Raw genomic sequence first — 57,671 nt, 5'->3', positions numbered from 1 at the left:
GGCGTCAGAAGAGTTTGATACGGCGCTGCGACGCATCTTCTATTATGCTGCACAGGCCGACAAGTATGATGGTGCTGTCCACGCGACCAAGTCACGCCATGTGACGCTGGCTATGAATGAGCCCTTTGGCATTGTCGGTATAGTTTGCCCGGATGAAAACCCGCTTCTGTCCTTTGTTTCGCTGGTGCTTCCGGCCATTTCGATGGGCAATCGTGTGGTGGTCGTGCCGTCTGCTCGCCATCCACTGCTTGCAACCAATCTGTATCAGGTGCTCGACACATCCGACGTGCCCGGCGGAGTGATTAATATCATCACGGGTGAAAGCGATGTTCTTGCCAAAACTTTGGCCGAACATGATGAAGTTGATGCGATCTGGTATATCGGCTCCAAGGAAGGCAGTGCCATGGTGGAGCGAGCCTCATGTGGAAATTTGAAGACCACATGGGTCAGCAATGGCCGTCAGCGCGACTGGCTGGGCGGCAAGGCGCAAGGCAAGGAATATTTGCGCCGGGCTGTACAAGTCAAAAATATATGGGTTCCTTACGGCGAGTAAGAAACTTACATAGGCGGACAGTACTGTCGGTAGTGATAGGATAGGGAGCCGAATGTTCACATTCGGCTCCCTATTTCAATCACTCGGATTGTTTTGGCCTGTTTATTTACGGCGATAGAGCCAAAGCGTGAGCGGCGCGAGTGTGATGGTCAATAGAACAGGCGCGATCAATGCTGCGCCAATTTGAACCATTGTCGCATTGCCAGCCATAAGACCGCGCATAGCTGTCGTCATCAACGATACAGGATTGACCTCGACGAATGCCCTAAGCAGACTGGGCATTGTTGCTGGATCAACCATGATGTTCGATGCGAAAACCAACGGCATGATGCCGGTGAACGCCATTGTCATGACGGTATTGGGCGTACGCATGACCAATCCCAGCACCAGAAATATCCAGCCAAAGCCAAAACCTATAACAATAAGCAACAGCAAAGCCTCGACGATACCTATAATCCCAGCTTCCGGCCGATAGCCAAGAATAATCCCTATTATCAGAATAAGCAGGGACGCGATGAGATGGCGCAGGATATCGCCGACCATCAGACCGGCGAAAGGCGAGAGAGACCAGATTGGCAATGAACGAAACCTGTCAAACAGACCCTTGCCAAGATCTGTACTCAGACCCATTCCCGAGTACATTGAATTGAACACCACGGTCTGTACAAGGATGCCTGGCAAAAAATACTGCAAATAGGCTGATGTTGACCCTGAGAGCGCGCCGCCGAAGACGAAGGTGAAGAGCAGGGTGAACATGATCGGCGTCATCACCAGATCAAAGAGCTGCTCAGGGACATGTTTAAATTTCAATACTGCCCGCCAGCCAAACACAAGCGCATTGGAAAATGCTGAAGGTTGAGGAGGGCGGGCAGCATGGATAAGTGCAACCGTTGCCTTATTATCGTCCATCACGCTTCTCCGTCAGTAATCTGAGGCTCGGTAATCTGGCCAGTCAGAGCGAAAAACACTTCGTCAAGGCTTGGCGCACCCATAGAGAAATCAGCAAGTTCGATGTCGGCTTTTATTAAAGCGGCCAGAGCACGATTGGCATTTTGAGGCGTATCAATCATCAATGATAAGGCCGCACCTTCCGAGCTTCGCTGGGGCTTGTTACCTGTTATTTCTTCAAGCACCTGCTCCGCTTCGTCAATGCGTGAATGCTCAACCAATGTCAGGTGCAGAAAGCCGGAGCCAGTTGCAGCTTTCAATTCGCGGCTGGTGCCCTCGGCGATCTTTTTGCCATGATTGATGACAGCGATGCGAGCGGCGAGCTGGTCAGCTTCCTCAAGATACTGCGTGGTCAAAAGTATCGTAACGCCCGCCTCGGAAAGAGAGCGGATCATACGCCAAACACTCTTGCGTGCCATCGGGTCGAGACCGGTTGTTGGTTCATCGAGAAAAAGAACCCCGGGAGTAACAACAAGCGACGCGGCGATGTCCAGCCTTCGGCGCATACCTCCAGAATAATCCTTTACCTGCTTGGTAGCCGCATCCATCAGGTCGAAAGCTGTTAGCAAATCATCGGCACGTTTCTTGGCGTTGCGTCCGCGGAAACCCCATAGTCTTGCCAGCAAGATCAGATTCTCACGTCCCGTCAGATCTTCGTCAAGCGAGGCAAATTGACCGGTCATGGCAATCGATCCGCGCACCTCGTGAGGCGAGTCCTTCAAATCAAAACCCAGCACCTTTGCCGATCCCGCATCTGCCGGCAGCAACGTCGCCAGCATGCGTAACAAGGTGGTCTTGCCAGCACCATTTGGTCCGAGGATGCCAAAGATCATGCCGCGCGGGACGGTAAGATCAATACCGTCCACGGCGCGGACATTGCCAAAATTTTTGGTTAGGCCATGCGCTTCGATTGCTAAAGATGAAACGCCATTGTTCGGCGCAGCGGTGTCGGCCATCGTCACAGTCCTTAAATTGGCGAAATGTCAGGTAGGGATCAGCGGCTGCATGAGCGAACAGATATCAATGCCAGCATTTTCTGTCAAAGTTGCACGAGCTGCTCACAATTCATTCCTGACAGATACTGCCAGGTCTTTTTGCAAATCATTCGCACTTGCAATAATTGATGATCCTCGCTAAGGATGCAGTTGCAACTCAATTGCAATAAGGAGAGGCTATGCTGGATGGAGTGAGGCGATCCGTGTTGACCGGAATAATGGGCGCGGTCTTGGGAATGATTTTGACGATCATCCCCGCAGCGGCACAGGACAAATTCAAGGCGGTGACCACATTTACGGTTATTGCCGACATTGCGCGCAATGTTGCTGGTGATGCGGCGATTGTTGAATCTATTACCAAGCCAGGCGCGGAGATTCATAATTATCAGCCAACGCCTGGCGATATCCAGAAAGCGCAGGGTGCCCAACTTATTTTATGGAATGGCCTCAATCTCGAGCTCTGGTTTGAAAAGTTCTTTGCCAATTTAAAAGACGTTCCAGGAGTCGTTGTTTCGCAGGGTGTGGTGCCGATGGGCATTGCTGAAGGGCCCTATACGGGTAAACCAAATCCGCATGCCTGGATGTCCCCGACAGCGGCGCTGATTTACGTTGATAATATCCGCGACGCTTTTGTAAAATATGATCCGGCTAATGCTGAAACCTATGAGGCAAACGCCGAGACCTACAAGGGACAAATCAAGGCAGCGATTGATCCGATTAAGGACGAGCTTGCAGCCATTCCAGCAGAAAGGCGCTGGTTGGTGTCCAGCGAGGGCGCGTTCTCCTATCTGGCTCGCGATTTTGATCTGAAAGAAGTTTATCTCTGGCCTATCAATGCAGATCAGCAAGGCACGCCTCAACAAGTACGCAAAGTGATTGATGCGGTCCGGGCGAACAAGATCGGCGTGGTCTTCTCGGAAAGCACGATCTCGGCTGATCCTGCCAAGCAGGTCGCACGGGAAACTGGCGCAAGTTATGGCGGCGTTCTTTATGTGGACTCGCTTACCGACGCGAGTGGTGAAGTCCCAACCTACATAGATCTCTTGCGCGTCACATCCAGCCGGGTTGCGGAAGGCCTTGCCAAAGGTATCACGCAATGAACGCCCAATCGTTTCAATCGGCTCACAGATATTCACCCGCGTCGTCTGACGCGGGTGGGGGCATTTCGGTAAAGGGCGCTACGGTAATCTATCGCAACGGTCATACGGCGTTGCGCGATGCGACGTTTGAAATCCCTACAGGCACTATCACTGCGCTAGTGGGAGTTAATGGTTCCGGCAAGTCAACGCTTTTCAAGGCAATCATGGGTTTTATAAAGGCTTCCGAAGGAACGATTTCAGTTCTTCGCCAGTCAGTAAATGAAGCCTTGAAAAAGAACCTTGTTGCCTACGTTCCTCAAAGCGAGGATATAGACTGGAATTTTCCGGTCTTGGTGGAAGATGTTGTCATGATGGGCCGTTATGGCCACATGGGCATGATGCGTATCGCCAAGGCTGCAGATCGGCAGGCAGTATCGGATGCCCTCGCGCGCGTGGGAATGACCGATTTTCGCAAACGCCAAATTGGCGAGCTTTCGGGTGGCCAAAAGAAACGGGTATTTCTTGCCCGCGCATTAGCACAAGATGGACGGGTCATTTTGCTGGATGAGCCATTCACCGGCGTGGATGTGAAAACGGAAGAGGCGATTATCATATTGCTGCGTGCCCTGCGCGACGAGGAGCGGGTAATTTTGGTTTCAACGCATAATCTTGGTAGCGTACCGGAGTTCTGTGACCGCACTGTTCTACTCAATCGCACCGTACTTGCTTATGGTCCGACAGCCGAGACATTCACACAGAAAAATCTGGAACGGACATTCGGCGGAGTGCTGCGTCATTTCAAGCTTGATGCACCGCACGCAGGTGAAGGACGTCCTGTCGGCGTGATTACCGATGATGAGCGGCCCTTCGTGCTCTACGACAATACCGTAAATCCCAAAAGCAATGGACCACGTTAGATGACATTGCTGCTCGAACCGTTCTCTTATCAATATATGATCAATGCCATGTGGGTTTCGGCGTTGGTGGGCGGTGTCTGCGCCTTCCTGTCGGCCTATCTCATGCTGAAAGGTTGGTCTCTTATCGGGGATGCGCTTTCGCATTCCATCGTTCCGGGTGTGGCTGGTGCCTATATGCTTGGGCTGCCTTTCTCAATTGGTGCATTCTTTTCGGGAGGACTGGCCGCCGCTGCGATGTTGTTTCTCAACCAGCGTACGAAGCTCAAGGAAGATGCCATCATCGGTTTGATCTTCTCATCCTTTTTTGGTCTCGGCCTGTTCATGGTGTCACTCTCTCCGACGTCCGTGAATATCCAGACAATTGTTCTGGGGAATATCCTGGCGATTACACCGGAAGACACACTCCAACTTGCCATTATCGGTTTCGTTTCGCTGGCTATTCTGCTGGTAAAATGGAAAGATCTCATGGTTGTTTTTTTCGATGAGAGTCATGCACGCTCTATCGGTCTCAATCCAACGGCGCTCAAAATCATGTTCTTTACGCTTTTATCGGCGTCGACCGTGGCAGCTTTACAGACAGTCGGCGCATTTCTGGTTATTTGCATGGTCGTGACGCCCGGCGCCACCGCTTATCTTTTAACGGATCGATTTCCGCGGCTGCTCGTCATCGCTGTTGTCATCGGTGCAATGACAAGCTTTGCCGGTGCCTATATTAGCTATTTTCTCGACGGGGCTACCGGCGGAATTATTGTCCTGTTGCAGACGCTTATTTTTCTGGTCGCTTTTATCTTCGCGCCCAAACATGGACTGATCGCGGCCCGGCGCCGCGCTGCAGAAATGCAGGAGGTCGCATTATGAGCGTCTTTGAAACCCTGCTTTTGCCCTTTCAGTTCGAATTCATGATCAATGCGTTGATCATCTCAGTACTCGTAGCAATTCCGACAGCTTTGCTCTCCTGTTTCATGGTGCTAAAGGGCTGGTCGCTGATGGGCGACGCCATTTCGCACGCTGTTTTTCCAGGAGTAGTCATCGCCTATATTGTTGGTTTGCCCTATGCGGTTGGAGCCTTTGTGGCAGGCATGTTCTGCGCAATTGCCACCGGGTTTTTGAAGGAAAACAGCCGTATCAAGCAGGACACAGTTATGGGCGTCGTTTTTTCCGGCATGTTCGGCCTTGGTCTCGTGCTATATGTGAAAATCCAGTCAGACGTTCACCTCGACCATATATTGTTTGGTGACATGCTCGGTATCAGCTGGAGCGATATCGCCCAGACGGCGATCATCGCAACGATCACAGCCGGAACTATCGTGTTTAAATGGCGCGATTTCTTGCTTCACGCATTTGATACGGTGCAAGCCCGCGCAGTTGGATTACGTGTGGGATTACTGCATTATGGGCTGCTTTGCCTGATTTCCCTAATGATTGTGGGCGCTCTAAAAGCTGTTGGCATCATATTAGCAATTGCCATGTTGATCGCGCCGGGAGCAATTGCTTTTTTGCTTACCCGGACATTCAGTAAAATGCTTCTCGTCTCCGTCGTCGTTGCGGTATTGGCCTCTTTCTTCGGTACTTATTTTGCTTTCTTCATTGACAGCGCGCCGGCGCCGACCATCGTTCTGTTGATGACGGGAACCTTCATCGGTGCGCTGGTACTGGTGTCCTATCGGCAAGCTCGAACCGAGACGCAGCCGATGTAAATCAGTGCATTGGGCTGGGAAATATTAGCGATTGATGTGCTGAAACCCCCGCCCTAGCGCCGTCGCCCACGGCAAAGGAGACCGAACCGGCCATAAGGGCTGTATCACCGCAGGCATAGACACCAGGAACCGACGTTAGTTTGCTTGCGTCCGTTTGAATGAATGTTCCGAGCGGTCCATCTTCCAGCACGCACTTCAATTGTTGCGGGAGTGGACCAGTGACAACGGTGCGCGAAAGAGTAAACAATCCGGTAAGCGATAGGGCACGACCATCAGAAAACTCTACAATCGGCTGTGCCTCTTCGCCCGATATGGCGGCAATCGTCCCATAATCGAGCGTCACATTACGCGCAGCCAGAGCCCCCAATTGGTCGTCACTAGGCTCAAACATGTTGTTGACAAAAAGCTTGGTATTGCCCCAGTCGGCAAGCATTAAAGCTTGATGGGCAGACAAGGAACTTGTCGCCAACACGCCGATATCGCCGCCACCTGCTTCATAACCGTGGCAATAGGGACAATGAAAAACGCTCTTGCCCCACCGTTCGCGAAGACCGGGTATTGTTGGCAATATGTCCGTGACACCTATTGCCAGAATAAGACGCCGACCCTTGTAATTTGCTCCGGATGAGGTGCTGACAGTGAAGGCATCGAGGATACCTTCGGCATTTTCCGCACGGGCATCAACCCAGGTGACATTCGGATAAGCCAATAGCTGCTCGCGCCCGACATGCGCAATCTGTACAGCCGAACTGCCGTCTTGTGTCAGGAATCCGTGAGAGGTTTCAGCAAATCGGTTGCGGCGCTCGCCTGCGTCCACAACAAGTACATTGCGACGTGAACGGGCGACTTGCAACGCTGCTGCAAGACCGGAATAACTTCCCCCAACAACAATAACGTCATAGGTCATGGGATTTTCTCTCCTTTCTGATCGCATCAAAACGCCGGTGAAAATCGGCGGCGAGATCGGCGAGTGTTATCGTGCCGAGCCGTTCAATGATAAGGGCTTCGGCTTCTTGAAATGCAGTGTCGAGCGCATGATTGACCGACTGTTCCACAAGGCAATCGGGTGCGTCGGCTCTATTGCCCAAAGCAAAAAAGTCAGGGGAGCCAAGCGCGTTGTAAATGTCGCGAAGAGTTAAAGTATTGAGGTCGCGTGCGATAATCCAGCCACCACCATGGCCCTTCTCGGATCGCACAAATCCGGCATCTCGCAATCCCGCCATTGTCCGGCGGACGACAACGGCATTTGTATGCATATGTTTGGCCAATTCCTCCGATGTCATGGGTTTGGCGCGCTCTGCCATGTGGAGAATGACGTGAAGGACAGCGGAAAGACGACTATTTCTTTTCATGTAACAGAATATGATACGTGACATAGCGCACGTCAAGATTGCGTGAAATAAATTCTTCAACTCATCTTGGACAGCGAGCAAAAGCGTCTACATAAGGTCAAACGGTTATCCGGAGATGTGCATGTTGATCAATCCGCCCAACTTACTTCTGCTGCGGAGCGAGCAGACATGAACAGATACTCCGGAGGATTTTGGATATTCATTCTGTGCGTCGTTTCCATAAGCGGCGCACTTTTTAGCTGGGCCTTTTACGGAGAGCCGTCAATTGTAGGTTCCGTTTTTGCGCTTTTTACTTGCGTACCCATTATCGCACTCGAGCGTGGGGCATTGTTTCCTCGACTCTATGCAAGAATTGCCGCGCTTTCGACCCCCCTTTATCTGATTGCCATGCTCATCGTTACATACATTTTGATGTATGTAGGCTCCGCATTATGTCGGCTCCTGTTGGGATTTATAGGTTACCAAACTTACGAATCCTGGCGTGAAATCGCAATTTTGCCCGCTAGCGCCATGTTCGCCGCGCTGGGTGTTTCGCTCGTCGTCAGTTTCGTTGCGCGGGTACGCGAATTGTTGGGGCGTGACGTCTTTTCAAGTCTTCTTATCGGGCGTTACCGCAAGCCCATCGAAGAGGAGCGGGTATTCCTATTTATCGATCTGGTTGGGTCGACTTCCTTTGCCCAGGAATTTGGCGATCTGCGGGCCCAGCAGTTCCTTGGAGCGTTGTTCGCAGCCTTTGCCGAGCCAGTACGCAGATATAGGGGGACCATTGACGATTATATTGGCGATGCCGCCATTATTACTTGGCCAATGGCGAGAGGCACCAAGAATGGCAATAGCGTAAAATGCGTCTTCGCTATTCTCGATTCCATTGAGGCAGACCGGGAAAAGTGGCTGAAAAATTTTGGACGTGTTCCACAACTTCGCGCAGCCCTTCACGGTGGTCCCATCATTACTGCGGAAATAGGGGTCGATCATCACAAGATTACCTATTTTGGTGACACGGTGAACACCACAGCGCGGCTGGAAACGCTTTGTCGGACACTTGATGCACCAGTATTGATTTCCGGAGATCTCGCAAAGCGAGTGGAGTTCGAAGGCGATATTCAGCCGGAATTTCTTGGAATGCATGCCGTGAAGGGTAGGGGGCAGACGCTCGGAGTCATGGCGTTGAAGCGTGCGGCAAATATCCCCACTTCGACAAATTTTGTTCATTAAGCGCCAAATTTGCCATTTGTGCGGATGACAGGGTCGTTGCGCTAGGCTATGGTCCGGGCTTGTCGAGGGCCTTGGGATTGAAGAATCATAAGGCCCTGTCAGTTTGCGGGAGAGTGTTCTGTGCAGTGATGTGCAGAGCCACCGAAGGGGAAATCGCCCGAAATCTCTCAGGTATCAAGAACCGCAAACGGGTAAGGCAACTCTGGAAAGTCGGGGGAAACCTCGCGCCGAAGGTGTAAGTTCAGCTGGGACCAAGGTCCCGTAACGGCTGTGCGAGTCTCTCAGGCTTCCGACAGAGGGGCAAAGAAACATTCCGTCGTTGTGGCGGAGGTCTTTGCGCGACTCTGGAGAAGTAATGGGCAACGAAGAAGAACAACTAAAATCACTACCACTTGATGATCTGCATAAAGCTGCCGGTGCGCGCTTTGGTGGATTTGCCGGATGGTCAATGCCTATCACCTATCCGCTGGGGGTGATGAAGGAACATCTTCATGCGCGCGAAAACGCCGGGCTTTTTGACATTTCCCATATGCAATTGTTCGATGTTTCGGGTCCAGGCGCAACAGCGCTTTTGTCACGTGCATGCCCGCTGGATGCAGGGGCATTGCAACCGGGACAATCCAAATACACATTTTTTCTCGACGAGCAGGCAGGCATACTCGACGATCTTATCGTAACCCGTTTGGGTGCCGCTCGTTACATGGTGGTGGCCAATGCCGGCAATGCGGCGGCCGACGAGGCGCACCTGCGCGGTGTCGCAAAAGATTTTGACTGCAAGATCGATGCGCTAGACCATGTTTTTCTGGCCATTCAAGGCCCGCAAGCAGCCGATGTTCTGCATAAAGCAGGGATTTCGGGGACCGAGCTAGCTTTCATGCATGGCTTTGAGCCGAAGCCGGGCTGGTTCATGAGTCGCTCAGGCTATACGGGTGAAGATGGTTTCGAAATTGCATTGCCAGCGACCGATGCCGTTGAGCTTGTAGAGACGCTCTTCAAGGACGAGAGAGTGGCTTGGGTCGGACTTGCGGCCCGTGACAGTCTTCGGTTGGAAGCCGGTCTTTGTCTGCATGGTCACGACATTACCCCTGACTTTAACCCGGTAGATGCAGGCCTTACTTGGGCAATTGGAAAAGCTGTCCGTGAGAAGGCCGGGTTTATCGGCGCCAAAGCTCTGCTCGAAAAGATTGCCTCGGGTAGCGCGCGAAAGCGGGTTGGCTTGAAACCCGATGGTCGCCAACCGGTTCGCTCTGAGACCGTCCTCATTGATGCGGACGGAAAACATGTCGGCATTGTCACTTCGGGCGGGTTCGGTCCCTCCGCTGGTCATCCGGTGGCGATGGGATACGTCAATAAGGACATTCTTGCCGCAACGGTGCCGATTTTTGCTGAAGTGCGCGGAAATCGCATTCCGGTCCACATTCATCCACTTCCCTTCACGCCACATCGCTACCACAAAGGATAATACAAATGGCAACCACTTACTTTACCGAAGATCATGAATGGGTACGCGTTGATGGCGATATCGCAACGGTCGGTATTACGGATCATGCACAGGATCAGCTCGGCGATCTCGTTTTTGTTCAGTTGCCCGATATCGGCACCAGCCTTTCCAAAGGTGATGCGGCTGTTGTTGTTGAATCTGTCAAGGCTGCCTCCGATGTATACGCGCCGCTGGATGGTGAAGTCACAGAAGTGAACGAAGCGACCGCAAGTGATCCGGCCCTGATCAATTCTGCCGCTACCGGCGATGGCTGGCTTTGGAAGATGAAGCTTTCCAACACTGAACAATTGACAGGCTTGCTTGATGAAGCCGGTTACAAAGCGATTATTGGTTGAACATCATGAACAAGAGCATATTCCCATTTGCCGACAGGCATATCGGCCCTAGTACGCAAGGCTCGCGCGCCATGTTGGCTGCGCTTGGTATTCCTTCACTCGATACGTTGATTTCACAGGCTGTTCCAAAGTCTATCCGGCTCGAAAAACCCCTTGATATTCCAGAGGCGGTTAATGAAGCCGAAGCACTCGCCGAACTGGCCGCCAAGATGGGCCACAATAAGACCTTCAAAAGTTATATTGGCCAAGGATATCACGGTACTCATGTTCCGGCAGTGATCCAACGCAACCTCTTTGAGAATCCGGCGTGGTATACGGCCTACACGCCATATCAGTCTGAAATCAGCCAAGGCCGTCTTGAGCTCCTGTTTCACTTCCAGACGCTGGTGGCCGAGCTGACAGGACTGCCCGTCGCTTCCGCGTCGCTCCTTGACGAGGCAACCGCTGTTGCGGAAGCCGTAGGGATTGCCTATCGCCATCACCGCGAAAAGCGTACGCGAATTGTCCTTGCCGGAGATGTTCATCCGCAAATCCTGGACGTGGTCAGAACTCGTGCTGAACCCCTGGGCATGACGGTCAATGGCGGCGAGATCGATAATACTGCAGCCGCTGTCATCGTACCTTGGCCGGATACTTACGGGGTCTACAGGGATCACTCTGCTGTTATCAAGGCTGCGAAGGCTGCAGGCGTACTTGTTATTGCAGTTGCCGATCCGCTTGCTCTGACGGTCACTGCATCACCTGCGTCGCTGGGTGCCGACATTGCTGCAGGTTCCATGCAGCGCTTTGGCGTTCCCGTAGGTTATGGTGGGCCCCATGCCGCTTACCTCGCGGTGACTGAAAATCTAACCCGGCTTATTCCAGGTCGGCTGGTCGGCCAATCGGTCGATAGCAAAGGCAGGGCGGGATACCGTCTCGCATTGCAGACACGCGAGCAGCATATTCGCCGCGACAAAGCTACGTCGAATATCTGTACAGCGCAGGCACTGCTTGCGAACATGGCGGTATCCTATGCCATCTGGCATGGTCCGCAGGGGCTTCAGGCTATTGCCAGCCAAGTTCACGCAAAGGCTGCAAGATTGGCGGCTGCACTTGAGGCTGTGGGCCTTGAATTAAGTGGGTCGCAATTCTTCGATACGGTCACGGTCAGCGTTCCGGGTAGAGCAGATGCTATTGCGGTCAGCGCCGAAAAAGGCGAACGACTGCTCCGCCATATTGATGCGGACAGACTAGGTATCACTGTAGATGAGACAACGACGGACGAGGATCTGGTAGCGCTTGCCGGTTTGTTCGGTGCCAAGGTGCTGAATGATCCCGGCTCAAAGTTGCCAAGCGCTCGATCTGCCGAAGGTTTCATGACCCAGGCTGTATTCCACCAGCAGCGTTCGGAAACGGAGATGATGCGTTTCCTTCGTCGGCTTGCCGACAAGGATCTGGCGCTTGACCGCGCAATGATTCCGCTCGGTTCCTGCACGATGAAGCTGAACGCTGCAGCAGAAATGCTTCCCGTAAGCTGGCAAAGCGTTGCCAATGTGCATCCTTTCGCACCGGCAGATCATGCGCTGGGCTATAAGTCGCTGACCGATGATCTTGAAGCTTGGCTCTCAGAGATCACAGGCTTTGATGCCGTGTCACTGCAACCAAATGCCGGTAGCCAAGGCGAGTATGCCGGTCTTCTTGCAATCCGTCGCTATCATTTGGATCGCGGCGATGATCATCGCGATATTTGCCTCATCCCTGAATCGGCCCATGGCACCAATCCTGCCAGTGCGCATATGGCGGGGATGCGGGTGGTCGTTGTTGCCTGCGAAGAGGCAGGCGACATTGATCTCGATGATCTGAAAGCAAAGGCTGAACTACACAGCGCCAATCTTGCCGCATTGATGATTACCTACCCGTCAACACATGGCGTATTCGAGGAGGGGGTCAAAGATATTTGCGCTGTCGTTCATGAACATGGCGGTCAGGTCTATTTTGATGGCGCCAATTTGAACGCGCTCGTTGGGCTTGCACGTCCCGGTGATATTGGCGCGGATGTCTGCCACATGAACCTGCACAAGACCTTCTGCATTCCGCATGGAGGCGGGGGACCCGGTGTCGGCCCGATTGGTGTTAAGAAGCATCTGGCTCCATTCCTGCCTGGACATGTGATGAATGGCACCGGCAATGCGGTTTCCGCCGCACCATTCGGCAGCGCATCAATTCTGCCAATCACATGGATGTATATCCGTATGATGGGTGGAGCAGGCTTGAAACGCGCAACCGAAATGGCGATTCTCAATGCCAATTACATTGCTGAACGATTGAAGGATTATTACCCTGTGTTGTTCAAGGGCCGTAATGATCGCGTGGCACATGAGTGTATTCTTGATACTCGGGTACTTAAGGAAAGTGCCGGAATTGGTGTTGAAGACATAGCCAAGCGTCTGATTGATTATGGGTTCCACGCCCCCACAATGTCCTGGCCAATTGCTGGAACGCTGATGGTTGAACCTACGGAATCAGAATCGAAGCGCGAGATTGATCGTTTCTGCGATGCGATGATCGCAATCGCGGGTGAGGCTGCAAAAGTTGCGAGCGGAGAGTGGCCGAGAGATGACAATCCACTTGTCAACGCTCCGCATCCATCGGGCGATGTTCTGGCTGATGACTGGTCGCACCCCTATAGCCGCAAGGTAGCAAGTCTGCCCGGCGGAGAATCGGAGGATCTGCTGAAATATTGGCCACCGGTTTCCCGGATCGACAATGTTGCAGGCGATCGCAATCTGGTTTGTTCTTGCCCGCCCATGACGGCATATAATTAAAAGAAAAAGAGCGCTGGCATGTCCGGCGCTCTTTTTTGCTACCAGTCAGGTGTCAGGCTTGGAGGTGCATTTTTAACTGCAGCCGAGTCGAACTCCGAGGCAAGCTGGCGTAGGGCAAATGGTAAAGCCTGTAGGTCGCTCGATTGGAAGGAGAGGTGGGCAAGGTATTTATTGATAAGCTCGGCAACGACACGTGCCTGCTGCTCATCCCGCAAACGTTTGGGTGCATCTCGATCCGAACGACGTGAAAGCCACAATTTGTGGAGTGCGAAGGCTCTAGGGTCGGGACAGGAGAAACTGACTGGATATCCTCGTTCGTCTATCACTGTCTCGGATGCTTTGGGACTGTTAACCAGCCAAGAAAGCCCCTCAATCTCTATCGCCTGCAAATCTTCGGCATCGGCGCTGAAGCGGTTTTTCTCGTTGGAGGAGAGAATATCTTTTGGCATAGGCTTGATAAGGTCAACCAGAAACCCATCACGGTTTGCCGCCCGGTATCCATTTTTGGCAAGAGGGCGAAAAGAGTGATCAATTTTCTGCAATAGTCCGATTAGGCCTTTGTTAGAGAAATCCTTAACGATGAGCCTTAAACTGAAACGCGAATCCATCAACAAGTCGACGTCCTGTGTGGACAATAGCCCGCTGCTGATATGAACAGCAGCCATGCGTTCGTAGATGAACAGGGCGTTGGTGCCAACAACGTCGACTGCTGTCCCGATAAGGCCAAGTTTGTCGAGCGCCCGAATAATACGGGCTGTCAGTAGCGGGACGCGCCCCAGGGACATAGCCCGGTTCACGGGCGCAAGCTGGTCAAGACGCTGTGCCAACCGCGACATACGATCCTTCGAGTCGTCGCGACCCGAATGAAACTGGTTATGTATCAATTCTGTTGCGGCTGATTTTGGACCCAAAGATTTCCAGATGCCATTGGTCTTCTTGTAAAGATAAGTCTTGTCATTGGTGCTTTTCTTCCATGACATAGACCCAGAAAACCGCTGTTCATAGTCTTTCGCGCTGGTTCGATAAACATCATAAACCTGCGCTGTATCAACCTGTTGGCGAATTTGTTCTGATGATAACGTTTTGAATTTAATCATGTTATCCCTAGAATGTTCGATGAACTTTAGAATAGGGATAATAGCATATTATGCAAGTTTAAAACTATGAAAATAAACGAATTATCCCTTTTATGATGTTTTCTTGGTGCGCAAGGGATAATGGTAGTTCCATAACTATTATTACGTGATTTTCTGCTTTTAGCGGGTGGGTTCAAGGATGAAGTGCGACTTGCAATAGATAACAATGGCTTATCGCTTGCAAGGAGTTGCCCATGAAATGCACCTACTCCCAGATTGATATGGATGAACGCCGTAGGATCGCTCGAAGGACTGAACCCCTACAAAAATGATAACCGGTGGGCAAAAGCAGGAATCCCAGTTTGACAGTCGACGCGGCGCAATAATGGCGTCAGATTTACGAAGTTGCCAAATCAAATGCGGAGGCGCATAGGTTGTGAAAATGACTACAGGCGTCCAGACCTGGCTCGATCAAGGGTAAAGAGCTCCTGGGCACGTCCCACTCCCCGCAACGCATAACGCCCGACGGAGACGAGTTGATCTCGCAATTCGCTTGGCAAAGCTTCGGCAAAACTATCGGAAATCAATATGTCCTGGTCAACCGAGCGACACATTGATGCGATGCGACTGACTTCGTTTACCGCGGGACCGACAACTGTAAAGTCGAGGCGCGTATCACTCCCAATATTACCGTAGAATACCTCTCCGATGTGAAGGCCAAGATAGACATCGGTTGCTGGAGCACCATCCGCGTGGCGAACTTGATTAAGCGTGACAAGGCGTTTGCGTAGCAAATATTCAGCTTCTAGCGCTGCTGCACAATCCTGAGCAGAGTTGCCGTTGGTAAAGATTGCAAGAATACCGTCTCCCATAAGCTTGAGTACGTCGCCGCCCGTTTCGTGTATCGAGGATATGACTGCTTCCGCATAATCATTCAGCATGGGAATGATTGCATCGGGCGATGCTGTATCTGAAATGCGTGTGTAGCCTCTCAGATCCGAATACCACAGGACCGCTTCAATACGCTCCGCGGCACCTCGATTGATGCGTCCGGCAAGGACACGCTTAGCGGCATCATGACCTAGATAGACATCGGCCAAGGTCTGGACGATACGGGTCAGCGAGGCGCACTTTATGGCCAATCCCAGTCCACGCACCATTCGACGGATCGCCACCAGATCCTCTGCACGGAAACCCTGTGGGTCATCGGTAGACCAGGAGGAATAAAAGCAATCCATTTCGCCGATAGTGCCTTCAGAAGAGAAGCGATTTATGAGCGCGAGATAATCAGTGCAGCCTTCGCCTTTGAGCGTGAGCAAATGCGGGAATCCCAAGTCTTTTTCCCGTCCCAGCTGCACGCGCATTTCATCGTCGCCCGCATTCAACATGCTGTAAAAGGTTGATGTCTGCCAGTTGCTTGCGCTTTCACCCTCCTGCGAAGAACCATATTCAATGATGGCGCGCTCGACCTGCCCTTCCCTGCGCCATAGAAAAACTCGGCCTTCGTAGATGGGGTGCAGCGTGTCGACAAATGCATTTGCTCGCTCAAGCCGGATTCCAGCATCAAGACAGCGCTGGCAAAACCCATTCATAAGTTCTGTTTCGCTGGTGCCGGAGAGCCCTTGCATGTCCAGCCAGGTTTCAATTTCTGCGATCTTGGCTTCGTTCATTGCCATACCTGCCTACGAGATGCGCGATGGTTAGCACTGTTACGCGATTTTGACAAAGACAGACCTGCTTTTGAACTGATTTATGGGCAGCTACATGCGGAGGCCAGCACAGGTGAGATTCAGGGCAGAAAAGCCGCGGGTATCAGGGATAGCAATTGTCAAATACTCAACCTGCCTTGGCAATTGACCCAATCAAAGCTTTTTGACGTGTCAGACAATCCGCAAGTTGGAAGCGATGTTCGACTGTTCTGCGGGCAGCGATACGCAATGGCATATAATCGTCTGGCTTGTGCAAAACACGTAAAATGGTGTCGGCCAAAGCGTCGGTATCATAAAACGGCACAAGTAAGCCATTTTTCCCCGATCGAATGATCTCCTGCACCGGAGGAGTGTCCGAGCCAATGATCAGAGCGCCACAGGCCATGGCCTCCACCACGGACCAGGAGAGAACGAACGGGTAGGTTAAATAGATATGCGCTGTGGAAATTTGATACAGCTGACGAAGAAGATCATGTGAGATTGGACCAGTAAACAAGACTCGGTCAGCCGGGACATTGTGCTGCGCCAGCATAACCTCTTTCCATGTACCTCCACCTGGCGGCGGCTTGCCATAGCTTACGCCATCGCCGCCCACAAAGATAAAAAGAGCGTCGGAATTCTTGGCCAGAACCTTCGATGCCGCTTCAAGTGCTTGCGGGAAGCCGCGATAAGGTTCCAGATCGCGGGCGACGAATGTGATGATCGGCGGATCCCCTGCCCGCAAAACGCGCCCGTCGGGAAGACGCAGCGAGGCGTTGCGGTCTGGACGAAAGCGTTGAGTGTCAACGCCTTCGTGGCAGACCGCGATGCGGTTTTGTGCAGACGCGGGATAGAGGCTCTTTTGCCATTGTGTAGGGCTAATGCCGCCATCCAGGGCTTCGAGCGAGATGAGCTGGGCGATATTGCGCAGACGCAAGCGCTTGCGTGTATCCGCGTCGGGTAAGTCGTCGGGTGCAAATCCGACATCAGCACCCTCTGCCCTGTAGAAAAACTCGCAATATCCTATCGCAGGTACCTGTGGCAGCACGTCTTTTACAAACATCATGCTGCCCCAGCCTATATGACCGACAACAATGTCTGGTCGCTGGTCATGACGTATCATGGCCTCAAATGTTTCAGCAACCCGGTGCCCGATCCGAACATGGTGATCCGGTATACCCAGATGTTTTGCCATCTGAGTATCCGATCGAGGGCCGGGTTCTGCCCTGTGTCTGACTACGCGGACCGATGGGAGGCGTCGGTCTACAGTTTCACAAACGAGGCTGACATCATGCCCACTGGAAGCAAGATTTTCAGCCAGAGCAGAAAATTGACCAAAGCCACGTCTGTGCACGAATGCCACATGCATGATTTCAGTCCTTTCCGACCGTTACGGCACACCACTTGATTGTTAAATGCCGTAACGTGCAGCATTACCCCATACCAGTTCAAGCCGATGCAATGTTTGAAATGCAATCTCTAGATTGCGCAGGTCACTATCATCCCGCGCAAGAACCCGATTATAAGCACCGCCAGCGTCGCGCAAATTGGCGCAAAGCTGTTCGCCTTTTTCAGTCAAACGAATCCTCGCGGATCGCTTGTCGCGCTGTGATGCTACCCTGTCGATATATCCACCATCGGCAAGCTGCTTCAGGTAATAGGAGATGTTGGAGCCGACATAATGGCCGCGGTCCAGTAGTTCTCCAACCGAAAGTTCAACGTCGCCGATGGCAAGAAGAACCATTGCCTGAGCTGGCCCAACATCTTCAACGCCGAGTTTTGTCATCTCTGTCCTGAGCAGACTCGCGAACCTCCGATTGACCCTCTCAATCATTCTTGCCAGTTCAAAATGCGTTACAACCACTGTATGAACTGGATGTCTATGTCCCTGTTTTTCTGCGGTAATTTCGGGGAAATTGGCGGCATCATAGCCGTCAATAGATGTTTCGACTTCCACTTCTTCGTGCAGAAGTTTTTGTATCATCTTGGTCTCCATGATCAAGGTTACTTCAAAATTTGAAGTAAGTTACAAGTATGTTTTCGGTTCTCCTTCGAATATTTCCCCACCGTAAGAACTTTTTTCTGTCACATTCTGCGCAGTATTACTTTACTAGTCTATGGCCTTAGACCAAGGTCGTAGGAGCTAAACCGCGGCTGTGTCATTTCCAAGGCAGAAGTGTATGGTAGATACTCGTCAAATCAATGAGAATGGCAATAGCAATGTTGGAAAAAAAGCGATGACACCTACGGTGCCCACGCCTCAAACCCTTATTTTCAAAGCCCGCCGGGTATTCTTGGCGGGGCTGCTTTATGCTGTTTTGCTCAGTGCATGCATCAACATTTTGCAGCTGACAGTACCGCTTTATATGCTGCAGGTTCATGACCGTGTATTGAACAGCCGCAGCACAGATACGTTGTTGATGCTAACGATTCTTGCGATTGGCGCGTTGATTGTTTTCGGTATTTTGGAGTTCATCCGCGCTCTCTCATTTCAGGCAATGGGCAGCGCATTGGTTCGTCGGCTCAACCTTCCGGTTTTAACCGCAGCGGTACAAGCCTCGGTTGATCAGGGGCTTCCAAAAGCAACGCAATCCCTGCGTGACTTGACCGAGTTGCGTTCGTTTCTGACATCGTCAGCGGTAAGTGCTCCGCTTGATGCAGCTTGGTCTCCTATTTTTCTTGGAGTCCTGTTTTTGCTGCATCCCGTCTTTGGCATTATTGGTATTGTGGCGGTCATCATTCTGATCTGCTGCGGTGTCGTGACAGATTTGATGACACGCAATCTGGTGAAAGACGCCAATCAGGCGAATATCGAGGCAATCTCCAAGATCGGTGCAACATTGCGCCATGCTGAAGCGATTGAAGCCATGGGTATGCTACCTGCTTTGGCCCGTCGCTGGCGTGGCCTGCAGATGAATGCCCTGGATTTGCTTGACCTTGGCGGCAGCCGCAGCCGTGCCATGACATCCATCACTCGCACATTACGGTTCATGATCCAGGTGGTAACGCTCGGCGCCGGCACATTGCTGGCCATGGAGCAAGAAATTTCGCCTGGCGCGATGATCGCCACCAGTATCATTGTCGGACGACTTCTCATGCCGTTTGATCAGGTCGTTGAGACCTGGCGGCAATGGGTAAACGCAATTGGAAACTGGCAGCGGATTCAATCCTTGCTGGCCCAGAATCTCGCAGTGCGACAAACAATGCCGACCCCCAGGCCCCATGGAGATCTTATCGTGGACAGGCTGGTCTATGCCGCGCCTGGTGTCGAAATGCCAATTATCAAGGGCATCTCATTTGCTCTTTCACCCGGAGAGGTTCTCGGTATTGTCGGGCCTTCGGCTGCCGGCAAGTCGACGCTTGCCCGGCTGATGATCGGCATCGTGAAGCCCACGTCAGGAGGCGTCTTCCTCGATGGCAACAACGTGTATTTGTGGGAGCGCGGCTCATTTGGCGAAATTGCCGGCTACTTGCCGCAGTCAGTGGCGCTGCTTGAAGGAACGATCAAGGACAACATCGCACGCATGGGCGACAGTGACCCCCACCGTGTTCTGGAGGCCGCGAGGCTTGCAGATGTTCATGAGATGATCGGAAGACTGCCGCTGGGTTATGATACGCCTGTGGGCGACGGGCGTTTAACGCTGTCAGGTGGTCAACGCCAGCGGATTGGCCTCGCTCGCTGCCTTTACAACCGCCCTCGCCTTATCGTGTTGGATGAACCCAATGCCAATCTTGATGCCGTGGGCGAGAGAGCATTGATGCGGGCCATAGAACAGGCGCGCGATGATGGTGCGATCGTGATCATGATAGCTCATAGACCCACGATTATGCAGGTGGCGGACAAGCTTCTCGTCCTTGAGGACGGCCGTATTACCCAGTTCGGGCCGCGCACGGATGTTGTTGCCTCGATAACACCGACCGGTCCTAAGAGAGCGACTGCATCATGACCGACAAAATCAATCTGCCCAAACGGGTTTCCCAATTGCTTGCCCCGCGCGCCGCATCGACCGGCGACAATCTGCCTACGAAATTTGGCACGGTTCGCCCTGAATGGGTCACCGACCTCGAGCAGGAAGATGCAAAGAGCCCTCTACGCAGGCTGATCATTGCCGGTGTTGCAACGATAGCCATCGCATTTGGTGGTTTTTTTGGCTGGGCTTACTCGGCTGAGCTTGGCAGCGCTGCTGTTGCGCTTGGAACGGTAATCGTTGATTCAAAGCGTAAAACCATCAGTCATTTTGAAGGTGGTATCCTTGATCGCTTGTTGGTCCAGGAAGGCGACGTCGTCAAAGTTGGGCAGCCGCTGGTAAGGTTGGACAACACAAAGGCCCGCTCGGAGTTGCAATCTCTGCAAAGCCGCCGCGTTGGATTGATCGCAAAGCTTGCTCGCCTGCGGGCGGAGCAGGCGGGCGCTACTGAAATCGAGTTTCCAAAAGATTTTGGTGCAGCTGATGATGTCACGGCACAAAATGCCATGAAAGCCGAGCAGATATTTTTCCAAAAGCGCTCGTCCCAAAAGACAAGTCGCATCGATGTTCAGCAAAAAACCATTGAACAATATACCGAGCAGGCAAAGGCATCAGAGGCACAGATCGTAGCCACAGATCGACAGATTGCCCTTATCACCGAACAGCGCGATGCAATCGCCAGCTTGGTCAAAAAGGGTTTTGCCCAAAAATCCAAACTTACGGAGATCGATACCCGGCTAAGCGAACTTGCCGGCCAACGTGGTGAATATGCCGGCGATAAGGCCAAAGCGGAACAGGCCAAAGCAGGTGCCGAGTTTTCGCTGACCGGCATTGAAAGTGATGTGCAATCAGAGATTGCAGGTGAAATTACCACCAGCCAGACTGATCTTGCTGACACCGAAGAGCGAATTGTCGCTGCCAAAGATGTCATGCGCCGGGTCGAGATACGTTCGCCACAGGCCGGTATCGTCGACAATATTCGTCTGCGTACACCGGGCGGTGTTGTTGCAGCCGGCGAAGCAATTCTTGATATTGTTCCGGAAAACGAGCCGATGGTTGTCGAAATGAAGATCAGTCCACGCGATATTGATGGCGTTGCTGTGAATTCTGCAGTTCAGGTCAAATTGACGGCGTTTAATCAACGATCCCTTTCGCCGCTTGATGGTAAGGTGACCTATGTTGCCGCTGACCAGCTTATCGATGAAAAAAGCGAAACGGCCTACTTTGTGGCACGGGCGGAAATTTCTCCCCAGTCGCTGACAGCCAATCCGTCCATCAAGCTCTATCCAGGCATGCCTGCAGAAATCCTGATTGTGCACAAGTCACGTCGAGCGATTGATTACATCGCTGGCCCAATCACCGACAGTTTCAACCGTGCCTTCAGGGAAGATTAGCCGGAAAGCGCTGGTACAGCTGATGTTTTTGAGGATACTTCAAAATTAAAAATAATTTACGCCTAATAAGGATGCATAACTAAAGTATATTGAGTTTAAAGCGCAATTATAAGTCTAATATAAATATGTCGTAATACATTCATGTAATAAATTGTTACTATAGATTGCCACATTTATATTCATAACATATGTTGCATTTCGATTTGGTGCAGCGCACAATCGTCAAAGCACTCGATCGCCGGGGTATTTTTCCGGCAATGCATAAACTCAATGCAGGACAACAAAGGAGAAGCAGATGGCCACTTTAGAAGGCGGCGCCTACGACGACGTTTTGTTTGGCTCCCGTTTTGATGACTTCATCCACGCCCGTGGCGGTGATGACGTTGTTTTTGGTGGGAACGGAAGTGACACAATATTCGGCGATGATGGGGATGATCTCCTGTTCGGCGGCAACGGAAATGACTCCATTTTCGGTGGCGCCGGTAGTGACATCCTGTTCGGCGATAATGGCAACGACGTCTTGACCGGCAATGACGGCAGCGATGTTCTGTTTGGCGGTCGTGGAGACGATGTTCTTCTCGGCGGTGCAGGCAATGACATTCTGTTCGGCGGGCAAGGTGATGACATCCTTTCTGGCGGTGCTGGAAACGATATCCTTTCTGGCGGTGCTGGCGATGATACACTCATCGGTGGTGCAGGCAGCGATACGTTTGTCTTCAATGGCGGCGGCGGCAACGACGTCGTGCTCGATTTCACTCCAGGTCAGGATCATCTCCAGATTTCGAGTGGCATTAATGGAACGGATATCCACTCGGCTGACGATGTGGCTTCCCATGTTACCCAGGTTGGTGGTGACGTAGTTGTCGATCTCGGCAATGGCGACTCTGTCACACTGGTTGGTGTGAACGCTGACGATGTACTCGCAAACCCAGGCGATTTCTTCGTCGTTCATTAATATCGATTTATGGCGTGCCCTGTCTCCCACAGGGCACGCTTTTTTTCTCGCGTTGCGCAGTGAGTGAAAGGGCAATTTGTTGCACCTAGACCATTCAACGGAAATTGAAGATTACCCACAGGACCTTTCGATCTCGCGCCTTTGCGCCGACGTGGCTGTTGTAATATGGGATATTCCAGCTTCCTCCAAAGCGCTGACAAAATGCACTATCGAAGCATCAAATCCTTTGGTGCCCCTCGTCAGCCTCAGCATGCCGCTCGAAACGGGCGGTCAGCGTATGTTCTGGGCAATGCGGACGAAGGCCGATCCCGTTTCGCTGAGGCTTTCCAATGGCAATTCGACCTCAGACCAGGAAGTAATGCTCTATCCAGCTTCCGAGCTGGGTGCCTTTGATATAGAGCGTGCTTTGAGCAATATCGGCTCGGGCGGACAGGTCAAACTCCTCAACAACCTGCTCGGCACGTGGCGAAGTGCCTTTCGCCTTTCGCAGAACTCAATTTTTGCCGGCGTCGCTCGCGAGGTCACAGTGGCACTTACACCCGAGCCGCGGGAAGTGCGCAGTTGTGGACAGCCAATTGATGGCCTCCATTTGCTGGAGACCGGTCTCAATCCGGACCTTGGAGCTGTTACCGCCATATATGGTATCAGCGGCAATTCAGTCATTTCACTGCCGGTGAAGCTGGTTATTGGCCCTGCGGTCAAAAAGGGCCTGCAACAATGCCACCTGCTTGTGGAATCCGCCCGCGCCCTTCCCCAATCGTTTCGACTGGTTATTTCAGGCAAGAATGGCGTTGCCGTGCGCAAGCTCTCCGACATTGCCAGTGCCTCGGATTTCCAGAAATGGTGGGGAAAAAAACAGGGAGATGCAAGTTTGCGCGCCTTTCTGGTACGCCATCTTGCAAAGGTGCCTGGCGCCGGCATCGCGACCGCAATCGACATGCAGATAAGGGCTCCGCTCCCTGCCCGTCAAATCGGTAAATCTGCTACTCAGCCTTCCGGCGAAATTGATCTGGCGCTGGCACTGGATGGCGGCTTATTGGTTGGAGGCTGGACGAACGATCCGTCCGGAATGCTCGCCGGTATCGAATACGTAACCGAAGATGGAACAGCCCTTCCACTGAAGCCAAACTTCTACAGTTTTCCAGGCAAAACTGGAAAAGGTGAGGACGGATCACGGTCTGACGTGACAGGTTTTGCTGCCTGGCTTCCGCAGGTCAACAATCTTGGGCCGCTGTTGCAGCCCCGGTTCCAAATGCGGCTGATTTCGGGTGCAACCTCTGCACTTGTGCCACAGATGCAGCCCTTTGAGGCTGGTGCTCAGCGCAACTGTATATTACGCGCTGTCCCGCCACAGCATGCCAAGGCGCAGGTTTTTGAAAGAATTCTGGCGCCAGCCCTGCGGGAGGTCGAGCAAAAGATAGGAAAAATGGTCAAGATCGCCGACGTGAAGGATTACGGTATTATGCCGGAATCACCGTTGGTTTCCCTTGTTATTCCTTTGTACCGGAATCTCGATTTTCTGCGTTTCCAACTTTCCGCTATGGCAACAGATCCCTGGCTCGTCGAGAACGCCGAAATCATTTTCGTGCTCGATTCCCCTGAAATTCAGGACGATACCGAGCACATGCTGGGTGGACTGCATATCCTTCACGATCTGCCGATGAAGCTTGCAACGATGAACCGCAATGGCGGTTATGCGCGGGCATGCAACGCCGGCGCCAGCCTCGCCAATGGCACGATACTGGTGATGTTGAATTCGGATGTCGTTCCCTGCAAGGCGGGGTGGCTGGATGAACTTATCAATCCGCTATTCAAACAGAAAAAACTTGGCGCTGTCGGACCCAAATTGCTGTTTGAAGACGGTTCTTTGCAACATGCAGGCCTTTATTTCGCCCGGGATCAGCGCGGAGTATGGCTCAATCACCATTTTTACAAAGGAATGCCGGGGGACTATGCGCCAGCTCGGGTCGCCCGCTTTGTGCCAGGTGTAACAGGCGCGTGCCTCGTTACGCGAAAGGATATTTACGACCTCGTTGGAGGTTTTACGGAAGACTATGTGATCGGCGATTACGAGGACAGCGACCTTTGCCTTAAAATCCGCCAGATAGGATTCCAGATTGCCTATGAGCCGAACGTCGCACTTTACCACTTCGAGCGCCGGTCAATACGCCGGAGTTCTGATTATATGCGGGGCTTGGCCAGCCAGTACAATTCATGGCTGCATACGCAGCGCTGGAACCGCGACATTTCAGAATTGATGACGAGTTATCTCGACGAGACTGACGAGGATACGGTCACACCTTTTGTTAGTAACAAGTCGGAAAGGAGCGCCGCTTGACCGAGGTCATCGCACTCAAACAATCACCAGCCGATCATGTCCGGGTCTATGATAATGATTACGTTGAATGGCTGATGGAGACCGTGTTGAAGAACCGGTTTCTCCCCTCCCCCGAGCTTGAGAGCATATTTGTTGGGGACGGCAGTTATCAGGCCGTTGGCGCTGAATTTCTCGGCCATTTCATTCGAAAGGGCGGACTGGAAAAAACAGACCGCATATTGGATATCGGATGTGGCATCGGACGCATGGCGGTGCCGCTCACGCAGTATCTCGACTACGAAAAAGGCACTTATTGCGGTATTGATCCCGTGGCTGGCGGTATAGAATGGTGCAATCAAAAACTTAGCCCCATCTATTCAAACTTCGAATTTCGCCACGTGGATATTGCGCATAACCTGTACAATCCAAAAGGCGCGATCGACGGCCTTGAGCTTGTCCTTCCTTACGATGGAAATCAGTTCGATTTCATCATCATGACCTCGATCGTCACCCACCTGCCGGATGAAGAAGTCAGCGCTTATTTGCGCGAAATCGAGCGCCTTCTTGCTCCTGGTGGCCGTCTCTTCATGACCGCATTTGTCGTCGACAAGGTGGCACAGGAAAATGTTTCCAAGAAACGTGACGCTCGGCTTGGGTTTCAACGCTATGACAATGGACCGTGCTGGTTCGTACCGGAACTGCCGCCGCTTGCAGCTGTGGGTTTCGATGATGGCTTTCTGGACCGAGCGATTACTGGCGCCGGTTTGAACACTGTCCTTAAATCATTCGGTCATTGGCGCGGTGTTTCGTCGGATCATTATCAGGATCTGTTTGTTGCAGAAAAAGACGGGATCCGCCGATGAAGGTTCTCGTTGCTGCCCACAATCATCCCTCCCTCCATCCTGGCGGGACGGAGATTTTTGCGCACGATTTGTTTCGGGCGTATCAGAGGGCTGGCTGCGACGCGCTTTTTTTGGGCGCAACCAATCATATTCACCGTGAAGCTCGCCCTGGAACCAGTTTCCAGAGTATCGGCACCACTGGCGACGAAATTCTTCTTTGGTCCGGTCATTTCGACCGTTTCTTCATGAGCCAAGTCGATCTTTATGGAATTGTGCCGGATATTGTGGAACTGCTTCGCGATTTTCGGCCAGATGTCGTTCATCTGCATCACCTGCTGTTGCTCGGTGCCGAATTTCCGCACATCGTCAGACGCACACTTCCCGATTGCCGTATCGTCATGACGCTGCATGATTATTACCCAATCTGCCATCATGATGGTCTGATGGTTCGGACCACAAACAAAGAACTTTGCTACGGCGCAAGTCCTGACCGTTGCCATAGCTGCTTTAAAGAGATCGCGCTCGACAAGTTTGTTTTACGGGAGCGGCATTTGAAATCGCTGCTAAGCACAGTGGACAGCTTTGTTTCACCAAGCGCGTTTCTGAAGCAGCGTTATGTTGATTGGGGTTTGTCAGAACATCTTATTAGCGTGATACCGAATGGACAGCCCGAACGTGCGCCGGTCAAACCATCAGAGACAGCCCGCCCCAAGCCGGTCTTTGGTTATTTCGGCAACCTTAATCCGTGGAAAGGCACCACGGTTTTGCTTGAAGCAGCAAAGCAGCTGATTTCCGAAGGATTGGACTTTGAGTTGCGGGTCCATGGCGCGGCGCCATTCCAAAGTGAGACCTTTATTGCTGACATAGACCGGTTGTTCGCCGAGACGTACCCTTTCGTCCAGCGACGTGGAGCCTATCGGCGCGAGGATATTGGCAAGCTCATTGCCTCTGTTGATTGTGCAATCATGCCTTCGATCTGGTGGGAAAATGCGCCTTTGGTCATCCAGGAAGCCCAGGGCCTCAATTGCCCGGTGATTACCAGTAATATCGGAGGCATGGCCGAGGCAATCGAGGACGAAGCAAACGGTCTGACCGTCACTCCCAACGATCCTATGGCCCTGGCTTCAGCTATCCGGCGTATCGCGGAAGACGGCGATCTGCGTCAGCAGCTTTCCAGTCGCGCACGCCATCCCGACACCATTGCCACATCGGCAGCGAAGTATCTCGACTTGATCGGGACATTGCGCTCGGATCGTGTGGCAGCCGCCTGAAAGGAAGTTCATGTCTATAGCGACACAAGTCCCAGCGCAGGCTTTACCACAGCCTCCTGCTGCACCCGTGCAAGATAATGCGCGACCACTGAAGACAGAACCGATGAAGGGCCGGGTCGACGCCGTCGACGATGGACGTCTTTACGGCTGGGCCTTCGATCCATCTGCACCCACCGCGCGGGTGACCATCCGGGTATTGCTGGATGGGAAACCAATCGCCGAAGCAACAGCTGATCAGGATCGCCCAGATTTGAAGCGAAGCGGCATCGGGGATGGCGCACACGCCTTCAATGTCATGTTGCCGCAATTTGCTTCGATAAGGGCGGCCGAACTGGTTGTGGTTGCTATCAGTGCCTCAGGCGTCGAACAGGCTTTGCGTGTCCCCAAACCGGCTGAACAAGCGGCGGAGGCACTTATCGCTGCGCCCATGACGCGGATATTGGACAAACTCGACATGCTGATGGCAGCGCAACGCCAGCTGCAGGTTAACCAGAGGTCTCTGCAACGTGCTGCACCTGTGCTTGACGGCAATAGTGGTAATTCGTCCGTCGAAGGTCCGGATATTGGCGGTTCAATTGAAGCGATGCGGGGCGACGTAAATAATCGCCTGACCGAACTCGATGTGCATTTGATGCGGCTTGACGGTGTGGTTGGAGGCTTGGAAAAGCGTATTGAATCGCTGCAGAAGCGGTCCAATGGTGATGTGAAGCCGCTGTTCCTTCTGCTTTTTGTTCTTGTCGGTTTTGCCGCGGGAGCCCTTGTTTCCTTGACGATACTCCACTGAACTCGGGAGTAATGCACTTGCGCGATGACAGGAACATATTACCGATAACCAACGCTGCCAAACCAGCGGGAAACCATTCCATTGTCATGGAAGGCGAAATGGTTGTTGGTTGCCCTGTTGACGATACGCTGGTGCTCGTTATGGGCATAGGGAATTTCAACCTGGAGCACGTGGCGGTGTTCCTCAATGGCGACCCTGCCCTAAGCCTCAAGGCGACCTTGGTGTGCTGGCCATTGAAAAATGCCTCGCCAGCAGGAACCCATGGTTTTGTAGCAGTTCTTCCTACAGGCATACTGCGTCGGGCTTCGCTCAAAACCATCATGTTCCAGCATAAGGCAAAGGTAACGCGCTATACTTTCGCCAATAGAGGCGCATCGGTTGGCGATCTGATTGCCATGATCGCAGATCTGGCAGGGGCAAATCTCCCGTCCGTCATTGACGGGCTTGTGGAGGCCCTGATCTCCGGCCCCATAGGCCGAAAGAAGCTCGCGGCGATTACCGTCTTGCTACAGGCGGGCGCGCGGTCGGATGGATGTGTCGAGCTTATCGGTGGCAGTGATGAGGGTGAAATCTTTGTACAAGGCTGGGCTCAAGACCTCACGCCATCAGTGACGCGGCTTTTCATCAGCGGACGCGCGTCGTCTCTGGCGGAATGTGTGATATCGGTGTTTGCTCGCCCGGATTTGAACGATCAAGCTTCTGGCTTTGCCGGACTGTTGCTTGCCAATGAAACTGTCGAAGCAAGCGATATTGAGCGTTTGCTCTTTCGCGGACGGCGCGGATGGCGTTTCACCGAAGTCTATGATCGCCGTCTGATTGTCGGTTCGCGGGAAACGCCAAGTCATGTGCGTGCAATTTTGCCGCGCGTTAGAGGTTCTACAGAAATATTGCTTCGAATGCGTTCGGCTGCCAACCGCTTTGACGGAACTGAGACCGTTTCCGGTTTGCCGCTTCCGGTGCGCGCTGGCATTGATAATGTCCTACGCGTCGACGGCAGTGGCCTCCTGGTTTCTGGCTGGTTGCTTGATCCCGACGGCCATGTCGAAAGCGTAAAATTGCGTCGTCATCGCGGCGAGTGCCAGCTTGATGGCAACTGGACCCGTATCGACAGGCCAGATGTCACCGCCGAATTCGACAATCGGGCACCTTTCAATGCTGGTCTTGATCCAAATCGGCATGCTCACGGATTTGTTGCCTTTGCGCCGGAACTATCAGGAGACAGCACCGCCCCGTTTTATCTCGAGCTTTGCCTCAGCGATCAGCGGCGCGCCTTTCTGCCTTTGACACCGATCCGGGTCACATCACGAGAAGCTGTTGTCAGACAGATCCGTGCGATTGACCCAAATGCATGGGCACTTCGCCACGTAGTCGACCAACAGCTTGTACCACTTTTGCGCAATGTGAGCCGTCCTGCACCGGAAATCTTCGGTGTCGTGGATGTTGGGGCATTTGATGACATTGAAGGTCCGGCGCTTATCATCGGCATTGATGAGAGAGTTGAAGAAGTTGGACCGCTTATAGCCTTGCTAGCGCTTGATCCCGAAACACGGGGTTTGCCCATCGTAATTGCCGGGGCCACTGACGTTATAGATCGCATCGGCGTGCGGGTGCGAAGACTGGCGCAGTTCTACAAGCTAAGTGTCCGGCTGGTGTCGGCTAGTGGCTCAGAGGATCTTTACGATGCACTTGAAGTTGGCGCGCGAGCAGTATCTTGCGAAACAGTTGTGTTTCTTGCCGCCTCATTGCTCCCCCGGAACAAGGGTTGGTTCAATAAATTGCTGACGGCTTATGAGATGCGCAAAAATTGCGTCCTCTCCCCCACCCTCGCATATGAAGATGATTCCATACGCTGGGCCGGAACATGGGTAGCCGGTGCACATTCGGATCGCGCCTTGATCAGTCGTTATGCAGGTTACCCTATTGATGCTGTGACCGGTATGGCGACGACGGAAGTGGCGACGGCGACATTTGAATGTTGTATCATGCCCCGAGAGGCGCTGTTTTCAGTAGACGGCTTCACACGCGGCTACATGGGAACGCATGAGAAAGGCCTGGACCTCGGGCTCAAGTTAAAGCAATCGGGTCTCAAATCCTATTGGTTGCCATCAGCCCAAATGCTGGGCTCTGACGATATCATAGTCTCCGAAAAGGCTTCCACGATCGCGCTGATAGAGCGGATTGATAGACAGATTTTTGACGCTCGATGGGCCAAGAGTTTCGGGAAAGAAAACACTTTGAAAACGGAGACTCCGGCATGACCGAACAACTCCGCGTTCTGGTAATCTCTCACGCGCATCCGAGCATTTCGCTGGGAGGTGGTGAAATTGCCTCGTACAATTTACACAAGGGCCTGAATGCCCTGCCACGGGTTCAATCTGTATATCTTGCCCGCGCGGGACACCCGATACCGCGTCACGGAACGACTGCACTTATGAGCCTGCGGCGTTCAAGCGATGAAATCCTGTTTCATTCGGACGAGTACGATCATTTTTATCTGTCGAACAACAACACAGACGAAATTCATCGCGACCTTTTACGTTTTGTCGGCGATCTCAACCCACATGTGGTGCATTTCCACCATGTATTGGGCCTTGGTTTGGAAACTCTTTATGCTATTCGCGAGGCGCTTCCCAAGGCAATCATATTGATGACATTTCATGAATACCTTTCTATCTGCAACAATGACGGACAGATGGTCAAAGTTGGTACGTCCAAACTTTGTCATGAAGCGTCCCCTATCGACTGCCACGCCTGTTTTCCTGATATTCCGCCAGCTCGATTTTTGAAACGTGAGAAGTTTGTGCGCGGAATGCTCGAACTGGCAGACGCCTTCGTTTCACCAAGCGGTTTTCTTGCCGGAAAATATGCAGAATGGGGCCTGGATCCGGAAAAACTGCATGTCATTGAAAATGGCGTGTCGATTGATAGCGTTACGCCGCCGAGGGAACTCTCCGGACCGAAGCCACGCCGGAACCGCTTCGCATATTTCGGCCAGATTACACCATTTAAAGGCATTGATGTGCTTATCGATGCGGTCTCGCGAGTGCCAGAGGAAGTCTGGGGCGAAGATACAAGGCTGATGATATTTGGCGGAAATCTTGAAAAGCAGCCCGCAGAATTTCGAACGCGCATGGAAAAGCTCATTGCAGATGCAGGATCTCGTGTGCGATTTCACGGAGCTTACCAGAATAACGAGATGCCTCGGCTGATGCAGTCCGTCGATTGGGTGTTGATGCCCTCCATCTGGTGGGAGAATTCTCCGATCGTTATTCAGGAAGCCTTGCATCATCGTCGGCCTATTATCTGCTCAAATATTGGCGGCATGGCTGAAAAGGTGCGGGATGGGCAAGATGGATTACATTTCCGCGTGCGGAGTGCCGAAGACCTTGCTGACCGATTCACCGAGGTTTTGAGCGACCCGCTCATTTGGGATCACTTGCATCACTCAATTCGACAGCCGACCAACTATGTCGATTGTGCGGAAGAGCACGTTGCCCTTTACGCAAAATTGCTCCGATCTGTTCATCAAGGCTCAACCCAGACAGTGGCAGCGAACGAAGTCGTTCTTTCACAAGCAAGCTGATTGCTTTCAAAGTTACAAAAAGGAATACTCTATGGCACGTGTACTCGTAATGAGCCCATCAGGCGAAGTTTACGACCACGATAATGTTCGCTGGTACCAGCACAGTGATATTCAAAAATATATCGACCATTATCACAATATCGGCGATGCCTTTGTCTTTGACTCATCGCTCAAGCTGATGAACTTCGAAAAGCTGCGGGAATTGCCGCTCGGTGAGCCAAATTTTGATCAAATCGATCGGTTGAAAGAAGAATATGACTACGTGATTCTGCGTGGGTCGAACTACATTCATCAGCATATGGGCTGGCCACATGCGATTGCGGTTTTGAAGCGCCTTGGACTGCCTGTAATCGCCTGGGGCATTGGAGCACAGGCTCCTGTTGAAGGACAGATACAACTGCCTGAAGATCTCAAGACGCTCCTGAAGATCATGGCAGATTCAACGGCATCCATTGGCGTGCGAGGGGCCTATTCTGCGCAGGTGCTCAAAGATATCGGCATTGACAACGTTCGGATCGTTGGCTGTCCCACTGCATTTCGGCGCAATGATCCCACGTTGAAGGTCACTTTGCCCCTGCTTGAAGATGTCCGCAATGTTGGCCTGACCGTGCGCCGGGAGGTCTCACCAGCCTATGCCCGTAATATTGAGCGATATCTGACATTTCATCGCGATTTGATCAAATATACCGCAAACAAATTCAACGTTACGCTGATGGCGCAGGGCGAGATTGAGGAAAAAAAGCTTGTATTGGGAACTGATGAACAGAAGGAAGATGCAATCGCGGCGCTGAAGGCCAATCGATGGGCTTCCGACTGGTATCTCGACGATACAATCGAGAAGCTTTACCGCGAGCGACTCTTCTATTCGGACGTTGTGGCCGACTATGAGAAACTGGTGCAGACAAAAGATCTCGTATTGGGTTACCGGTTGCACGGCAATCTTATGGCTTTGGCGAATGGGGTGCCATCTATCTATTTTACCTATGACAGCCGCACAGTTGAGTTCGCTGAAACCTACCAGATACCCCGCTTCGATGTCTTCAGCGGAGATAGGTTTCGCCTTGAAGATTATTGGGATCAGACATTGTTCAATAAATACAATGACGCCTGGTATCGAACATATGGCGAAATGCGCAGATTTCTTGATGAAAACCATGTCGACCACAAGATGGTCGACACAAAAGAGAACATACCGGATTCCGTCCGGCGTGTGGCTTAGACAAAATTCACTAATTGGCAAAAGCCAGAATCTTCAACAAAGCTAGAAATAACCTCCCAGGAGTTATCAATGACCGTTCTTGTTACAGGTGGCGCAGGCTATATAGGCAGTCACATGGTTCTTGCCCTGAAAGATGCGGGAAGAGATGTTGTTGTCCTCGACGACCTTAGTTGTGGGTTCGAGTGGCTGGTACCAGAAGGCGTTCCCTTTATTCGGGGCGATGTCGGTGATCAGGCCCTGGTTGCTGACACGATCCGCAGGCACAGCATCACGGCAATCTTGCACTTTGCAGGCTCGATTGTCGTGCCGGACTCCGTTAGTGATCCCCTATCCTATTACCGTAACAATACGGTACAGTCGCGAGCATTGATGGAAACCGCCATCGCGGAAGGCATCCGGCATTTCATTTTTTCGTCGACCGCCGCCGTTTATGGCGAACCCGAGCGGACACCGATCACCGAGGATATGCCGCACCAGCCAATTTCTCCCTATGGAACATCCAAGCTTATGACCGAATGGATGTTACGTGATGCCGCTGCCGCTCATAAGGATTTCCGGTTTGTTGCATTGCGTTATTTCAATGTGGCTGGCGCTGATCCGAAGCTGCGTTCTGGCCAATCATTTCCTCGCGCAACCCATCTAATCAAGATCGCCAGCCAGGCCGCCACCGGTGACCGGTCCCATATCGAAGTCTATGGCACGGATTATCCGACCGCCGATGGAACCTGTATCCGCGATTACATCCATGTCAGCGATCTGGCGGAAGCTCACCTGTGCGCCCTCAATTATCTTGAGGCAGGCGGTGCGAGCACAACAGCAAATTGTGGTTATGGATACGGCTACTCGGTTCTGGAAATTATTGATGCTGTTAAGCGTGTATCCGGGGTGGATTTCGCCGTAAAAATGGCTCCCCGCCGTGCAGGGGATCCGGCAATATTGGTGGCCGCAAATGATCGTGTCCGTAACGACTTCGGTTTTGTGCCAAAGCGTGCAGATCTTGATACAATTGTAGGTGATGCGCTTGCCTGGGAACGTCAGCTGCAGGCAATGCGGCTTGAAGAGCAGGAACGCGTGGCCGTCTAAGCATATCGACCTGAAGGCCGAACCCGGCAGTCGATTGCCGGGTTTGGCAAGCTATTGTCCGGAAAATAATATTTCAAATATTGAAGTAAAGTCCTATTATAATATAGTCAAGTTATGTCCATAATAATACCAGTTTTGTTTTAGAATAATGCCAAACAGTTGAAATAATTTTATTGTTGCACTGCAATAGAAATATGTGACAATCTTCATGAAGTTGCCATTTTATATGTATAGAAATTCAAATTCCAACACATCAATCGATCAAGGGTCCAGAATATGACGGTTCAGACTTCGTACAAGCTTTCGCCGGCTACGAAATCTTCGAAAAACATTGATCTGTTAAAAGAACCGATCCTATTACGCTTGGGCATCGAACATGATGATTTGCCGAGTGAGCTATCCAATGCGGTAAAGATTCTCGGATTCGAAGGGGTCAAGGATGAGGCCGCAATTTTCTCCGATGCAGTGGGGGTCAAAACAGAAGCCTTTGAGGCGCCTTTGTGCATCCTGGCTGTTCTTTTAAATCCAGCACACAGAGGGCGCGAGAAGCGATTGCTCGATTGGCTAAAGGGCCGAGGTATTATTGAGGAACCGGTGATCCTTGAGTGGCGAACGGGCAAGGAAATGGAGACGGCCGGTGTCCTTATCAGGAAACTGTCGGGAATGCTGGTTTCTGATGCACGGCGAATGGTCAAATCAAACCGGGAGCTGTTGGCGTTAAGGACTTTGAACGATAACCTTCAAAATCGTTTTGCCACTGTCGAAAGCTTTATTGATCGCAAGGGGATGCAACCCTTCGAACTTGCTTTCTCCAACGAGCCTGTAACCAGCTCATCTCGTTCAAACGTATTGGCAGATGCTTCCTTTGATGGCGTATCACAGGTGCTTCCTGTCGCAAGCGCGGGCGTTAGTGCCATTGCCATACATTTCGATCGCCTGTCACATCGCGATGACGCTACCTTAAATGCGCAACTCGTGACTATGGAAGACATGGCTATCGTCGAGAGCTGGGTCATTCCGCTGGGCAAGCTCAAGCATGGTTGGAATTACCTTGGTCTTTCCAGAACTCTTGCGGGATTGCGGCGCACGCTGAACTTGCGGGTGCAGGTGGACGGCGCTGATGATGAACTGCCCCTCTTGTCGCTCGGCGGGCTTCAGCCGCTGGAGATGTTTCAGGTGCGCGATGCCGCCAATGATGTGCCGCTGCTAAAGAACAGTTTGGCTATCCAGGTCTGGTGCGGAATGCCGGGTGTTGTTCTGCCCAGTTGGGCCAATTATTTGCCGGCTCAATCGGAAAAGGTTCGCGAAGGCGGATTCAGGGAGATGCCGCTTGCGTCTGGTATCCTTGATCTCGCCACTTTGGCAAACACCGATGAAATCTCTTTCGAGTTTGCCGCCATCCTTCCTTTGCCTGAAGAGAAAGCAGTGGGTTGTCACCCTCCGTCAACAGGCATGACAATCGGCCAGATTCCCGCCGCGTGCCCTCCTAAAATATTGAGGATTTCTTCGGATGTCGTCGTTGACAACGAAGAGTCGCAGGATGTCGAATTTGCGATTGTCGTAGCCGCGAGCCTCGAGAATGCGCGGCCGCTATTTGCCGAGCAACGGACGGTGGACCCGGGAGAAGGGTTCTCTGGATGGGTGAGCATTGCGCCGGGAGAAAATAATCGGATCAGCGCGTTCATCAATGATCAGATCGGTGTTTGGCAGAATATCTATTTCGCAACGCGGATGACGACACCGGGTGACAACAGTTTCGCGTGGGCCAAATTCCGCAATGTCAGTCTTATGGTCAACGGGTAGTTTCATGCTGGACCAGATAAACCGTTTACGGGAGCAAGTCGTGGATCAGTTGCCTTCGGGTGAAGAGCCGGAACCACGTTTTTCGCCTAAGGTCGCCGTCATCATTCCCGCTTATAAACATTCGGTATTGTTGGCAGAAGCCATTGAATCGGCGCTGGCACAACAGGCACCGTTTGAGATTGCTGTACTGGTTATCGATGATGGCTGCCCCTTTCCCGAGACTGGCGAAATCGGGCGAACCTATGCCATGGCGCATTCAAATGTCTTTTATCTGCGCAAGGCAAACGGCGGATTAAGTTCAGCGCGCAATTACGGGATTGAATTTGCGCTACGCAATTTCGATGGCATCGAGGCTGTTTACTTTCTTGATGCTGACAATCGGATTACGAGCACTGCCCTTCGCGACATTCTGGCTTTCATGCAGGCCGATGACAAGGTTGATTGGGTATACCCCAACATCGACAAGTTCGGGATTGAATGGAATGGGAACTATACGACCCAATATTCACGCCTGTTGCATTTGACCTTCGATAATATTTGCGAGGCTGGAAGTCTGGTCTCAAGGCGCATGCTTGATGCAGGCATTCGCTTCGATGAAAGCATGACATCCGGGTTTGAAGACTGGGATTTCTGGCTACAGGCAATCGGGCGCGGATTTCTTGGTGCCAACTATCCCTTCTTCGGGTTCGAGTACCGGCAGCGTGCCGAGAGCATGCTTCGCGATTCCAATCGCACCCGGGAGGGCATTCTCACCTATATCCGCCAGAAGCATAAGAAACTCTTCGCTACGGAAACATTGTTGACCTGGGAGCATCAGGAGGCACCCCGATATGCTGCAATCGGCATGGGGGCTTATGCAGTCGATATGTTTACCGACCCGACGGTTGATCACGCCAAATGCAGCCTCGAAGATTTTGTAACCCGCTTTTGGGCAGCAAAGACGGAACCGGAAACATTCGGAGTTCCGCCGTTCATGCTTTGGATGACCGCCGCCCATCGCGAAGCTCTAACCCGCCTTGGCCTCATTCATAATCTGTTATGGTTGAGTGAACGCATCGCTGAGAAGCATCATTTCGTGGCGATACGCTTCGAACGGAATAATGCCAGGATGGGAATAGATATCCGCACCATTAATGATGGTGAGCCTCTTGCCGACAAGCCCTTCGGCTGGATGTGCACATTCGATATTTTCTCCACCTGTGCAGATGACACCTCCGATGATTGGATACGCTCGCTGCACAAGGCTGTTCCATCGCCCAATGTCGTGGAAATTGTTGTGAGTGGACCATTTACAGCACGCGAAATGCAAAGCACGGCTTTATCGTCAACAAATGCACTTTTAGCTACGCTTGGAGCATTGCGTGACTCAGGATATCGCTCAAAGACCAGGAATCGTTGGCTTTGGCGATCCGTTTATTTTCCCAACCGGAGCCGCTATTTCGAGCTGTTGCGCCATGCGGTGGGCGCAAGGCCTGTCATGCCACGATTGCCGCAGGCTTCGAACCCGCTGCGCGTCGGTTTCCTATTGCCAATCGCCAGTTTTGGCGGCGTGGAAAAGGTAGCCTATGCGGTTGCCAACGCTTTGAAGAATGCCGGATGTGAAGTGCATCTCTTCCTGTTTGGAAAAGCGATCTACAATCGCGTCCCGGAAAATGACGGCGTGTTCAAATCGGTCAACTTTTTGTCCGACGATTACCCACTTTGGGGTGGGCCAAACAAATTTGCGGGCCATGACCTGATGATGGGGCATGACGAAGCAGCCAAGGCTGAGCAGATCATGGGTTTTCTGGCTGGGCTTGACGTTGTCATCAACAATCAAGTGGCACCCGTAAACGCCTTGCTGGGCGATCTGCGCCGCCGCGGTGTCAAGGTTCTGAACTATGTCCATGTGCTGGATAAATCCAGAATGGGGCGTGATGCCGGTCATCCTTATCTCACACTGGCATTTGAGCATGTCTATGACGCGATTCTTACCTGCTCGAACGATATGGTCGAATGGTTGCATGGCATGGGTGTGCCAATAGCAAAGCTCACGCATATACAAAATGCAGCAAGCTATGCATTGGCCGCCAAAGAGCGAGACACCATACTGTCGGCACGGCGGGTAAAGTCCCAAAGGGACAAGCTCAACGTCCTGTTTCTTGGCCGGTTAGATGCACAAAAAGGAATTGAGCGCCTATTTGCATCAGTTCGGGATTTGCGTGAACGCGGAGAGCCCGTTGATTGGAAAATTATTGGCAGCGACGTGATGGATGCCGGTGCGGGCGGATCGTGGAAGGACCGGTTTGCCGAAATTGGCGTGCAGGTTGAGCCACCGGTGTATTCAAGCCGTCATCTTAACAAGGCCTTCGCATGGGCGGACGTTGTTGTATTGCCATCGCGCTGGGAGGGCGCTCCACTGACAATTATTGAAGCCCAGCGGCTTGGCTGCGTGCCGATTGCGACAGCTGTCGGTGCTGTTGATGAACTTATCGATCACGCTGTGGATGGGCTGCTTATCCGGTCTGAAGATGACACAGTAATTATCCGCGAACTCACAGAAGCTATTTCCGCCTTGGCGGCCGACCGTGATGCCTTGCAGCGTCTTTCGGAAGCGGCAGCCATTCGCGGCGGCGCCCTCGCCTGGGAGGAAAGTGTTTCACCGCTGGTCAAGCAGTTGAAGGCATGGTTCCCCGACCGGTTACCGCAGAGCGTTGAGCAGGCTCCGAAAGTTCTGGAGCAGACCGTTGTACCAATCTCGACCAGTCGGATTCACCGCGTGGACGCGGAAGCAATCGACGAAGATCAAGAAGATCGTAATGAAATTACCGAAATCAGGCCGTTGCAAATCGCTGCTGCCGGGTCAGCCAATATGAATAATTTGAGGAACTAGCGATGAAGAAACTTTTCGTTCTGAATGGTGGTGCTGCGGTCAAGCCCGGCAACAAGGCAGCCTATCTAAAGTTTGAAGATCCGCTTGCGGCCTTCAACAAGGGCGGCATCAACACAGGCGACGTTCTCGTCTATGATGCCACGCTCAAGGCGCTAGCCTATGATGAAATCAGGAACGTGCAGTTTTCCCATGCGGGAAATGAAAAGCTATGGCCTCAGGATGACAGCTATGAAGCCACTGTTGTGCGTGGATCGAACTATCTGACCGAGACCGTTGATCTTGGTCACGTTGTACCTTTGCTGAAGAAGCTCAAAGGTCCGGTCGTTGCTATCGGCGTTGGTGCGCAGGCTGGCAAATACAAGAAGCTCAATGTTCCAAAGGGCACGGTTGAAGCCTGGAAGATCATCGCTGACAAGTGCGAAACAATCGGCGTTCGCGGCTTCTACAGTGCCGAGATATTCAACGATCTTGGTATCAAGAACGTGCGCGTTATTGGCTGCCCCAGTTTTTACCGTTCCTTGCGTCCTTCAATTGCGATCAAGTCGATTGATCCGGAGAAGGCACGTATTGGCCTGACCCTGAACAAATATCTGTCTGCTGATTATGCAAGTAATGCGACGAAGACCAATCGGATGCAGCGGGCTTTGATTGATGCCGTTGCCAAACGCCCATCCAGCAAGCTCTATTCACAGGGTGAGCGGGAAGAGACGCTGGCGATCTTCTCTTCGGGCAAAGAAAAGCAGGATAACGTCAAGGCCATCCTGACCAAATTCGGTTTGCTGGGCCATCCTGAAGCTGAGGAAATGCTCAACAACCGCATGAGCGCGTTCTTCGATATCGACGAGTGGGCAGCAGACGCGGCTGCAAATGTCGATGTCATGGTCGGCTTCCGTCTGCACGGCAATGTTATTGCCCTGCATCAGGGCATACCGGCAATCTTCTTTACCTATGACTCACGCATCCGCGAATTGTCCTCACTCTTTGCTATTCCTTCAATAGAGATCGAGGACTACCTTCCGATCAACCTCGAGAAACTGCTTGAAAAGGCTGATTTCACCAAGGTTCAACATATCTACCGCCAGAACTTTGCCGAGTATCATCGCTTCCTGACGGAGAACAAGCTCAACCACGTACTGCCGAAGCCAGTGGCAGCGCCAGCTGACAAGCCCCAGTCTGTACCTAATCTGGTACAGGTACCGCATAACATTCATGAAGCGGTTTCGTGGTTCCGTAGCGAAATCGATTTCATGACCGGTGAAGTTGAAGTGCTTCGCAACCGTGCATGGAATCTTGAAACCAGCTTGCGCAGTCTTAAGGAAACACCGGCAGCAAAGGTGGCTGCTGAATGAATGAAGGCCGTGCACAACTCAGCCGACGCTCCTTTCTGACCCTTGCAGGGTTTGGTGTTGCATCGGCTGGTTTGCTTGCACGGCCCGCTCTTGCCCGTGCGCTTTGCCCCAATCTGCCGTCTGCTCTGCAGCGCGCCTCCGGGGATTGGCAATTGTCATTCACCGATAATTTTACCGACAATGCGGGTTTTGATCAGCGGTGGGTCAAGGTTACCGATAGCGGCGGCGAAACAAAATCTGTCCGGCGGCCGGAAAATGTCACGATCTCCGGTGCCGGGCTTTCGCTCAATCTGGGGCGAAATCGCGACAACCGGGGCGGTAATCGACCCTTCGTTGGTGGCTATGTGCGGACAAAAGATTTTCGTCAGCGCTATGGCTATTTTGAATGCGAGATGAAAATTGCCAATGAAGCGGGCGTCAATAATGCATTCTGGCTGACCTCAGTGCCGGATAGCGAGGGGGATAAACGTTTCGAACTCGATGTAGTTGAAGCCAAATTCCCCAATCTCGTGCATGTGACAGCTCGCCAATGGCTGCCAGTGAAAAAGGTGCTCTCAAAGAGTTACCGCCCGCGGCTCAAGCTTGCAAACGAGTTTCACCGTTATGGCATGCTGTGGAGCGAAGACAGCTTCAAATTCTATTTCGATGAAAAGAAAATCTTCGAAGCCGTCAATGATTTTGCGCATACGCCAGCGCAGTTACTGTTCAGCAATGCAGTGGCATCTTTTGCAGGGAAAGACGATGGCGATGTCGATGGGGCTGCGACCTCGATTAGAAATATTCGTGTCTTTCAAAATACCGAATGGCAGGAATTGCAAGTCAGGAGATGTTCATGACCGATGATTTTACCTCAACGTCGCGCGCCGACAAAAGCAAGAAATATCTGTTGGGCAAGGATGGCTGGATATTTCTCGATCACGATTCCAATCGCGTTATCGACCAGATTACCGGGCGGCATATTCTTGACCAGAAAGGCATCGAAGCTTGGCGTAAATTGATCCTTGAGCGTGACGCCTATGTTTCATCGCTTGGCGCACAACATTTGGTTTTCGTCGCGCCAAACAAGGAGCTCGTCTACTCCGAGCAATTACCGGACTGGGTGGAGATTGCCGATACCAGGCCGCTGCACCAGATCATGACGGCGCTTGGACCGCGCCGTGCATCAAAGATAGTCTATCCGCTTGAAGCAATACGTGCAGGCAAGTCCAAAGGACTTACCTATCCCAAAACAGACACGCATTGGAGCGGTTTTGGGGCCTATATCGGTTATCAGGAGTTCTGTCGGGGACTGTCGCAAAACGGCATTGAACCCCTGCAGATCGAACCATCGCGCATTTCCTTCGAAGAAGTTCCCTATGTTGGCGATCTCGGCATAAAGTTCGAGCCGGCAGTGTCAGCGCCTACTCTGTCTGCCAGAATAGATAACGCGGCCGGGAAGCTGTCTTTTGACAATCGGATTCCAAATCGTGGCCGTATCCGCGTTTTCACCAATAAGGACACGACATTGCCGCGTTGCGTCATGTTTGGGGATTCCTTCGGTGGCAATCTCCTGCCATTTCTGAAGGAGAGTTTCAGTACGCTGGTCTATATTTATGGCAAATCGTTCGACCGGGAACTGATTGAGGCCTACAAGCCCGATGTTGTACTGTCTGAATTTGTCGAGCGTTTTCTGATCGATCCACCGGTCGATACGCCACATTTCAGCTATGCATCCGTGGTCCGCTCGAAAATGAAACTCCTGTCACGGGATGATCTTGCGGAGGCCACCAAACAAACCTTGCAGGTGCCGCTGGAAGTCTTCCCAGTGCGGCCGATCTATGAGGCATTGATTTCGACTCATAGCGGCAAATCGGTCAGCGCCGCACTGATCGAGCAGCTGAAGAAGCACCATCCGGACAATCCGGAAGCTCATCATCTGATTTCGGCGGAATTGTCCCGCTTGGGTGAGCGGTTGGATGATGCCAAAGTCTATGCCGAACGTGCCGTTGCAGCCGAACCCTGGAATGCCCGTGCCCGGCATCAACTGGCTCTTACACTAATGCGGCTTGAGCAGCCGGAAAAAGCCGAAGAGCAGCTTCGAAAAGCAATTGAATTGGATAGCAATGTTGACTGGTGGAACTACCAGCTTGCACAAGTGCTGTTCCGGCAACAGAAACATGCTGAATCTGTAGAGATCATGAGAGACTATCTCTCACGGCGCCCTGATTCTGCAGATGCCTGGCAATTGCTTGGCCGGTGTCATGAGGCACTTGATAATATCGAAGAAGCTGCCGAAGCTTTTGTACGCGCGTCGGATGCCAAGCCTGAATGGACGTGGCCCTTGCTCAAGCTCGCCAATTTGCGCGTTCACACCAAAACCAATCCAGAGCAGGGTCTCGTTGCCACCGACCGATTGCTTGAAACACTTTTTCATGCCCGGCAAAGAGCAGAAATTTATATGCTGCGGTCGCAATTACACGAGGTCAATGGCGATAGGGTCAAAGCCACTGAAGCTGCCATGCGAGGTACCGAGTTAGCGCCTGATTGGGATTGGGCTCTCAAAACTCTTGATCGGCTGAGCACGCAGAAGGTCGCTGCCCGCTCGTCATAATCGTCCATTTTGTCAAAACGCGGATGTGGCGATCCCTTGCCATGCCCGCTCTTATGTTCGCAGGGGCGCGGGCTAAAGAGGTTAAAAGAACCACACTCGCTATGACCGTCAGAAGACTGGTCGCCTCAATATACCGGACGGCGGATAGTCGATACGGTGTTGTGGCCAAGCGCCGGCTGCTTGACGCTGGCCGATGTCTTTGATCACTGGCATTGTTGACGCTAACCGAACCTTACCTTGCATGACATTGCCGCTCAAGGTGAAGCCACGCCCGAGCGCACTCCAAAGAACTGGCAAATCAAGTAGCCTCATCGTCGAACACCTGTTCGATCGAAAAAAATCGTTGACCTGGTCTCGGTTAGCGATTTAGGCGTCTGGCGTAATCAGCGTCACAGTTGGAAAATAAGTTCGGTATCGACCGATATCGCGGGTTAAAAGAGTAAATCCACTGACAGCGGCTTGAGCGCCGATGAAGAAGTCTGGAAGAACACCGGTTCGCGAGCCACCAGATTTGCGATACCGTGTAAATATCTTTCCAGCCAGATACAGGGCTGATCGGGGTATTGGCTGAATGTCGAGGCCCGCCGCATCCACGAATGCGTCAAGTTCCTCAATTCTTTTATAACGCACTGCTAGCTCGGCATAGACAACATCATTAATTAAGAGCGGGCCGCGAAACGAAGCGGTTTCCAGTTGTGCAATCGACCAATCCGCCCAATTCGGATCGTCTGTAACAAGGTCCAGCAGCACGTTTGTATCGATAAGCGTCATCATTCTCCGCGTGTGAGAGCCATGATCGCGTCCGTATTCAATCCCTCACCGGCATGACCGCGCAGATTGTTAAACCGGCTCTTCGGTTGATGTCGGTCAGCGCGAGTAATCACAACGCTTCCGTCGCTCGCCCTATGAAATTCGACTTTGCTGCCAGGTACGATTCCAAGGAAATCACGCACGGGCTTGGGGATGGTGACTTGGCCCTTTGTCGTCACGGTCGTTGTCATTTCTGCCTCGGTAATGATTGTTTTGCAAAAGGTATTACCTTTATGGCATGGTTTCAAGCATTCTCTTGGCTCCTTGGCGCGCACTGACGTCATCGGCTCAAGCCTTACGTGTCAGGAACGGATCAGCGAATCTGCTTTCCGAGCCCCGGTGCCATCGATGACCCATGCCGTGTTCATTTCAAGATGCAGCCAGGCGAGGGAAAGCTCGAAGATATTTTGTTTTCCGACCCGGCTGATCTTTAGGGCGCTGGTCCCACGTTTGGACGGCATTGCAGTTCATTCTTTACTGCACGTGGCCCCAAGTCTGGCACCCCAGGCGATGGCCCACTCGTCGAGCGGCATGATAAGGCGGACCAACGCTTTCCCATCTTCTGTCAAATCATACCCGCCAGTATGATGGACTACGATGGCAGCGGCTCGCAATTCCTTGAGGCGTGTATTTAGGAGGCTGGGATTCGTTTCGGCGACAGCCTGAAGCTCCCGAAACGTTAGGGCTTGTTCTGCATGAGCAAGCTCCCATAACACGCGCAAACTCATGCGCCGCCCCAGTAGGTCGAGCAATGCCATAGTTGGTTGACCGGTTTTCGAGCCGCGCACGGGTTGTCCAGGCTGAGGAAATTTCATGCTATACTTTTCATAGTGACCCATGTACTCATTGCTAAGAAAATAATAGCAGAAGGATATCCGAAATGATACCTCGCATCGGCCCGGCCAAAATGACCACACGGAAAGACGCGGTGGATCAGGCAGCTGGTTTTCCTTCATCGCTCGCGGCTGATGATACCTTGCGGAAACCCGGGCATAGAATCAAAGCCCGTGCGGTGCGTATGCCGTCCGATAGTGTATTGGCGCCGTTTTATGTGGGCGCAGACCTTATTGATGCTTACGCGATTCAGTTACCTATACAGGCTGACGACAATATCGAAGTGCTGGCTCGTGCTGGGTTCGAGCGGCAGGCGTGGTGGATTCGCGCGTTGACGCGGGTGCGCGACGTGGTGATGGCGACAGTCGGCGTCAAAACGTCTCGTGCGGTTGGTGTTGCCGCAGCGGCGCAAGGCCCGGTGATCGGCTTCTTTCCACTGCTATCAAAAAGTGCGGAGGAGCTGGTGATGGGTGCGGATGACCGGCATCTCGACTTCCGGCTCGCGATCCTGTTGCGGGCAGCAGGTGCAGCGGGCGACCGGGAACTCGTCGTGGTGACCGTGGTGCATTGTCATAACTGGCTGGGACGGACCTACTTGGCGGTAATAGCGCCGTTTCACCGCGTGATCGCGCCGGCGAGTCTGGAACAGGCGGCAAGGTCGATAACAGGGTAGTTTGGATCCCAGGAATGCGGAGAATGGGCCGCCGCCCGATGACGGAGGGCTGACTTGTGGTTAATGTTTTGCTTGAACCGAAGAGGCCGCATTTTCTTTTTGTCCTGAGTTTATTATTACCGTATCGCGCTGCTTCAGGGACGGTAAATGTCGCCCGCGGGTTTCAAATTGACCTTGCCGTCCGGCACCGCAGCTGCCAATGATATTGTCGAACCCAGCATCCGTGCCCGCCCGCATCAGGCGCGCATACTGATGCGGCAACTGCTTCATCGTCCGTGCTTCTGTCGCCAGGCAGCAAAATCGGCCTTGGGTTTTTCGCTAGTGGCCGGGTAAAGCCCGATGATCGTCGCACCGTTCATAACTTGTTCTGTGACAAAATCTTCATAGGCCGTCATCTCGACCGTTTCGGTGGCAATCTCGTCGGCGAGATGGGCGGGAATAACGATGACACCTTCATTGTCCCCAACAACTACATCTCCCGGAAATACCGCAACATCGCCACAGCCGATTGGGACGTTGATATCGCAGGCCTGGTGGTGGGTAAGGTTGGTTGGAGCCGAAGGACGTTTGTGGTAGGCGTGAATGGCTAAATTGGTAATCTCAGGACTGTCGCGGAAGCCTCCGTCAGTGACGATACCTGCCACACCCCTCACCTGCAGCCTTGATATCAATATGGAGCCGGCCGAAGCAGCCCTCGCATCCTTGCGGCTGTCCATCACCAGGACAGCTCCCTCCGGACATTGTTCTACCGCGGCGCGCTGCGGATGATCGGGGTCCTTGAAGACCTCGATCGTGTTAAGGTCTTCGCGGGCTGGGATGTAACGCAACGTAAAGGCTTGCCCAACCATGTTGGCCCCCTTGGCGGACAGCGGTCGCACATCTTGGATGAACTGGTTGCGGAGCCCACGTTTGAACAGAGCCGTGGCAATCGTTGGTGTAGCCACGCCCATCAGCTTTTTGCGCGTTCCTTCACTTAGATCATAGTTGGTCATTTATTGTCCTCGGATGTCAGTAGATATCTGGTTCAGGAGCGGATGGTCCAAACCGTGTTTCGAGAAAGTCAAAATCCGCGCCCGTGTCGGCTTGGCCCACATGTTTGGCGAACATCCATCCGTAGCCCCGACCAGCCTTGTCTGCCGGTTTCTTCCATTCGGAGCGACGGCGTTCAATTTCACCGTCGTCCACCAGCATGTCGATCCTGCGCTCCTTCAGGTCGAGCCGCACTATGTCCCCCGTTTTCAGAAGCGCCAACGGACCGCCGACATGCGATTCTGGCGAGACGTGCAGAACGCAGGCTCCATAGCTGGTGCCGCTCATGCGCGCATCGGACAGACGCAGCATGTCGCGATATCCCCTCTTGAGCAGGACCTTCGGCATCGGCAACATGCCCCATTCGGGCATGCCCGGGCCGCCTTGGGGCCCGGCCCCGCGCAGCACCAGAACATGATCGGGCGTGACGTCAAGATTTTCGTCGTCGATCGCTGCTTTCATTTCAGGGTAGCTGTCGAAAACCAATGCCGGGCCCTGATGCTGATGCAGCCTTGGATCGCATGCCGCTGGTTTAATGACCGCGCCAGTAGGAGCGAGGTTGCCCTTAACGACCGCAAGCGAACCTTCCTTATAGACAGGATTGTCGAGCGACCGGATGACGTCGTCATTGAAACATTTGGCCCCCTCCAGCGTCTCTCCGAGCGTTTGGCCGGAGATAGTAATCACCGAAAGATCGAGCTTTGATGAAAGTTTTGCCATGAGCGCACGCAATCCGCCGGCATAGTAGAAATCTTCCATCAGGTAGGTTTCGCCCGTTGGTCTTATGTTTGCGAGAACCGGAGTCGTGCGGCCCGCTTGATCAAGATCGTCCATTGTCAGGTTGACCCCCGCCCGGCGCGCCATTGCAACGAGGTGGACGATGGCATTGGTCGAGCATCCGGTGGCCATAGCGACAGAAACGGCATTGCGTACGGATGCATCGGTCAAGATCTTGCCTGGTACGAGGTCCTCCCACACCATGTCGATGATCCGGCGCCCCACGGCAGATGCCATCCGGATATGATTGGAGTCGGCAGCGGGAATCGAACTCGCGCCCGGCAACGTCAGGCCCAGGGCTTCCGCGATCGCCGTCATAGTGCTTGCCGTGCCCATGGTCATGCAATGTCCGTAAGACCGCGCAATACCCGCCTCGACCTCTACCCATTCGTCGGTCGACAGATTACCTGCCCGCCGGTCATCCCAGAATTTCCAGGCATCCGAACCGGAACCCAAGGCTTTGCCACGATAATTGCCGCGCAGCATGGGGCCTGCCGGCAGATAGATCATAGGCAGGCCGGCGCTCACGGCGCCCATCACCAGGCCGGGTGTGGTCTTGTCACATCCACCCATCAATACAGCACCATCGACCGGGTGGGAGCGCAGCAGTTCCTCGACTTCCATCGCCAGCATATTGCGATAGAGCATCGTCGTCGGCTTGACATAGCTCTCCGACAGAGAAAGCGCTGGCAACTCGAGGGGAAACCCACCCGCCTGGAGCACTCCGCGCTTCACATCTTCGACGCGGTGTTTGAAGTGTGCATGACAGGGATTGGCATCCGACCAGGTATTCAGAATGGCAATGACAGGCTTTCCTGTCCATTCTTCCGGTGCGTATCCCATCTGCATTGTTCTGGAGCGATGACCGGAACTGCGCAGGTCGTCCGGAGCGAACCAGCGGGCGCTTCTCAATGTTTCTGGAGTTTTTTTCATAGCCATTGCTCAATTGGAAAATGCGACGGAAAAGGAAGCTTCAACTGCTCATTCCTTCATGCCCCATTTCTGAATGGTGTGGCGTTCGATCGTCTGGAGCACCAGGTTTTCAACAATAAGGCCGATGATGATCACGGTGAGAAGGCCGGCAAAGACTGCGGGGATGTCCAGAAGGTTGCGGTTCTCAAAGATGAACCAGCCAAGCCCGCCCTGCCCCGAAGAAACACCGAAGACAAGTTCGGCGGCAATCAGCGTTCGCCAGGCGAACGCCCAGCCGATTTTCAGGCCGGTCAGGATCGAGGGGAAGGCAGCGGGAACCAGAATCCGCATCACATAGGACAAACCTGTCAATCCATAATTGCCTCCGACCATGCGCAGCGTTCGAGATACGCCAAGAAAGCCCGCATGGGTGTTGAGCGCGACCGCCCAAAGCACCGAATGGATTAGCACGAAGACAAGGCTAGAGGCGCCGAGCCCAAACCAGATCAAAGCAAGTGGCAGCAATGAGATGGCAGGTAGCGGATTGAACATCGCCGTCATTGTTTCCAGAAAATCGGTGCCGATCCGTGTGTTAATGGCAAGGATTGTCAAAATGGCTGCAAGCACAGTGCCTGCCACATAGCCTGTTATCAGTACCTGAAGTGTCGTCCAGATGCGCGACGGCAATGTACCGTCGACAAAACGATCATAAAGCGTGACCAGCGTGTCGCTCAGCGTCGGGAAGAGCAGTGGATTGTCGAGATAGCTTGCATAGACCTGCCAAATGACGGCAAGGACGATTATCAGCACCGTCTTACGCACAGCGCTGATGCCCAGGATCAATTCGAGGGAACCGAGCCTCTGCTCGACCTCGGCTACATTGGCGTGCCGCCCGTTTGTCGTGACATCGGCTGCAAGAATGATCTGCGGATTTTTCATTATCGTCACTCCCTGTGGCCCGCCTCGGAAAAGAGCAGATTGTGGATATCGCGTTCGAGCGCGGCGGCGCTGCCATCGTCCTGACGGGCGCGATCGACGTCGATCACTTCAGCCTTCACGCGCCCTGGATGAGGCGACAACAGCAAAATGCGGTTGGAGACCTTGATGGCTTCGGCAATGGAATGTGTAACGAAAATCACCGTAAACCTGGTGTCTTCCCAAAGCTGCAGCAGTTCGTCCTGCATCTGACGCCGGGTCAAAGCGTCGAGCGCTGCAAATGGCTCGTCCATCAGCAAAATGTCGGGCTGCATGGCCATGCCGCGGGCGATCGCCACGCGTTGCTTCATGCCACCCGAAAGCGTGTGTGGATAACTGTCAATGGCGCGTGTGAGCTTTACCTTGTCGATATATTCCTTTGCCCGAGCCTCCGCCTCCCTGTGCGGCAGTTTGCGCGCCACGATTAGCGGAAACATGACGTTTTCCAGTACCGTCTTCCAAGGCAAAAGCTGGTCGAACTCCTGAAATACCATCATACGATCGGCCCCGGGCTTTTTGACCTGCCGTCCGTTGATATGAATTGATCCACTCACCGGGGCCATGTATCCGCCGACGGCTTTCAACAGCGTGGACTTGCCGCATCCGGACGGTCCAAGAAGAACAAAACGATCGGATCGTTCGACTGAAAAACTAACGTCTTCCGTCGCGGTTATCAGTAGATTCGGGGTCTTGTAGCGAAGCGTCACCTTGTCCACGGTGAGAAGAGACCTGCCCTCACTTGCCGCCTTGACATCGGGAAAACCTGCTGTTGGATCTGTTTTTTGTTGTATGGCCTGTAGCATATGGGCCTCCATAAGATAGTCAGAAGACCCGGCATCTCTGCCAGGTCGTTGGCTCGTTGCCGACAGTCAGTTGCCTTTCAGTTCGGCGGATTCTGGTAGATAATAGTCTGTCCATGCCGCAGGCATCGTCTTGAGCGTTCCGATCTTGTGCAGATGGGTGGCAAACTTCATTGTTCCCTGAGGATCGGTGCGAAACTCCATCATGTCCGGCTGTTCGAGGATCTTGACCAATATATTAAGATCGGTTTTGTCACCGGAAACCTGCTTGTAGGCACTCAATGCGTCGCGCGGGTTCTTCTTGATCATGTCGATTGCCTCGACCGTGGCTTCGCGCACGGCCCTGATGATGACAGGATTTGCGTCGGCAAAAGTCGTGGTCGTGAAAAACGTCGCTTGTGTTAAAGGACCGCCAATGATGTCCTTGGAATTGACCACGATGTGGTTGCCTGCGTCGATCTCCAGATACTGGAAAGGCGGTGCGGAGAAGTGACTTGCCACCTCGTGGCTCTTGTTGGCAAGCGCCGCCATCGCATCGGGATGCCCGAGCTGCACGGTGTTGACATCGAAATGCTTCAGATCGCTGTCTCCAAACATCTGACCCGCTGCCATTTGCAACAGGATCGCCTGCGTCGAAACGCCAACCGTTGGCACAGCAATCTTGTCGCTCGGACCGATGTCCTTCAGTGATTTGATTTTGGGGTCACGCGACACCATGATGACCGGCTGCGCCGAACTGGTGATGATCCCTTTTACTTTGCCACGTGTTCTGTCCCACAGCAGAAGCAGGTTGCCCGTCCCGGTATTGACGATGTCGACATTCCCGGAAAGAAGCGCATCAGTTTGTGCGCCGCCACCGCTGAACGTGCGCCAATTGACGGTAACATCTTTGAGGCCATCCTCCGCCGCATGCTTCTCAATGAGCTTTTGTGTCTCCATGACGTGGCTGGCCAAGTAAAGGATGCCTGGCTGGCGGGTGATGGAGATATCGGTCTTGTCCTGAGCATAGCCAGACGAGCTTAGACCCAGAATGATAGCAAGTGCGGCAACACTGCCCTGAAACAATCGCATATTTTCCTCCCGATAATTCTCTTTATGGTTCGCGAACGGCGATGACCCTCCGACATCGCTGGTTTCGATTAAAGCACTAATGCATCAGTGCATCAACTAAATAATTGTGGTAGTGCAATTGAGACAGACAACGAGAGAGCAGCAATCATGAGTGGTAGGGTTAATAATAGCGTTCTGGACCGCACACGGCAGGTCGCCCATCAGATTCACGAAATATTGAGGGACCGCATTCTCTCTGTTGAACTTGTGCCGGGAACAATTCTTTCCAGGGCATCGCTTCAGATGGAGTTTGGCGTCAGCCAGACTCCGGTCCGGGACGCTCTGATGCGCCTTGAGGAGGAGGCCCTCGTTGAAGTCTATCCACAATATGCCACGGTCGTGGCAAGGATCGATATTGATCACGCAAGGCAGGCACAATTCCTCCGGCTCTCGATTGAACTCGAAGCGGTTCGCCGTCTGACAGCCGAGTGTCCGGCCGAGACCGCAGCAGACCTTGAGGAATTGCTGGCAAGGCAGCGGCAAGTTGCCTCTCCGCAGACATATGATCTCTTCGACGCGCTGGACAAGGATTTTCATCGGAAAATCTATGAGCGCTCAAACATCCTCAACCTCTGGTCGACCGTGCGTCGCCAGAGCGTCCATCTTGACAGGTTGCGCCGCTTGAATCTGCCGATGCCCGGCAAGATGCAAACTGTTCTTGAGGATCACCAAGAGATCATCAATGCGATACGATCGGAACGCGCACATACCGCTGAAATCGCCCTGCGCAAACACTTGTCTGGGACACTGTCCATCATTGATCTTATAAGCGAACAATTTCCAGAGTATGTTCGCAAGTGAGGTCGCAAAGCGAGGCGAGCAGGGTGGTCCGGTCTCCGACGTGTTCAAGGCAGGATTGGTCCTGGAGTTGATCCGGCCACCAACCAGGCTGGTCTTGTCTCCAACCGTAACATCAAAACCTTCAGCATCAGTATGAATTCTTGATTGCTTGCCAACAGGGGCTGCGTCGCCATTGGTTTTCTGCAACGCCCCCGCTGAACCAAGTCGCCAGGGCTTGTGATCCGTAACGCCGCCCGGTTCAGAACCATGAACTGCGGTGAACATGTGATCCAGTTCAAGGGTTTCCAGAACCCTTCAAGCAAACGACGCGTTTTGATGTAGCCGGAAACAGTCTCATCCTCGTATCACGAAGAGAGTTTAGCGTTGCAGGAATCCGGGCATGAAGCGTGCTCATGAGGAGCCCGTGAGTACTGTAGTCGCTCGATATGCGTCCACAGGAGGGCCAATTATCGATTGAATATCCATAACCTCGGGTGGCTGATTCCCTGGTGCGCGTAGGGTAACACGGCAGCTCGATAAATACCGGGTAAGATTTGATCGACGTGCCGTCCAGGAGAACGGAAAGATTAGAATTCGGGTTCCGGATTGTTTCCTATCTGCTTTTCTAAGTGTGCGCCGATGTTCGTTAGGGTGCAGGTACCATGCGATCTGCATTTACGATTTGACGGCTTTGACAAGCCAGCCTGCCCCGGCGGCATTCTCGTCTATCGGGACGGGACCAGTTGCGATTAAACAAGCGCCAGGATACGAGCCGGGCCACCTGTCCCGCCTCGGTGGGTTGGTGCGCCGACGACGATTGTCGCTCCTTTGAGGGGCAACGCTTCAAGGTTGTTCAGACCTTCTATGCCGTAGCGGCCCGCCGGAAGCCACGAATTATGCACCGCAAAATCGGCAGAGTTGCCCGGATCCAATGAGAGCGTGTCGACGCCGATTGCGACGGTGTCGATCTCGAGCAGTAAATCCGTTGCCGACTTGCTAAAGCCGGGGAAGGCGAATTTTCCAGCATCGTCATTACGGAATGCGGGGCTTTTTACTTTTGTCGCCCAGCCAGAGCGCAAGGCCACGACAGAACCTGCGGGAATCTCGCCATTTGTGCTGATCCAGCGTTCTATATCCGCCGCCTCAATGGTCGAATTGGCATCCTCTTTGGCACGATCTGTGATGTCGATGACAACCAGCGGCGCGACCAGCTTTTGTGGTTCCAGCTGATCAACGCTGGCGCCATCGGCGCTGAAGTGGAAAGGGGCGTCGATATGGGTTCCAGTGTGCTCAAAAACCGTCAGTTTATGGAGTTGATATCCGTCCTTGGCGATATTGGCGGCCCATTCAAACTCTATTCCGGGCTTGCCATCAAATGTTGGAAACATTGAATCATACACATGAGTGAGATCGACAACTTTGCCAGCTGTCTGAGCAAGCACCGGTGTCGCCAGGTTTCCCGCGCCTATTGCCATTCCCGCCAGAGCCGCACCCTTGAATAGCATACGACGCGACAGCATGTTCTTCTTCACGTCCTCTATCACGCAGTGATTGCACATCCGCTCTTCCCCTCGTTTCAAAACTCTGTTCATGAGGGTATCTCAAAACTGTGATGAAGCAAGATTGGACGATTTTTAAGGTTGCAGCTCCAGTAGAAAGACATGCTACCGTTTCACCGGACGGCGTTCGCTTCTGCCGCTATGGCCGGGAAGACGGGTAGATGGTGCATATCCGTTATCTGGCTCTCCCGCCAATTCCAGATAATAAGTGTACCGGACCTCCGCTCATTCGAGGTGATCGCAGATAGTCACAGCACTCGAGCTTCGACCCCCTCCGGTGAGATTTTTTTAAGCCAGCACTGCGTAGTAATGCTGCAATCGGCATAGATTTTATCACCAAGTGGTGCTATTTTCCGCACTTCAACTACGGAGCTACATCATGCGATCGACTATTAACCTCGATGACACGCTCATGGAGAAAGCTAGGTTCTTGACCGGTACAAATGAAACTGCGGCCCTAGTGCGCCAGGCGTTGGAAACGCTTGTCCGTGTGGAGTCCGGAAAGCGCCTCATCGCATTGGGAGGAACTATGCCCGATGCCCAGGCAGCTCCGCGCCGCCGGAGCGCAGCGGCCAAGTGATACTCGCGGACACCTCGATCTGGATTGATCATTTTCGTCATGTTGATGCAGAGCTGCGCAGGATTATTGAAGCCGACCTCCTACTGTGCCACCCAGCCGTGATCGGTGAGCTGGCGCTTGGCAGCCTTAGGGATCGCGGCAGCGTGATCGCTTTTCTGGCGGCTCAGCGCGCGGTGGTCGTCGCCACGCACGACGAAGTTATGACAATGATCGATCGCCACAGTCTTTTCAGCATCGGCATTGGCTACACCGATGCTCACTTGCTGGCATCCGTCCTTCTTGACCAGCGAGCGACCTTATGGACCAGAGACAAGCGCCTGAAAATAGCGGCCGAAAAGGCAGGCGCTTCACTGCACCTACCCGTAAATCGTCCAAACTAAAATTGCCAAGCCAAAGCCCTTATTTCCAGGCCCCGGTATGAGACATCACTCGGTGTGGTTGGAATGACCCAGTGTGCAGGAAGCGGTCAGTCCGCATTCACGACCAAAACATCGATAGCGGCCATTTATCCACCAATCAGAGACAGGGCAAGTTCTGCCAATTGCGTGAGAGCGCTCATTAGCCAGCTATCGAAGGCCGAAACAGGGATGCCAAGCGAGGCCGCCGCTTCTCTAACTGGCCAACTTTTCAGGAGATCCTTCGTCAGTGATCGTCGTCCGACTCCGGTCTCATAACCACTTCGATAAGCAGGTCTAGTTGGTCAGGCCACTCCCTTGCCGCCTGTCACGCCATAGACTTCGCCATTGATAAAGCTGGCTCCCTGCGAGGCAAGCAAGACAAAAACTGGTGCCAGTTCGACCGGCTGCCCGGGACGACCGAAGTCACTATCCTTGCCAAAATTCTTCACCTTCTCATCCGGTTGTCCGCCACTTGGCTGCAGCGCCGTCCAGACCGGGCCGGGTGCTACAACGTTGGCGCGAATGCCACGTTCAATCAATTGCTTGGCGAGCGCTTTGGTATAGGCAACGATGCCGGCTTTCGTCGTGGCGTAATCGAGCAGGATCGGCGATGGCTGATAAGCCTGGATCGAAGCGGTTGTTATCACCGACGACCCAACCGGCATATGAGGAACGGCAGCCTGGACGATCCAGTGCAGCGCATAGAGATTGGTCTTCATCGTCTTGTCAAAATCGTCGGTCGACAACTCCTCAATTTTCTCTCGATATTGCTGCCGGCCAGCATTAACGAGGAGAATGTCGAGACCACCGAGCTCAGAAACAGCCCTCTCGACCAATGCTCGGCACCACGATTCTTCCTTGATATCGCCCGGCAGACCGATTGCCTTGCGTCCTTCTTCTTCAACAAGCCGGATCACCTCTTCGGCATCCGCTTCCTCATCTGGAAGGTAGGCGATGGCAACGTCGGCGCCCTCGCGCGCGAAGGCGATGGCCGCAGCGCGGCCGATCCCGGAATCACCACCGGTAATGAGCGCATTCCGTCCCGTCAGCTTTCCCGATCCGCGATAGCTTTGCTCACCGTGATCCGGTGTGGGATTCATCTTACGTGCGAGGCCAGGCGCGGGCTGCGGCTGGTCGGGAAATGGCGGTGTCGGATAGAGACCGCGAGGATCGTTCAGGGAAGACTTTTTGCTCATGATAACACCCCATGTTTTTACGGAATTGCTGGTAGTGACTGTTGGCGAACGTCCGTTTCACCGCTTTGTTCCAGTGACGCTGCTCCTCCAAGCACCGATCTTCGTCTTCCACGGCTTCTTCGCAATTCCTTCTGAACGCGTTATTTTTCTTTTCCGAGGGGTGTTGGATTGATACGAACTCGTTGCCCTGGCCCGGCACTGTCGTGATGGGTGTACCGGGACACGGCACCAGAGACTTCTCAGCCGCGTTACGGCCCTCCTTGCGGTTAAACTGCGGTAAGAAACGCCAGGCGCGATGAGTTGCAGTCGGGCCGTCCGCAGCGCCGCCTGCTCAATCGGCAGCGTCCTGGCGACTTGACGTTGCTGGTGCCCGCGCCTGCCGCGTCAAGTTTCCCACTAGCGATGGCATGGCGTCATGGATCGCGGCGAGCGTGCTCGTGACTCCAGGTCCCTGTTGCTGGCATCCAGTGCAAACTGAAATCCAGTGCTGCTGGATTATTCCATAGGCCAATGACCTCAACAAGATGCCTTCCGCTCCGCCGAAAACCGAAGGCATATGAGGATGATCAGTTCATTGTCTTCACCGCGGTCAAATGTTCCGTAAGCGTAGGCAAGGTTTGAGTAGCGAATTTTTTCAGCTCACCGGCCTCCCCGTTTGCCGCGTAGACGGAGAAAAGAGCAACGGCGGCTTCGTGCGCCTTCAACTGCTCGGATTTGTAGATTTTGTCGAAGCTCGATTTGTCGGCGGCTTTAAGTGCATCCAGCTTTGCTTGATGTTCTGCATCCAATTTCGTCGGAACTTCGACCTTGTCTGCTTTGGCAGCCGGCATCATTTTTTCGCCTGCTTTGGAATGATCCGATATCATATGTTCAGCGAATTTCTTGACAGCAGCATTGTCGGATTGTTTCAGAGCCAGTTCGCTGGATTGAATCTCAAACATATTCGAGACTGTCGCCATCTTGGCGAATTCAGCCGGCTTTGTGATCTCCGCCGCAAATACCGAAGTAGTGAGTAAGAGATTTGCAGCAGCAGTTAAGATGAGCAGATGCTTCATTGTTTCCTCCAGTGTGTGAGAAGAGGAAACTGTCGCCGCCAATGAACGTTCCATTGTAAAACCGGCGCATTTCTGCGCCCGCCAAGCAAGTGGAGCAACGCATGATCTGCCAAGAGCTACGGTGTCGATAACGCTTTACGAAGGCGAATTAAACCAAAAGGGCTCGCGCGCGCCAATCTGCTAAAGATCCTAAAAAGAGCGCCATACATGGACCCGTCCTGGATCAATCACGTTTTTCGTTCAGCTGCGATGTTGAGGACTGCCGTCACCCTTATTCACACGGTGGGAATGAAAGCAAACACGTGCCGACTACCTGCTGCGCTTTGTCCGCAGCAGTGTTCAACAGTCAGACTGCGATGGCCAGCACTTCGAAAATCCTGCGCTACATTGCTTTATGCAGTCCTAGCGGAACCCAAAGAATCCGAGAATTGCAAGGATGATCACGATAGCACCGACCCACCATATTATACTGTTCATAACGTTCTCCTAGTCGAAAGTAACATTGTTGCAACGCGCTTCTTCCCGGTGAGTTCCAGCGCTTGTTGTCGAATCGACGAAGCATCGAACTGGCCGCCCCCGACTCTGGCAAATGTAAAGGAACCTCATGCGATTGTTTATCCAACGTTCCGCTTGAAGGCAGAGTCCTTGCTTTCCTTGCCTGTGAGCCAAAAGCGCTCTCGGGCCAATCCACGCCAAGGATTAGCCGGCCCTTCGAAACCATTTCGCGATCGGCGCCCGATGGGCGACGCGGCAGACCTGCCATAGTTCGTAACGATCGGGCTTCCCGAACGCCTTCTCGATTTCCTTTCGCGACCGATAAAATCGGTCTTGGACCGGGAAGTGGCCCTCGCCTCGAACCATCGCCGACGCTGTTCCGCGTCGGGCTCGATCCCGATTAAGGTGAGTAGTGCCAAAGGGCATGTGTGCAAAGTGTAGGAACATGGTACGAAATTTAGCACCTGAAAAGATGCGGACGTCCGGGGCGCAACAACCCTCACCCCATGCGCTGGGTCAATCGGAGGGTACAAATCCCGGTTAGCGCATGCTGTGAAGCAGTGCTATCAGGTTTGAAGCATTCAGGATAAAATAACATGGCGATTTCGGGTGTGCTGCAACTTGCAGCGTCAACATTAGTATTCTTGCTTGCTGCCATCGGAGCAAAACACTGGGCGATATCGCCCACACTTTTGAAGATGGTGCTTACGCTGATTTTATACACCATCGGCAACCTGATCATGCTGCGGCTGGTACGTGACTGTGGCATGGCGTCGGCATTTACTCTATCGGCGCTCCTGCAACTCGTAGCCGTTAATGCGATCGCCATATTCTACTTCAGTGAAAAACTGCCGGCAGCTCAGCTCGCCGGGATATTGCTGGCAATCATTGCCGTCGGGCTTATCACGCTCTCACCGTCAAAATAGGTGGATTCAGGAATAACGATCAGTCTTGCGGTTTCTCCCAACCGAAAACACTGCGGCCGCCCCACTGTGTTGATTGCTCGAATTCCCCGGCAACAATTTCCTTCAGATCAGGTTCGGTCACATACCGTTCCAACTGCCTGGACTGGTTGTCCAGCCGCGCCAGTGCATCCAGTTCTTCGCGCTGACCCAGCTTGCCATTTTTGACAGCGGATTTCAGAACGTTGATGGTTTCATCGTAAACCTTGAGGGGCACGGGAAATGGATGGCGGTCCTTACCGCCATGGGCAAGCGAAAATCGCGCGGGATCGGAAAAACGGCAAGGGGCGCCGTGCATCACCTCGGCAACCATTGCAAGCGCCTTGACGGTACGAGGTCCGACTCCGGGAACGAGAAGCAGATTCTCGAAATCAGCTGGAGCCGCCTCGACTGCCGCAGCGATATTGCCGTAAAGGCGACGCATGATGATGTCACCCTCCCGAACATCATGGTGCTCCGGCATGACAAGATGCGGCAGGAGCATTTGGTCTGAAAGGGTCGGCTTGACTGCAGGCGTCCCCTCGAGGGTTGCCGCC

General features: G+C 53.0%; 50 protein-coding genes and 1 riboswitch (1 of these 51 running past the window's edge). Of the genes, 30 read left to right on the top strand and 20 right to left on the bottom strand.

Annotated features, from left to right (window positions below):
* Positions 1–553, top strand: the 3' end of a protein-coding gene (locus ACTJI9_RS22230) for an aldehyde dehydrogenase family protein (RefSeq protein ID WP_440810986.1). It extends 1,844 nt beyond the left edge of the window; the window shows 553 of its 2,397 coding nt (coding positions 1,845–2,397); its start codon lies beyond the left edge, outside the window; the stop codon is at positions 551–553.
* Between the two features lie 102 nt (positions 554–655).
* Here the strand turns inward: ACTJI9_RS22230 and ACTJI9_RS22225 are convergent, their stop codons facing one another.
* Positions 656–1,462: an ABC transporter permease gene (locus ACTJI9_RS22225; RefSeq protein ID WP_115054071.1), complete on the bottom strand. Its 807-nt coding sequence runs from the start codon at positions 1,460–1,462 to the stop codon at positions 656–658.
* Positions 1,462–2,457 carry an ATP-binding cassette domain-containing protein gene (locus ACTJI9_RS22220; RefSeq protein ID WP_337355036.1) on the bottom strand — a complete coding sequence of 332 codons (996 nt, stop codon included), beginning with the start codon at positions 2,455–2,457 and terminating at the stop codon, positions 1,462–1,464. Before ACTJI9_RS22220 ends, ACTJI9_RS22225 begins: the two co-directional genes overlap by 1 nt.
* 218 nt (positions 2,458–2,675) lie before the next feature.
* On the opposite strand from ACTJI9_RS22220, the gene ACTJI9_RS22215 reads away from it, so the two are divergent.
* From ACTJI9_RS22215 to ACTJI9_RS22200, 4 genes are read left to right on the top strand one after another with little or no spacing between them, the layout of a single operon-like run.
* Positions 2,676–3,596, top strand: coding sequence for a metal ABC transporter substrate-binding protein (locus ACTJI9_RS22215; RefSeq protein WP_440810984.1), 921 nt, complete (start codon positions 2,676–2,678; stop codon positions 3,594–3,596).
* Entirely contained in the window at positions 3,593–4,492 is a 900-nt protein-coding gene (locus ACTJI9_RS22210) for a manganese/iron ABC transporter ATP-binding protein (protein ID WP_440810983.1), read from the top strand. Before ACTJI9_RS22215 ends, ACTJI9_RS22210 begins: the two co-directional genes overlap by 4 nt.
* Positions 4,493–5,350, top strand: coding sequence for a metal ABC transporter permease (locus tag ACTJI9_RS22205; RefSeq protein WP_115054066.1), 858 nt, complete (start codon positions 4,493–4,495; stop codon positions 5,348–5,350). It begins immediately after the preceding gene.
* On the top strand, positions 5,347–6,189 hold the full coding sequence (locus tag ACTJI9_RS22200; RefSeq protein ID WP_440810982.1) for a metal ABC transporter permease: 843 nt from the start codon (positions 5,347–5,349) through the stop codon (positions 6,187–6,189). The genes ACTJI9_RS22205 and ACTJI9_RS22200 overlap by 4 nt, the downstream gene beginning before the upstream one ends.
* A gap of 1 nt (position 6,190) precedes the next feature.
* On the opposite strand, the gene ACTJI9_RS22195 is transcribed toward ACTJI9_RS22200, so the two are convergent.
* Positions 6,191–7,096: an NAD(P)/FAD-dependent oxidoreductase gene (locus ACTJI9_RS22195; RefSeq protein ID WP_440810981.1), complete on the bottom strand. Its 906-nt coding sequence runs from the start codon at positions 7,094–7,096 to the stop codon at positions 6,191–6,193.
* A complete protein-coding gene (locus ACTJI9_RS22190; RefSeq protein ID WP_115054063.1) occupies positions 7,086–7,541 on the bottom strand; it encodes an Rrf2 family transcriptional regulator in 456 nt (151 codons plus the stop codon). Before ACTJI9_RS22190 ends, ACTJI9_RS22195 begins: the two co-directional genes overlap by 11 nt.
* A gap of 168 nt (positions 7,542–7,709) precedes the next feature.
* On the opposite strand from ACTJI9_RS22190, the gene ACTJI9_RS22185 reads away from it, so the two are divergent.
* The 4 genes from ACTJI9_RS22185 to gcvP all read left to right on the top strand — a co-directional run bounded on the left by ACTJI9_RS22185 (position 7,710) and on the right by gcvP (position 13,396).
* The gene (locus ACTJI9_RS22185; protein WP_115054062.1) at positions 7,710–8,756 is read left to right on the top strand and encodes an adenylate/guanylate cyclase domain-containing protein; all 1,047 of its coding nucleotides are present in this window, start codon (positions 7,710–7,712) and stop codon (positions 8,754–8,756) included.
* Positions 8,757–8,852: 96 nt separating this feature from the next.
* Positions 8,853–8,950, top strand: a riboswitch (glycine riboswitch).
* 161 nt (positions 8,951–9,111) lie between these two features.
* Positions 9,112–10,218, top strand: a complete 1,107-nt coding sequence (gcvT, locus tag ACTJI9_RS22180) for a glycine cleavage system aminomethyltransferase GcvT (RefSeq protein ID WP_440810980.1) — start codon at positions 9,112–9,114, stop codon at positions 10,216–10,218.
* A 5-nt stretch (positions 10,219–10,223) separates the two neighbouring features.
* A complete protein-coding gene (gene gcvH / locus ACTJI9_RS22175; protein WP_115054060.1) occupies positions 10,224–10,592 on the top strand; it encodes a glycine cleavage system protein GcvH in 369 nt (122 codons plus the stop codon).
* Between the two features lie 5 nt (positions 10,593–10,597).
* Positions 10,598–13,396 carry an aminomethyl-transferring glycine dehydrogenase gene (gene gcvP / locus ACTJI9_RS22170; protein ID WP_440810978.1) on the top strand — a complete coding sequence of 933 codons (2,799 nt, stop codon included), beginning with the start codon at positions 10,598–10,600 and terminating at the stop codon, positions 13,394–13,396.
* A gap of 38 nt (positions 13,397–13,434) precedes the next feature.
* Here the strand turns inward: gcvP and ACTJI9_RS22165 are convergent, their stop codons facing one another.
* The 4 genes from ACTJI9_RS22165 to ACTJI9_RS22150 form a co-directional block, all read right to left on the bottom strand.
* Positions 13,435–14,493 (bottom strand): GSU2403 family nucleotidyltransferase fold protein, encoded by a 1,059-nt coding sequence (locus tag ACTJI9_RS22165; protein ID WP_440810977.1) that lies wholly within the window; start codon positions 14,491–14,493, stop codon positions 13,435–13,437.
* Between the two features lie 425 nt (positions 14,494–14,918).
* Complete coding sequence (locus tag ACTJI9_RS22160) at positions 14,919–16,142, bottom strand: adenylate/guanylate cyclase domain-containing protein (protein ID WP_440810976.1); 1,224 nt, start codon at positions 16,140–16,142, stop codon at positions 14,919–14,921.
* 166 nt (positions 16,143–16,308) lie between these two features.
* Entirely contained in the window at positions 16,309–17,529 is a 1,221-nt protein-coding gene (locus tag ACTJI9_RS22155) for a glycosyltransferase family 4 protein (RefSeq protein ID WP_440810975.1), read from the bottom strand.
* Positions 17,530–17,571: 42 nt separating this feature from the next.
* A complete protein-coding gene (locus ACTJI9_RS22150) occupies positions 17,572–18,141 on the bottom strand; it encodes a MarR family transcriptional regulator (protein WP_336442282.1) in 570 nt (189 codons plus the stop codon).
* 256 nt (positions 18,142–18,397) lie between these two features.
* Between ACTJI9_RS22150 and ACTJI9_RS22145 the strand changes: the two genes are divergently transcribed.
* From ACTJI9_RS22145 to ACTJI9_RS22070, 16 genes are all read left to right on the top strand, one after another.
* Positions 18,398–20,107, top strand: a complete 1,710-nt coding sequence (locus tag ACTJI9_RS22145; RefSeq protein ID WP_336442225.1) for a type I secretion system permease/ATPase — start codon at positions 18,398–18,400, stop codon at positions 20,105–20,107.
* Positions 20,104–21,522, top strand: a complete 1,419-nt coding sequence (locus ACTJI9_RS22140; RefSeq protein ID WP_336442226.1) for an HlyD family type I secretion periplasmic adaptor subunit — start codon at positions 20,104–20,106, stop codon at positions 21,520–21,522. The genes ACTJI9_RS22145 and ACTJI9_RS22140 overlap by 4 nt, the downstream gene beginning before the upstream one ends.
* Positions 21,523–21,817: 295 nt before the next feature.
* On the top strand, positions 21,818–22,477 hold the full coding sequence (locus ACTJI9_RS22135; protein ID WP_115054044.1) for a calcium-binding protein: 660 nt from the start codon (positions 21,818–21,820) through the stop codon (positions 22,475–22,477).
* Between the two features lie 79 nt (positions 22,478–22,556).
* On the top strand, positions 22,557–24,815 hold the full coding sequence (locus ACTJI9_RS22130) for a glycosyltransferase family 2 protein (protein WP_440810973.1): 2,259 nt from the start codon (positions 22,557–22,559) through the stop codon (positions 24,813–24,815).
* Positions 24,812–25,657, top strand: a complete 846-nt coding sequence (locus tag ACTJI9_RS22125; protein WP_115054043.1) for a class I SAM-dependent methyltransferase — start codon at positions 24,812–24,814, stop codon at positions 25,655–25,657. The genes ACTJI9_RS22130 and ACTJI9_RS22125 overlap by 4 nt, the downstream gene beginning before the upstream one ends.
* A complete protein-coding gene (locus tag ACTJI9_RS22120) occupies positions 25,654–26,907 on the top strand; it encodes a glycosyltransferase family 4 protein (RefSeq protein WP_440810972.1) in 1,254 nt (417 codons plus the stop codon). Before ACTJI9_RS22125 ends, ACTJI9_RS22120 begins: the two co-directional genes overlap by 4 nt.
* 10 nt (positions 26,908–26,917) lie before the next feature.
* Positions 26,918–27,691 carry a hypothetical protein gene (locus ACTJI9_RS22115; RefSeq protein WP_440810970.1) on the top strand — a complete coding sequence of 258 codons (774 nt, stop codon included), beginning with the start codon at positions 26,918–26,920 and terminating at the stop codon, positions 27,689–27,691.
* A 17-nt stretch (positions 27,692–27,708) separates the two neighbouring features.
* Positions 27,709–29,949, top strand: coding sequence for a hypothetical protein (locus ACTJI9_RS22110; RefSeq protein WP_115054106.1), 2,241 nt, complete (start codon positions 27,709–27,711; stop codon positions 29,947–29,949).
* Positions 29,946–31,274, top strand: a complete 1,329-nt coding sequence (locus ACTJI9_RS22105) for a glycosyltransferase family 4 protein (RefSeq protein WP_440810968.1) — start codon at positions 29,946–29,948, stop codon at positions 31,272–31,274. Before ACTJI9_RS22110 ends, ACTJI9_RS22105 begins: the two co-directional genes overlap by 4 nt.
* A 31-nt stretch (positions 31,275–31,305) precedes the next feature.
* Positions 31,306–32,493 (top strand): polysaccharide pyruvyl transferase family protein, encoded by a 1,188-nt coding sequence (locus tag ACTJI9_RS22100; RefSeq protein ID WP_336442232.1) that lies wholly within the window; start codon positions 31,306–31,308, stop codon positions 32,491–32,493.
* 69 nt (positions 32,494–32,562) lie between these two features.
* Positions 32,563–33,576 (top strand): UDP-glucose 4-epimerase GalE, encoded by a 1,014-nt coding sequence (gene galE, locus ACTJI9_RS22095; RefSeq protein ID WP_336442233.1) that lies wholly within the window; start codon positions 32,563–32,565, stop codon positions 33,574–33,576.
* Positions 33,577–33,852: 276 nt separating this feature from the next.
* Positions 33,853–35,379, top strand: a complete 1,527-nt coding sequence (locus tag ACTJI9_RS22090) for a DUF6212 domain-containing protein (RefSeq protein ID WP_336442234.1) — start codon at positions 33,853–33,855, stop codon at positions 35,377–35,379.
* Positions 35,380–35,419: 40 nt separating this feature from the next.
* Positions 35,420–38,251 carry a glycosyltransferase gene (locus tag ACTJI9_RS22085; RefSeq protein WP_440810965.1) on the top strand — a complete coding sequence of 944 codons (2,832 nt, stop codon included), beginning with the start codon at positions 35,420–35,422 and terminating at the stop codon, positions 38,249–38,251.
* Between the two features lie 2 nt (positions 38,252–38,253).
* Positions 38,254–39,600, top strand: a complete 1,347-nt coding sequence (locus ACTJI9_RS22080) for a polysaccharide pyruvyl transferase family protein (protein ID WP_115054035.1) — start codon at positions 38,254–38,256, stop codon at positions 39,598–39,600.
* Positions 39,597–40,436 carry a family 16 glycosylhydrolase gene (locus tag ACTJI9_RS22075; protein WP_440810964.1) on the top strand — a complete coding sequence of 280 codons (840 nt, stop codon included), beginning with the start codon at positions 39,597–39,599 and terminating at the stop codon, positions 40,434–40,436. The genes ACTJI9_RS22080 and ACTJI9_RS22075 overlap by 4 nt, the downstream gene beginning before the upstream one ends.
* Positions 40,433–42,190 (top strand): tetratricopeptide repeat protein, encoded by a 1,758-nt coding sequence (locus ACTJI9_RS22070; RefSeq protein ID WP_336442237.1) that lies wholly within the window; start codon positions 40,433–40,435, stop codon positions 42,188–42,190. The genes ACTJI9_RS22075 and ACTJI9_RS22070 overlap by 4 nt, the downstream gene beginning before the upstream one ends.
* Positions 42,191–42,556: 366 nt before the next feature.
* Here ACTJI9_RS22070 and ACTJI9_RS22065 read toward each other — a convergent pair whose 3' ends face one another.
* The 3 genes from ACTJI9_RS22065 to ACTJI9_RS22055 all read right to left on the bottom strand — a co-directional run bounded on the left by ACTJI9_RS22065 (position 42,557) and on the right by ACTJI9_RS22055 (position 43,758).
* Positions 42,557–42,961: a type II toxin-antitoxin system VapC family toxin gene (locus ACTJI9_RS22065; protein ID WP_336442283.1), complete on the bottom strand. Its 405-nt coding sequence runs from the start codon at positions 42,959–42,961 to the stop codon at positions 42,557–42,559.
* Positions 42,961–43,191 carry an AbrB/MazE/SpoVT family DNA-binding domain-containing protein gene (locus ACTJI9_RS22060; protein ID WP_307277706.1) on the bottom strand — a complete coding sequence of 77 codons (231 nt, stop codon included), beginning with the start codon at positions 43,189–43,191 and terminating at the stop codon, positions 42,961–42,963. Before ACTJI9_RS22060 ends, ACTJI9_RS22065 begins: the two co-directional genes overlap by 1 nt.
* Positions 43,192–43,467: 276 nt before the next feature.
* Positions 43,468–43,758 (bottom strand): winged helix-turn-helix transcriptional regulator, encoded by a 291-nt coding sequence (locus tag ACTJI9_RS22055; RefSeq protein WP_440811020.1) that lies wholly within the window; start codon positions 43,756–43,758, stop codon positions 43,468–43,470.
* A gap of 122 nt (positions 43,759–43,880) precedes the next feature.
* On the opposite strand from ACTJI9_RS22055, the gene ACTJI9_RS22050 reads away from it, so the two are divergent.
* Complete coding sequence (locus ACTJI9_RS22050; protein ID WP_307277713.1) at positions 43,881–44,507, top strand: DUF2867 domain-containing protein; 627 nt, start codon at positions 43,881–43,883, stop codon at positions 44,505–44,507.
* Positions 44,508–44,773: 266 nt separating this feature from the next.
* On the opposite strand, the gene ACTJI9_RS22045 is transcribed toward ACTJI9_RS22050, so the two are convergent.
* The 5 genes from ACTJI9_RS22045 to ACTJI9_RS22025 form a co-directional block, all read right to left on the bottom strand.
* Positions 44,774–45,499 carry a ribonuclease activity regulator RraA gene (locus tag ACTJI9_RS22045; RefSeq protein ID WP_336442239.1) on the bottom strand — a complete coding sequence of 242 codons (726 nt, stop codon included), beginning with the start codon at positions 45,497–45,499 and terminating at the stop codon, positions 44,774–44,776.
* Between the two features lie 16 nt (positions 45,500–45,515).
* The gene (gene araD / locus ACTJI9_RS22040) at positions 45,516–47,252 is read right to left on the bottom strand and encodes an L-arabinonate dehydratase (protein WP_336442240.1); all 1,737 of its coding nucleotides are present in this window, start codon (positions 47,250–47,252) and stop codon (positions 45,516–45,518) included.
* A 42-nt stretch (positions 47,253–47,294) separates the two neighbouring features.
* Positions 47,295–48,164, bottom strand: a complete 870-nt coding sequence (locus ACTJI9_RS22035; protein ID WP_440810961.1) for an ABC transporter permease — start codon at positions 48,162–48,164, stop codon at positions 47,295–47,297.
* 5 nt (positions 48,165–48,169) lie between these two features.
* A complete protein-coding gene (locus ACTJI9_RS22030) occupies positions 48,170–49,003 on the bottom strand; it encodes an ABC transporter ATP-binding protein (protein ID WP_336442242.1) in 834 nt (277 codons plus the stop codon).
* 66 nt (positions 49,004–49,069) lie between these two features.
* Positions 49,070–50,071: an ABC transporter substrate-binding protein gene (locus ACTJI9_RS22025; RefSeq protein WP_336442243.1), complete on the bottom strand. Its 1,002-nt coding sequence runs from the start codon at positions 50,069–50,071 to the stop codon at positions 49,070–49,072.
* 147 nt (positions 50,072–50,218) lie between these two features.
* Here ACTJI9_RS22025 and ACTJI9_RS22020 point away from each other — a divergent pair, with 147 nt between their 5' ends.
* Positions 50,219–50,911: a GntR family transcriptional regulator gene (locus ACTJI9_RS22020; protein ID WP_336442244.1), complete on the top strand. Its 693-nt coding sequence runs from the start codon at positions 50,219–50,221 to the stop codon at positions 50,909–50,911.
* A 728-nt stretch (positions 50,912–51,639) separates the two neighbouring features.
* On the opposite strand, the gene ACTJI9_RS22015 is transcribed toward ACTJI9_RS22020, so the two are convergent.
* Positions 51,640–52,449, bottom strand: a complete 810-nt coding sequence (locus ACTJI9_RS22015) for a cyclase family protein (protein ID WP_337353467.1) — start codon at positions 52,447–52,449, stop codon at positions 51,640–51,642.
* Between the two features lie 379 nt (positions 52,450–52,828).
* Between ACTJI9_RS22015 and ACTJI9_RS22010 the strand changes: the two genes are divergently transcribed.
* Together ACTJI9_RS22010 and ACTJI9_RS22005 are read left to right on the top strand one after the other, a co-directional pair.
* On the top strand, positions 52,829–53,029 hold the full coding sequence (locus ACTJI9_RS22010; protein ID WP_336442245.1) for a type II toxin-antitoxin system VapB family antitoxin: 201 nt from the start codon (positions 52,829–52,831) through the stop codon (positions 53,027–53,029).
* Positions 53,026–53,409, top strand: coding sequence for a type II toxin-antitoxin system VapC family toxin (locus ACTJI9_RS22005; protein WP_336442246.1), 384 nt, complete (start codon positions 53,026–53,028; stop codon positions 53,407–53,409). Before ACTJI9_RS22010 ends, ACTJI9_RS22005 begins: the two co-directional genes overlap by 4 nt.
* 320 nt (positions 53,410–53,729) lie before the next feature.
* On the opposite strand, the gene ACTJI9_RS22000 is transcribed toward ACTJI9_RS22005, so the two are convergent.
* Both ACTJI9_RS22000 and ACTJI9_RS21995 read right to left on the bottom strand, forming a co-directional pair.
* A complete protein-coding gene (locus tag ACTJI9_RS22000; RefSeq protein WP_440810957.1) occupies positions 53,730–54,623 on the bottom strand; it encodes an SDR family oxidoreductase in 894 nt (297 codons plus the stop codon).
* Positions 54,624–55,189: 566 nt separating this feature from the next.
* Positions 55,190–55,678, bottom strand: coding sequence for a DUF4142 domain-containing protein (locus ACTJI9_RS21995; RefSeq protein WP_336442248.1), 489 nt, complete (start codon positions 55,676–55,678; stop codon positions 55,190–55,192).
* 1,091 nt (positions 55,679–56,769) lie between these two features.
* On the opposite strand from ACTJI9_RS21995, the gene ACTJI9_RS21990 reads away from it, so the two are divergent.
* Positions 56,770–57,099 (top strand): hypothetical protein, encoded by a 330-nt coding sequence (locus ACTJI9_RS21990; protein ID WP_440810955.1) that lies wholly within the window; start codon positions 56,770–56,772, stop codon positions 57,097–57,099.
* Positions 57,100–57,118: 19 nt separating this feature from the next.
* On the opposite strand, the gene ACTJI9_RS21985 is transcribed toward ACTJI9_RS21990, so the two are convergent.
* A partial coding sequence (locus ACTJI9_RS21985) for a DUF763 domain-containing protein (protein ID WP_440810953.1) occupies positions 57,119–57,671 on the bottom strand: 553 nt, incomplete at its 5' end.

Source organism: Phyllobacterium sp. 22552, assembly GCF_052044585.1.
Lineage (GTDB): Bacteria > Pseudomonadota > Alphaproteobacteria > Rhizobiales > Rhizobiaceae > Phyllobacterium > Phyllobacterium ifriqiyense.
This window is presented reverse-complemented; position numbering and strand designations above follow the sequence as displayed.

Bases quoted from the DNA above. Each gene is read 5' to 3' on its own strand.
- ACTJI9_RS22225 (WP_115054071.1), bottom strand. From the start codon at position 1,462: ATGGACGATAATAAGGCAACGGTTGCACTTATCCATGCTGCCCGCCCT.
- ACTJI9_RS22220 (WP_337355036.1), bottom strand. From the start codon at position 2,457: ATGGCCGACACCGCTGCGCCGAACAATGGCGTTTCATCTTTAGCAATC.
- ACTJI9_RS22215 (WP_440810984.1), top strand. From the start codon at position 2,676: ATGCTGGATGGAGTGAGGCGATCCGTGTTGACCGGAATAATGGGCGCG.
- ACTJI9_RS22210 (WP_440810983.1), top strand. From the start codon at position 3,593: ATGAACGCCCAATCGTTTCAATCGGCTCACAGATATTCACCCGCGTCG.
- ACTJI9_RS22205 (WP_115054066.1), top strand. From the start codon at position 4,493: ATGACATTGCTGCTCGAACCGTTCTCTTATCAATATATGATCAATGCC.
- ACTJI9_RS22200 (WP_440810982.1), top strand. From the start codon at position 5,347: ATGAGCGTCTTTGAAACCCTGCTTTTGCCCTTTCAGTTCGAATTCATG.
- ACTJI9_RS22195 (WP_440810981.1), bottom strand. From the start codon at position 7,096: ATGACCTATGACGTTATTGTTGTTGGGGGAAGTTATTCCGGTCTTGCA.
- ACTJI9_RS22190 (WP_115054063.1), bottom strand. From the start codon at position 7,541: ATGAAAAGAAATAGTCGTCTTTCCGCTGTCCTTCACGTCATTCTCCAC.
- ACTJI9_RS22185 (WP_115054062.1), top strand. From the start codon at position 7,710: ATGAACAGATACTCCGGAGGATTTTGGATATTCATTCTGTGCGTCGTT.
- gcvT (WP_440810980.1), top strand. From the start codon at position 9,112: ATGGGCAACGAAGAAGAACAACTAAAATCACTACCACTTGATGATCTG.
- gcvH (WP_115054060.1), top strand. From the start codon at position 10,224: ATGGCAACCACTTACTTTACCGAAGATCATGAATGGGTACGCGTTGAT.
- gcvP (WP_440810978.1), top strand. From the start codon at position 10,598: ATGAACAAGAGCATATTCCCATTTGCCGACAGGCATATCGGCCCTAGT.
- ACTJI9_RS22165 (WP_440810977.1), bottom strand. From the start codon at position 14,493: ATGATTAAATTCAAAACGTTATCATCAGAACAAATTCGCCAACAGGTT.
- ACTJI9_RS22160 (WP_440810976.1), bottom strand. From the start codon at position 16,142: ATGAACGAAGCCAAGATCGCAGAAATTGAAACCTGGCTGGACATGCAA.
- ACTJI9_RS22155 (WP_440810975.1), bottom strand. From the start codon at position 17,529: ATGCATGTGGCATTCGTGCACAGACGTGGCTTTGGTCAATTTTCTGCT.
- ACTJI9_RS22145 (WP_336442225.1), top strand. From the start codon at position 18,398: ATGACACCTACGGTGCCCACGCCTCAAACCCTTATTTTCAAAGCCCGC.
- ACTJI9_RS22140 (WP_336442226.1), top strand. From the start codon at position 20,104: ATGACCGACAAAATCAATCTGCCCAAACGGGTTTCCCAATTGCTTGCC.
- ACTJI9_RS22135 (WP_115054044.1), top strand. From the start codon at position 21,818: ATGGCCACTTTAGAAGGCGGCGCCTACGACGACGTTTTGTTTGGCTCC.
- ACTJI9_RS22120 (WP_440810972.1), top strand. From the start codon at position 25,654: ATGAAGGTTCTCGTTGCTGCCCACAATCATCCCTCCCTCCATCCTGGC.
- ACTJI9_RS22115 (WP_440810970.1), top strand. From the start codon at position 26,918: ATGTCTATAGCGACACAAGTCCCAGCGCAGGCTTTACCACAGCCTCCT.
- ACTJI9_RS22105 (WP_440810968.1), top strand. From the start codon at position 29,946: ATGACCGAACAACTCCGCGTTCTGGTAATCTCTCACGCGCATCCGAGC.
- ACTJI9_RS22100 (WP_336442232.1), top strand. From the start codon at position 31,306: ATGGCACGTGTACTCGTAATGAGCCCATCAGGCGAAGTTTACGACCAC.
- galE (WP_336442233.1), top strand. From the start codon at position 32,563: ATGACCGTTCTTGTTACAGGTGGCGCAGGCTATATAGGCAGTCACATG.
- ACTJI9_RS22090 (WP_336442234.1), top strand. From the start codon at position 33,853: ATGACGGTTCAGACTTCGTACAAGCTTTCGCCGGCTACGAAATCTTCG.
- ACTJI9_RS22080 (WP_115054035.1), top strand. From the start codon at position 38,254: ATGAAGAAACTTTTCGTTCTGAATGGTGGTGCTGCGGTCAAGCCCGGC.
- ACTJI9_RS22075 (WP_440810964.1), top strand. From the start codon at position 39,597: ATGAATGAAGGCCGTGCACAACTCAGCCGACGCTCCTTTCTGACCCTT.
- ACTJI9_RS22070 (WP_336442237.1), top strand. From the start codon at position 40,433: ATGACCGATGATTTTACCTCAACGTCGCGCGCCGACAAAAGCAAGAAA.
- ACTJI9_RS22065 (WP_336442283.1), bottom strand. From the start codon at position 42,961: ATGACGCTTATCGATACAAACGTGCTGCTGGACCTTGTTACAGACGAT.
- ACTJI9_RS22060 (WP_307277706.1), bottom strand. From the start codon at position 43,191: ATGACAACGACCGTGACGACAAAGGGCCAAGTCACCATCCCCAAGCCC.
- ACTJI9_RS22055 (WP_440811020.1), bottom strand. From the start codon at position 43,758: ATGGCATTGCTCGACCTACTGGGGCGGCGCATGAGTTTGCGCGTGTTA.
- ACTJI9_RS22050 (WP_307277713.1), top strand. From the start codon at position 43,881: ATGATACCTCGCATCGGCCCGGCCAAAATGACCACACGGAAAGACGCG.
- ACTJI9_RS22045 (WP_336442239.1), bottom strand. From the start codon at position 45,499: ATGACCAACTATGATCTAAGTGAAGGAACGCGCAAAAAGCTGATGGGC.
- araD (WP_336442240.1), bottom strand. From the start codon at position 47,252: ATGGCTATGAAAAAAACTCCAGAAACATTGAGAAGCGCCCGCTGGTTC.
- ACTJI9_RS22035 (WP_440810961.1), bottom strand. From the start codon at position 48,164: ATGAAAAATCCGCAGATCATTCTTGCAGCCGATGTCACGACAAACGGG.
- ACTJI9_RS22030 (WP_336442242.1), bottom strand. From the start codon at position 49,003: ATGCTACAGGCCATACAACAAAAAACAGATCCAACAGCAGGTTTTCCC.
- ACTJI9_RS22025 (WP_336442243.1), bottom strand. From the start codon at position 50,071: ATGCGATTGTTTCAGGGCAGTGTTGCCGCACTTGCTATCATTCTGGGT.
- ACTJI9_RS22020 (WP_336442244.1), top strand. From the start codon at position 50,219: ATGAGTGGTAGGGTTAATAATAGCGTTCTGGACCGCACACGGCAGGTC.
- ACTJI9_RS22015 (WP_337353467.1), bottom strand. From the start codon at position 52,449: ATGTGCAATCACTGCGTGATAGAGGACGTGAAGAAGAACATGCTGTCG.
- ACTJI9_RS22010 (WP_336442245.1), top strand. From the start codon at position 52,829: ATGCGATCGACTATTAACCTCGATGACACGCTCATGGAGAAAGCTAGG.
- ACTJI9_RS22000 (WP_440810957.1), bottom strand. From the start codon at position 54,623: ATGAGCAAAAAGTCTTCCCTGAACGATCCTCGCGGTCTCTATCCGACA.
- ACTJI9_RS21995 (WP_336442248.1), bottom strand. From the start codon at position 55,678: ATGAAGCATCTGCTCATCTTAACTGCTGCTGCAAATCTCTTACTCACT.
- ACTJI9_RS21990 (WP_440810955.1), top strand. From the start codon at position 56,770: ATGGCGATTTCGGGTGTGCTGCAACTTGCAGCGTCAACATTAGTATTC.